Raw genomic sequence first — 57,671 nt, 5'->3', positions numbered from 1 at the left:
CCCACGGACAAACAATTCGACACCACCCATGTGGCAACAATGGATTTACCCTACAAATTGGCGATCCGAATACCATAGCAGTATTGACGGGTATTGATGTAATTGCAGATTTTAGGCGCAAAGACATCGCCTTAGGCGGCCAAGGAGCTCCATTAACACCGGCATTTCACCAAGCGATATTCCGTCACTCACATCATTCAAGAGTGATCCTAAATATTGGTGGTATTGCTAATATCACTCATATTCCTAGTGATGCACAACAATCAGTCTTAGGTTTTGATACCGGTCCAGGAAACACACTAATGGATGCTTGGTGTCAAAAACATCTCAGTCTACCTTACGATGCAAATGGCGCTTGGGCGGCCAAAGGAAGTCACGACGCGCAACTTTTAAAGAAGCTACTTAATGAACCTTTTTTCACTTTACCGGCACCCAAAAGCACTGGCAGGGAATTATTCCATTTAGCTTGGTTAGAGCAACACCTTGCGGATTATCCCAAAAGCGTTTCCAAAGAATGTGTGCAAACCACACTTGCCATGTTGACCGCATGCTCAATAGCACAACAAATCAACCAACTTGAGGGTGTTGAAGAAGTTTTTGTCTGTGGTGGTGGTGCGAGCAATGATTTTTTGATGGAATGTTTAGAAAACGAACTTGTTGAGTGCGACTTGCGTACAACCGATGACCTTGGGGTTTCCCCCGACAGCGTAGAAGCGATTGCGTTTGCTTGGTTAGCCTATGCATTTAATCTTGACATGCCAGGGAATTTACCTTCAGTAACCGGTGCTAGTCGTCCAGCGGTGTTAGGCGCTTATTTTCCCGCCCATTAGGTTAGTAAAAATGCATAAAAAACCCTTAACTAAATTGAAATTATAACGTGAAAAATCCACAACGAGCGCTAGATAAAATAGACTTAGAGATCTTAGCAACCATGTATGCAGATCCCAGTTTAAGTAATAAGGGCATCGCCGCGAAAGTTAAGTTAGCGCCTTCTTCAAGTCTGGAAAGAGTTAAAAAATTACAGTCTGATGGCATTATCGAAAACTTGAGTATGCAAGTTAACTTGAACGCCCTAGGAGGGCATATTCAAGCAATGATTTCGGTACGCTTAAAGGATCACAATCGCGCAACAGTAGACAACTTTCAAACATCACTATTACCAATGGCCGAAGTGTTAAATATATTTCATATGGGCGGTGAAAATGACTTTTTTGTACATGTGGCGGTAACTGATTCCATTCATCTCAGAGACTTTGTGTTCAATGCAATTACTGCCCGAAAAGAAGTTAGCCATGTGGAAACTGCGCTGGTATACGAGCATCAAATAAGCCACACCCTACCTAACTTCAAATAGCGAAAAGTAACGCCGTTTATAGGGTTACTATTTGCGCTTTAAAACTCACCTTAGTGTATGCTTATTTGGCCATTTCTTGATGTACTAATCCATGCATTTTAGGTCCTGAACCATAATGTTGCTGACAAACTTGCATACATATTTCCATATACAATTTATCAATTTCTTCTAGGCTCATAAATTGCTGGCTAAAATTCGCAATACAGGGATCAATATGCAATTTTGCGCTATTGATTAAATGAGCCATTAACTGTTTAACGTTATCGGTTCCCATTGCAATACGCATGGTAGTAGGGTGAATCCCACCTTTTTGTTGTTCTGCAGTTGATAGCTCAGAGTGTGAGGTTAAAGCTGGACATAAGATAATCGTATTATTTTGTCCAATACTTACCTGATGACTAAAAGCCGGTTCCAATGCGTCAAAGAAGCGAACAAATGCCTCTCGGGTTAACCCCGCCTTTTCAAGATCGATGGTGAATAATGCACAGGGCCAACCATGCCGCATTTGGTTCTTTCGTAATTCAGCATTGGGGTGGTTTGGTAATGCGTGACTATTTACATTAAATAAAGGATGGGCCTCTAAGAATCGACTAAATACTTGGGTATTTATCACCTTATTCATTATTCGTTGCTCAAGTGTTTTCATACCACTTAAGACATCAAAAGCTTTTTCCGAATCAAGAAAAGCCCCTTTAATGTAATATACATCCCAAAACATTGTACGCGACCAATCAACACCATTGACACAGCTTCCCTTAGGTTGAAACATTCGAAATCCTTCGCCGATAACTACACCTGCTGTAGTTGCTCCCGTTCCACATATGTCTTTGGTATAACTGTGTACTACATAATCTGGTCTTTTAGATTTATCTTTTTGCTGCAATGGCTGATGTAAAATGGGCGTAGCCAAGGTTGCATCTAGCATTACTAAATGATTTTCTCTATGGGCAATTTCGCAGATGCCTGCCACATCCAATACGTAACCATGAGGGTTACATGGTGATTCCAAATACACATGTAGGTTTTGTGTTTTTAAGCTAATTTTATGTTTGCTTTTAACCTGCTTAATAAAATCAGAAAACTCTTCTGCACTGTAACCATCAAACCACTCTAACTGAATATTCATTCTATTTTCACGGGCAAAATAGTCGTGTAAAAGCTGGTAAACACCGCCATATACATTGCGCGAAACAATTAATATATCCGAGTGGGAAAGTACATTTGAAAGTAAAGCGTCAATCGCAGCCATGCCAGAGTTGAAATTCCATGCCAAGTAATCAGCTGAATAAGGGCCTGCTTCTAAATCAACAATCGCATTAGCTAAAGAGATATTGGTAGGATTGAGTAATCTTGAGTATATTTGGTGAGTAAATTCTTTACCGTGAAAAGCATCATCGACCCATTCAGTGCACGCGTAAACGTAAGTTGCAGTGCGCACGATCACTGGTGTAGCAGAAAATAATGCTGGAATATTGTCAAACAATGGGTAGTGACTTTTAGACACCTGTGAGCCAGATTGTTGAGTCATGCTCTGATAAGTTGCCCTAAAAGGATTCTGCAGAGTGTCGAGTATTTTCGCAATTTGGAATGAAAGAAACTTCTTCGCATTAAAATAAGCCAACTTGTTTTCTTTGCTTAAACCATCCAAAGTCTCATTGGTTATTGTCCAAAGTCTATTAACATCAAGTTGGGCTAAGTAAAGATGTTTGGCTGTAGCAAACAATGCTTTACCATACTCAGAGTGAGGCTCAATTCCGAAATGTGCCAACTGCTCTTGTGCAAGTTCATCAATACTAACAGCCTCTGTAGTATTACGTCTTGGAGAAAGTAATTTAGCTTGGTTTACTTGTTGCTCATTTTCCATAAGGTTACTCTGCATTCAGTTGTTACTAAAATGTATAATATTTTGTTAAAAACAATATTAAGCAATTAAATAAGCAAATTTAAACAATGTTACGAATATAATTTTGATAAATTCGGCAAAAATAGGAAAGTTAAGTTTACTATGAGAGAACTAAATGATTAATTTATTGATTAGTAGCAAAGATGCAATTGACTATGTAGAGCATATTGAACGGGCTAAAATAGCTGATCTCAGTATTCAAATTTGCCCCAAAGATCCGGCCTTAATTTCCGACGCTCACACTATTGATGTAGTGCTAGGCGAGCCTAATCTGTGTATTGATGTTTTACCCCATTGCCCAAATGTGAAGTGGATTCAATCGACTTGGGCAGGCATAAAACCGTTTTTTGATTCGGCTCCCCACGATTTTAAATTGACTGGTGTAAAAGATATTTTTGGGCCGCAAATGCGTGAATATGTGTTCAGTTATTTGCTGTATTTCGCAAGAAGAATTCAAACTTTTAAAGACTTGCAGACAAATCGAAATTGGACGCAACCCCTTTGCGCTCCTTTACAGGGAAAAACCATTGGTATTCTGGGTATGGGTTCAATCGGTACAGAAATAGCGAAAACTGCTAAACACTTTGGAATGCACGTCATAGGTATTGCACAAAACATACGACAATTGGATTTTGTAGATGAGTTTTATCAACTTAATCAGCTTCAAGAATTTGCCCATTCATTAGACTACCTCGTTGTACTATTGCCACATACAGATAAAACTGAAAAGTTAATAGACAAAGGGGTTCTGTCATTATTAAACCACCAATGCATATTAATAAACGCAGGTAGAGGCCAAGTTATTGATGAGAATGCGCTGCTTCATGCTCTTTCACATAATCAATTACAGGCCGCGGTTTTAGACGTTTTTATTAAAGAACCATTAGCTGAAGATCATCCGTTTTGGGGTTTAGACAACCTCTATATCACCCAGCATACTGCGGCGATTTCTAAACCAGACGAAATATCTAAAATCTTTCTGCAAAATTTGCGCTTATTTAATCGAAACGAAAAACTAATAAATTTAATCGATTGGGAAAAAGGCTACTAATAACTCAATTGTTTCCGGTAAAATTACAACTGACTATGGTTATTAAAGATGACTATATTAGTGTAAATAATCATAAGTGGCGTCCTTATACTTTGATATGCTGTATTAAACCTATACAGAGAATTATTAAGTGGTTTAAGCATCACGGAGGATGCAGAAATTATGATTACTCATTCTGCCCCCATAAAAAAGCGTAGTGCTGAAGAAAGCATTATCCTTACTCTCAGCGGCGCAAGTACGATCGGCGTATTGCCTTTTGCTATCTATCGAATCATGGAACAAGATTGGGCTGTCGCTTGCTTAGATCTATTTGCGGTATTCGCAATAGGTTCTCTTTTTGTTTATGTTTACCGAACTCATCAGACCCTGATACCTGGCCGCATACTAGCTTTTGTTGCCATGTTTGTTGTGTTTGTAACTATATTGCTCAAAGGTATAAGTCAATTGATGTGGATTTTTCCAGCATTGACCGCCATATTTTTCTTATTACCTGCAAACATGGCTGCGATATACAGCTTGGTGATTTTACTCTCTATCGGATATGTGCTGCGCGAACAACTCACTGTATTTTTGGCTTTAGAGTTCTACGTAACAGCAATAGCGACTTTACTATTTAGTTATGCATTTGCAGATCGCATGCGCAAACAGCAACAACAATTGACCGAGCTGGCCACTAGCGATCCGTTAACCGGAGCCGGCAATAGACGAGCAATGGAAGAAAAATTATTAGATGTGATTGCGTTTCAAAGAAGAGAACAAAGCTTACCTGTTTCCCTTATATTGATGGATCTAGATAACTTCAAAAAGGTCAATGATGCTTATGGTCATGCTAAAGGCGATGATATTTTAAAGGCATTTGTGGAAACCATAGAAAAGCGCATTCGCTCTACTGATAAACTGTATCGGTTTGGTGGCGAAGAGTTTGTGATTATTGCCGAAAACACCCCTCTCAAAGATGCAATCAAACTAGCGGAACAGTTTCGCTTTGCTATTGAAAATGAAGGTTGGTTAGCTAAACACAATATTACAATTTCAGTAGGCACAGCCAAATACGAGCCCCACGAAACTGCTTTTGAATGGTTGGGTCGTGCTGATCGGGCGATGTACCAAGCAAAGGATTTGGGCCGAAATAATTGCTGTGTCGCATAAAAACAATCGATTGAGATTAGTTTGTGGGATATTTTGAAATAGATTTTTCTCCCACTCGTTTACCTCATCTAATTAACCTTTAGTTATTGCACATGGCACTCAATAAGATCAAAATGTCACATCTTCTCATTTACGATTAATAAAGATAATTTCATGGCACCTCCACCGGAAAGTAAACCCAACTTCATCACAAAGTATCTAAATAAGATGGAATTATTTGGCTGGTTATTGTGTGCATCCTCAATGTTGACCATAGTATTTGCTAAAGAACTCAATCCGCAAATACTGCCATTTGCTTGGATAGGCGCAATTCTTGGTGCTGGCATCATTGGCTGGGGGGCGGGCCAAAAACACAAAAGAAAGTAAGCAGCACCAGCCAGTTTAGAGTTAGTACTTACTACCTACATATACACAAATTATTCAAGCATTGATTAAATATCAGTTGTGCTTAAATTTGTACACTCCAGAATGACAAAGAAAATAATCGCTACTTTGTTCTAGACTATTAATAATGCAGAATCAGAATTCCATTGCTAAATACTAGTATCACCATGGGTTTTAGTGATATAAGTCTGTGCATATTCATATGCGCTATTTAATCCATAGTTTCTCAACCAGGTGTTTTGATTTTTTTAACACCAATATTGGATTTATCTTGTACCTAACTTCTGCTTCTTATAAGGAAACATTTATGCCTTCGCAACTTAACGATGTTATTCAAATGTCCCCAGAAAAACGGCATGCCTACTTGTTAACTCAGGTAACAATCAACCAAAAAATTTGGATCCTCACTGACGAGCATGGCTGCGTTATGCTTAATAGTGAAGATGAGGACTGCGTGCCAGTATGGCCTTCTGAAGAATTTGCTGAATATTGGGCAACGGGTGATTGGGCACAATGCACACCTAAAGCGATTCCATTGCAAGATTGGTTCGAGCGCTGGACTGGCGGTCTAGAGGAAGACGGGGTAAATATTGCAGTTTTTCCAAACCCTGATGAAGAGGGAATTGTTGTTTTTCCAGATGTTTTTGATTCTGAATTAAAACAAAGAAGTCAGTCTAAATTAAACTAAAGTTAACTTTGATAAAACCTATCATTAGAGTGAGGCGCAAGGCCTCACTCTAGATAATCTATCTCAGCAAATTCGCGATTCCCAAATAATGATTATTCAATTGCAGTCCGTGGTTTGGGTAAATATGCTCGTAAATTATCTTTAAACGCCAACATGCATGGTGTTAATACTAGTGTTAACACAGTCGCAAAGGCTAATCCACCAGCCACTGCCGTAGCTAACTGAGACCAATATTCAGTTGATGGACCACCAATATCAACATTGCGCCCCATGAAGTCGATATTAACACCCATTACCATTGGTAATAACCCGAGAATGGTCGTCACCGTAGTCATCATTACGGGTCTTAAACGTTGTGCTCCTGTGCGCAATATTGCCTCGGTCGTTTTTAGCCCTTCACTTTTTAATATGTTGTAGGTATCAATCAACACAATATTATTATTCACCACGATCCCGGCTAGGGCGATAACACCCACTCCAGACATGACTATGCCGAAGGGTTTCTGGAATATAAGCAGACCGAGTACCACACCTACAATTGAAAATAATACCGCACTCAAAATTAAGAAAGCCTGGTAGAAACTATTAAACTGCGTCACTAAAATAATAGCCATAACAAACAAAGCTATCAAAAATGCATTGAGCAAGAATGCTTGGGACTCTTCTTGTTGCTCATTTTGGCCTTTAATTGTGATCTCTACTCTGGGATCTATATTCAACTTAGGTAGCTGCTCCCGTAGCTCAGGCAAAGCAATGCTTAATAACTCGCCAGGTACCATATTCGCTTCAACTTGCAACACACGTTTGCTATCCACATGACGAATTAAATCGGTTTTCAATTGGGCAGTGCGTTCTACAAAATTACTTATGGGTACCAGACCATTTGCTGTTTTTAATCTCAATTCATCAAGCTTACCAATGTACCTGTCAGTGCGCGGAAATCTAACCCGAATATCTAATTCATCATCCACGTCATCTGGTCGATATTCCCCGATTCGTAAGCCTGTCGTCACAAATTGTACCGTGTTACCCACTAAGGTAGCATCAGCGCCAAACCTTGCAGCATCACTTCTATTAACTTTCAACTGCCACTCAATACCGGGCTTTGACGCAGTGTCACCGATAGACGTAAATTTCGAGTTCGCATCTAACGCCTTACGAATTTTTAATGCCGCATCATTCAATAATTCAGGGTATCGAGAAGATATTTCAATTTGTAAATCTTTACCAGACTGAGGCCCTTCTTGGTCAGGTGCGACTTCTATGTCGAGCCCAGGCATATCTCCAATTCGTTTTTCTACGTCAATTAAAACCTCATCTGAGTGGGCTCGTAAATGCCAGTCGAGAAGGTTCAACCGCAGCGTTCCAATTTGATCTTGACCACCAGAACGAGAATACAAAGTATCGATTTCAGGCATATCAATTAACTTTGCTTCCACTTCTTTGATGATATTGTCTTTTTCGTAAACCGAATAATCACCGGTAGATCTCACTGTGATGTTCACGCCTTGACTATCGGCCTTTGGAAAAAACTCCACGCCTAAGCCTGATGAAATATATAAAGTAAAAATCACTAGACCAAAAACAACAGCAATTGATAAACTTTTTAAAGGGTGAGCAATGGCCTTTGATAAAAATCGAATGTAACCACCGGTGTATCCATCAAGTGCAAGCAGATCGCCGTGTTCAGCTTGTTCAAGTTGTTGTCTGGTTTTCTCACTGATATATCGAGGTTTACCAAAAGCGGCTCCTAAAGTTGGTACAAATACCAATGCCATTAACAGTGATGCGGTTAATACTGCTATCAGGGTAAAAGGTAAGTACTTCATGAACTCACCCATAATACCCGGCCAGAACATTAACGGAGCAAACGCGGCTAACGTCGTAGCGGTAGAGGCGATTATTGGCCATGCCATGCGCAGAGCTGCGTTTTTGTAAGCACTTTTCTTGTCTTGACCTTCGCTCATGCACCTATCGGCATATTCTGTCACCACTATGGCACCATCGACCAACATACCAACAGCCATAATTAGAGAAAACAAAACCACCATGTTCAAGGTATAGCCAAACAAGGAAATAACCAAAATACCGGTTAGAAAAGAACCTGGTATAGACACGCCCACCAAAAACGCGGTGCGCACGCCTAATATAGCAACTATTACTATAGCCACTAAGACTACTGCACTGGTGACATTATTCTGTAGGTCACCGAGCATCGTATTTATGTTTATTGACTGGTCGCCTGTGTATGTAACATTCACACTATTCGGCCAAATTGAAGACCCTTTGGCTTGCTCCACAAAGGCTTTGACTTTTTCCACGGTAATCAGCAAGTTCTCACCCGGACGTTTTTTTATTTCAAGCGACACTGAGGGATGAGAATCTAAACGAGCAAAGCCTGCCGGATCTTTATAAGAACGGCGCACCTGAGCTACATCTTCAAAGGTGATCACTCTGTCACCATCAACTTTTATTGGCTGTTCCAATACGTCTTTAACCGTTTCAAAAACCGACGGAACTTTAACCGCGAAGCTACCAACTCCGGTATCCATAGTACCCGCAGGTACCAATCGGTTGTTGCGAGATAAGAGGGTTAAAATTTCACTTTGATCAAGCCTGTAAGACTCCAACAACAAGGGATCGACAATAATTTCCACTAAGTCTTCACGGTCACCACCAATGTCCACCTCAAGCACTTCAGACAGTCCTTCAAGTCCATTTTGTAGTTCTCGGGCGGTGGTTATCAGTGCTCTTTCAGAAACTGGGCCAGACAGCACCACCGTCAAAACGGCCTGCTGCCCCGCCATTGTAATTTCGTGAATCGTTGGCTCTTCTGTCTCTTCTGGGAGTTTCGCGCGAGCCACTGTAACTTTATCGCGCACATCTGCTAACGCTTCTTTGGAATCAAAACCAGCAACAAATTCCATAGTAATACTGGCGAAGCCCTCGCCTGCTGTTGCTTTCATTTCTTTTAAGCCGTCAATGGAGCGTAATTCCCTTTCCATTGGTTTGACGAGCATTCGCTCAGCGTCTTCCGGCGCAATGCCATCATGGACAATCGAAACATAGATGAAGGGAATAGGTACATCAGGATTTGATTCTTTGGGAATATTTAAATAGGTTACTGCACCAGAGACCAGCAAGAGTACAAAAATCATTAATACTGTGCGCGTGTGGTCGATGGAAGCGGATATAATATTTTTCATAGGAAATAATACTGCTATTTTTCAGACATTGAGTCGTCAACAATTTCTACTTTATCGCCATCACGAACAAATCCTTGCCCTCGGGTAATAATGCGCGCTTTTTCACCTAATCCTGATAGCCAGACACCTTCACTGTCACTCTTAACAATATCGATTGGCACAAACTTAACAATGTCACCTTCAACGGTTTTAACACCTAAATTACCTTGTTCGTCCAAAGCCATCACCGCTGGCGTAATCTTAATTGCCCAATCTTGTTGCAGTGGTATTTTTAATTCTGTGCTCATTCCTGCCAACAATGCACCGGTTGGATTAGCCACTTCAACTTCTAAGTTAAATGTATTGGTACCGGTATTTGAAATACTGGAGATATAACGAATTTTCCCTGAAGCAGTCTGCCCTGTAGTAAGTCTGCCACTTGCCTGCTGACCAAGGTGAATTTTTTGAATCCAGTTTTCAGTCACATCTGCGGAAATAACCAAAGGATCTAAATCAACCACAGTAGCAATGGTATCGCCATCTCTGAGTAAATCGCCAATTTCCACTTCACGGCTATTCAGTATTCCATCGAAAGGCGCAACAATAGTGGTTTTAGTTATCGCCAATTCTAGGCGCTCTATTTCTGCTTTTGCCAGCTCTACATTGGCGTCAGCTTGAGCCAAAGCAGATTGCGATTGGAATCCTTTTTTACCCAAAGACTGCGCGGCATCCAGTTCAATTTCTCGCTGTTTTAAAATCGATTTCGCCGAGCGCAAGAGTGCATTAAGATCATTTCCATCAATGCTCAGAATCTTCTGCCCCTGCTTTACCGCCTCTCCTTCCTGCACAAAAATGTCAATGACTTGGCCCTTAATTTCCGAGCGCAAAGTAGCAATTCGGTCCGGTTCAGTGCGACCGTAGACGCTCACTTCGCGACTGACTTGCTGGGCATAGAATGTGTCGACCTTAACTTTGGTCAATGATTCTTCGGCTGACTCTTGTTTGCTTTCGACTTGCTCATTTAGAAGATGTCCAGAGGCAACCCATAAAGATAAAAGTATGAAAATAAACAGCGCTATCCAAGCCGGTTGGCGTCGAATTTTAGTTAGAACATTTGACATTTTATCTCCTAGTCCGATAGAACCAACGTTACTACTGCTAAACTGATACTGCCAACTTTAAATCGTATCGAAATGTGAACGACTAGGAGTGACATTCTAATACTCAGTTTATGAACGAATAAAATCACCTATGAATACGTTAAATAAGCAACAAAAGTTTTTGAACAGACACAAAAAAGCCAGCTTGAACGCCGGCTTATTGTAGTTATTAGTTGCTTGATTAAACGCTAAAAGAAGAACCACAGCCGCAGGTAGTTGTGGCGTTAGGGTTGTTGACTAAAAATCGAGACCCTTCCAGCCCTTCAACGTAATCCACAGTCCCACCAACCAAATACTGTAGGCTCATAGGATCAACGACCAAGGTGACTTCGTTTTTATCGATAGTCATATCGCCTTCATTTACTTTTTCATCGAACGTAAAACCGTATTGAAACCCAGAGCAACCTCCTCCAGTGACATAGACCCGTAGTTTCAGATTTGGATTCTCTTCCTCTTCTATTAACGTACGAACCTTTGCGGAGGCGGCTTCAGAAAATTCAATTGGCACCGCCATTTCTACCGACATATATTACCTCTACCTTTGCTAACAGGGGAAATACCCTATTTATATGCTAATTATCTAATACCTGAGTAATCTAATCAACTATTCTGTGCTGGTTTGTAAAGTTTCTATATTCCAATCAAAGGTTCTTTCCAATTCGCCGCGTTTACGCTTGAATTGAAAAATTTTAGTTTTCACCAATATTTTCTCAGGTGAAAAGTTTTGTGGTAAGATCATTTCCCCTTGAATAGTTTGGAAGTACTTGAAACTAAAGCTTAATTCAGATGATTCTTGGGTGACAAGTTCGGATAAACTATATTGTTTAGGTTTACCCGCTTCACTGCCAATTATACTTACCTCGATTGAACCTTTTACGACATTTTTAATTTTGTCTTGCTGCATTAACACCAGTTCAAACCAATATGCTCGGTCACTGAGGGACTTTTTAATTTCGAATGCCTCAATCACAAAACCATCTTGCTCCAATTCAGGGGCCATGACTCTTTGATAAAATTGGATTTCTTCTTTAAGTTTAGCTTCATTAGCTAACCCTTGCTCAAGCATCTGCTGGGATTTTTTAACCGCCAATCTTTGTACTTCCAACTCTACGCCAAGAATATTTAACTGTTTAGTTAAACGTTGATTATCAAGTGATAGGTTTTCCATTGTATGTTCAAGGGTGCTGATTTTTGCATTTTGGCTTTCAAAGTGCGAATTGCCGTACATAAATGCAAAATATGCCGTGCAAATAAACAAAATCAGCAATACTGTATAAAATTTAAATGCACTCCACGTTTTACGAATTTCATCAGGTATCACTACGTATTTTTCCTAAAATAATTTTATCATTGTTTACAAGCACTTGTGGTAAGCTAAATTTGGCCTAAGGGTGCAACGGAAAATCAATACAGAACACCATTATTACCCATTGAAAGTATAAGCCCAACAGATAATGACATTAAAATCTTTCAGACAGGAATTAGCGAATCCTCGCACATCAATTCAACTATGTATATTAGGCATAGTGGGTGGGATGAGTGCTGCATCTTTAATTATTGTATTTCGACTCTGTGTTGAGTGGATACAGTTATCTTTTTTAGAAGAATTAAACCGCTATTCTGACTTAACGCCAATCGCACGTTTTGCATTGCCTATAGCTGGCGCCCTGCTGATTATCTTGTTTGCCTTTCTAACTGGTTTTAAACACTATCGAATGGGGATTCCATTCGTTATTCACAGACTTAAACAACGATACGGACATATTCCTTTTCGCACCACAATTAATCAATTTTTTGGTGGCATGATAGCGTTGGCCAGTGGATTTGTTGTTGGTCGAGAAGGTCCTTCTGTGCATTTAGGAGCGGCTGGCAGCAGTTTCATTGGACACGGTTTAAAATTACCCTATAACAGCATTCGTATTTTATCCGGTTGCGGAATCGCTGCGGGGATATCTGCATCCTTCAACACCCCTTTTGCAGCCGTTATTTTTGTTATGGAAGTGGTACTTCGAGAATACCGTATACATTTATTTATTCCAGTGATGTTAGCCGCGGCTTGCGGTTCATTAATGACGAGGGTGGTGTTTGGCCAAGTCCACGAATTATCCTTTTTATCATTTCAATATATCAACCATTGGCATTATCCGTATTTAGTCATTTTAGGCATTTCTTTAGGCTGCCTTGCCACCCTATTCAATAATCAATTAATGAATGTCATTCGCCTATTTAGACCGGTAAAAATGATTTGGCGAATTTTAATAGCTGCACTGATAACTGCAATATTCGGCTATTTTTTACCTGAATCTCTAAGTGCAAGTTTAGATACCACACACTCGTTCGTAAGTGGTGAGACTACAGGTATGTTAATCGCCATATTAGTTGCCAAATTTATATTAGCTTTGGTGGCAATAGGCTTAGGTGTTCCCGGCGGGCTTATTGGTCCGGTATATGTTATTGGTATGCTGGCTGGCGCGGTGTTAGCTATTCCTTTGGGTTTCGTTTTATCTGAAAGTATTGATTACAATAATAGTTTTGCTTTACTGGGTATCGCAGGCATGCTCACCGCAGTATTACATGCACCACTTGCGGCCTTATCTTCAATTATGGAATTGGCTTACAACGCCGACGTAATTTTACCCGCTATGCTGGTCATAGTGCCCGCTTATGTCACATCTACACAGCTATTCGGAAATCGTTCTATATTTATCCGTCAGCTGGAATATCAAAAACTGTCTTTCACGATATCTCCAATTCGTGAAGCATTACAGAAAACCGGTGTGTTGGCGGTCATGGATACCGAATACAAACTATTTATTGATGCGCCAGATAAACACATAATGGAATTTTTAGACACATCACCGAATCATCCTGTTGTGCTGCGGTCTTCTTTTGAAATTGACGTGCAGTATTCACTGGTACAGTACGAATTAAGTTTAAATCACAATAGTGCACCATTGGCATATTTCGATATGGAAGGTGTGCCTAGCCAATCTACGTTGGCGGAGGTATACGAAATATTGCAAGTGAATAGAGATGGCGCTGTCTACGTATACGAGACAACCCCCTCAAGTATTGTCGGCGTGATTACGTGGAATACGTTACGTAATTATTTACATCAAGAAAAGTTCTAATCAATTTAAGAAGGTAAACAATGTTGTTTTTTTGGATAAAAGCGCTCCACATATTTTTTATGATTGCTTGGATGGCAGGAATTTTCTATTTACCTAGATTATTTGTTTATCACGCGCAAACAAACAACCAAGACGTACGGGATCAGTTTAAAGTAATGGAACGAAAACTATGGTTTTTCGTGACCCCATTTGCGCTCCTTACCCTAATTTTTGGCGTTATCTTAATTTATATGCACGGTAGGGAATGGTTTGCAGTATCAATGTGGCTGCACGTTAAATTAAGCTTAGTAATCTTAGTTTACGCTTATCACGGTTATCTTTATTTGCAGATGAAAAAATTCGCCAAGGATATCATTCCTCATTCTTCGCGCTTTTATCGTTTCTTAAATGAAGCCCCTGTTATAGTGCTTTTTGCAATCGTTGCTCTAGCCGTGTTGAAGGCGTTTTAACCATTAAATAAGTTTAAATTTAAGATTAGATTTGCTTTCAGTTGTATCATTAGCCAATATATAGGTAGGGAAATTTTTTAATCGGGAATAAGACAATATGGATGTCAGCAATCGGCAACTCGCCTTACTTTTAGATAAAACGGATTCCACATTCAAACTACTTCGTGATAACCCAAGTTCAGTTGAATATAGCAACGCTTACGAAGAAGCGAAGCAAGAGCTGGACTGCTATCTAGACAATATCCGCGACTCACTGAAAAAAAAGTACAAAGATTTTTAGGCTCGTAGATAGATTCGAGCACACCATCGAACATACCACCGCATTTCATCTCTCTCTGCCTGTCATGCTGCATACGAATATATACCTATAACAAAATACTATGCATTTTTAATTTACAAAATCCACTATCAACTCCTACAATGTTAACCAGGTTAATAAAATGTTAACATAGTTTACATATAATTTTAGGTTCTAAGCTTGAAATAATAATTGGAGTCGATTTGAAACGGTTAGTTATTTTATTCGTAATTTGGTCTTGCGCACTATCTGTTTTCGCAAAAACGCCATTGTCGTTAGAAGATTTAAACCAAATTCGAAAAGTTAAAACAGTCACATTTTCACCGGATGGAAGGCTGACGGCTGTCACCCTGAATTTACCGGATGATAGCTATGATGGTATCGATTTAGTGAGTTTGAGAGAGCTGTACGTGGTTTCCAAGAGAGGAAAAATATCGCCTGTGATTTCCGGCGGAAGACCAATGGGACATGTAAGATGGAGCCCCCAGAGCGACGCGCTATATTTTTTAGCCAAAATGCAAGATGACCAAACAGTTTCCCTTTACCATATCGAAATTGGAGACACTGACCCCATAAAAATTTACAGCGCTGATACTGATATCAAGGGCTTTGATGTTAATGAACAAAATGATGCTGTGATCATTTGGGGTTACTCAACTCCTGATCATCAACAACAGTTATTAAATGATGTTGGATTCAACGCAACCGTATTTGATGAGTCTGCTAGAAACGCGTCTTTATGGCGGCTAAGTTTAGAGAACCCGAGTAAGAAGGCACGCCTACTTTACAATGATAGCCACGTGTTAAGTGCCAAATGGATTCCGCGCTCAGAACAAATATTGCTACATCACTCACCTTCTTCACTTACCGATGATGTGGTAATGGAAAGTTCAATATCGGTATTAAAGCCAAATGGGCAAATGCTGATAACCAATTCTCATCGGGGAAAGGTCGGAGAAATGAGTGTTTCTCCTGACGGAAGCCATTACGCTTTCATCGGTGGAGAAGATCTGTCTGACCCCGCTGAAGGTAGGCTTTATCTGAGCCAAGTAGTATCTGAAACCCCTATTGATATATTACCTGACTTTGATGGACATGTTAGCGCTGTTAATTGGTTTAATTCTTCAACTGTTGGTTTTATTGGCGCTCAAAACCTGACTACTTTCATTGGCAATAAGGACATAGAAGATCTAGCCGGTTCATATCGAGTTCGAGTCAAACATGATGGAAAGATTAGTGCACTGAGTGTTGATAGCAAAGGTTACAACATTGCATACATAGCCGATTCCCCTGAGCATCCTGCCGAGCTGTTTTTAAAAACTAAACACAGTAACAAAAGAATGACCAACTCCAATGTTTGGCTGAAAGATAGAATTTTGCCTAAACAAATTGAGGTTTCTTATACTGCCAGAGATGGTACTGTTATCGATGGGATTTTGGTTGAACCAATTGACGATTCCGCCCCCACCTCATCAGCGATTATTTTTGTGCATGGAGGTCCAGAAGACCATTTTTCTCTGGGTTGGAATAACCGTTACTCGTATCCCGTTGCATATGCTGCTAGCAAAGGTTTTTATAGTTTCTTACCAAACTACAGAGGGTCAACTGGCAAAGGCGTCGCCTTTTCAAAGTTGGGTCAAAAAGATTATGCCGGTGCTGAGTTTAATGATCTGTTAGATGCCCGCACCTTTTTAATCGAAAATTACGATGTGGATCCGCAAAGAGTAGGTATTACAGGTACATCATACGGCGGCTATGCTGCTGCATGGGCAGCAACCAAACAACATAATTATTTTGCTGCGAGTGTGGCGGGTATGGGTGTATCCAATCAAATTTCCAAATTTGGGACAACTGATATTCCATCAGAAATGCTCAAACAGCATGCCTTAATAGCACCTTGGCAAGACTGGACTTGGTATTTAGAACGAAGCCCAATTTATCACACTCAAAATGCCACAACGCCACTTTTGTTGTTACACGGAAGCCGTGATACCCGTGTATCTGCTAACCAATCTAAAGAGCTTTATCGCTATTTTAAATCCAATGCAGATGCGCCAGTTAGGTTAATACTGTACCCGAATGAAGCCCATGGCTTGGCGTTAGCGCCAGCAAAACTAGATTACAGTATGCGTTTGATGCGCTGGATGGATCATTTTGTAATTCAACAAAATAAGTCGAAACCCAATCAACAACTCCCTCACCCTGATCTGCCGGAACCAGAACTCCAAAGCGAGTGAGCCACATAAAGATCCATTTTCATCAATTTAGCGTATGAATAGCCTAAGCCAGATACACCAGTTAAGTTTACTTGGTGTATTTGGTTTTTCTAACTTCCACATAATGTTATGATGTTGGGCTACTTAACGAAATTTGGCATTCTGAAAAATCAGAATAATGCAAACGAGACCACTAATAAATGTCACAAGAACTACAAGATCATTATGCAAGCATTCTCCAACTTTTAGGAGAAGATACCACTAGAGAAGGTTTGGTTGATACTCCAAAAAGAGCAGCGAAAGCAATGCAGTTCTTAACGGATGGGTATGAAAAAGACATTCAAGGCGTTGTGAACGGAGCCATTTTCGAAGCTGATACAGACGAAATGGTTATCATCCAAGATATCGAGTATTACTCTTTGTGCGAACATCATGTGCTGCCCTTCATTGGACGTTGCCATATTGCATACTTACCAGATGGTAAAGTGCTTGGCTTGTCTAAATTCGCACGAATAGTCGACATGTTTGCTCGCAGATTGCAGATACAAGAAGGACTGACCAAGCAAATTGCTGATGCGGTTTTGGAAGTCACTGGTGCTAAAGGCGTTGGCGTTGTCATGGAAGGTAAACATATGTGTATGATGATGCGTGGAGTGCAAAAACAAAATTCGTCAATGATCACCTCGGTGATGCTTGGTTCATTTAGAACTTCTCAAGCAACTCGAAATGAATTTTTACGCTTAATCGGCAAATAACCAGTAACCAGCATTACTTGAGCTAAAATTAAGGCGCTTTTTAAGCGCCTTTTTAGTGCTTTGCCAATTGCTTTGATTTACATATCGAGTTCTTTTAGTTTACGGGTTAACGTATTTCTGCCCCAACCAAGCTTTTTAGCTGCATCTTGTTTATGACCGTTAGTATATTGTAAAGCTCTTTCCAACATGATTTTTTCAAAGTCATGGGTGGCTTCATCTAAAATATTCTGACGACCAGAGTGAAGTTGTTTATCAGCCCAGCTAGCCAGTAGCGTTTTCCAATCTCCTTCCTGATTAGCAGATTGCGTACTGGCAGGTTGAGTGCTAATTTCTGGCGGTAAGTCATTAATTAAGATTTCTTGACCACTGGCCATTACCGTTAACCAACGGCACATGTTTTCCAATTGGCGCACATTTCCCGGCCATGATAACTGTGAAAGCACATTGGCGGCTTCTTTACTAAGCGACTTCGCATCCACTTCTAACTCTTTCGCGGCACGACTCAGGAAATGCCTTGCTAACAAAGGTATATCTTCTCGACGTTGAGCCAAGGTCGGAATATGAATTTTAATCACGTTAAGACGGTGGTAGAGGTCTTCGCGAAACTTTCCATCTACAACACGTTGTTCAAGATTTTGATGAGTAGCGGCAATGATTCTTACATTAACGCTAACTGGATTATGCCCGCCTACTCGGTAAAATTGACCATCGGCCAATACGCGCAATAATCGGGTTTGCACATCCAACGGCATATCACCAATTTCATCTAAAAATAGAGTCCCACCATCCGCTTGCTCAAACCTTCCTTGGCGTGCAGATTGCGCGCCTGTAAAAGCCCCTTTTTCATGGCCAAACAATTCAGATTCGATTAGATCTGCGGGAATAGCAGCCATATTCAACGCGATAAAGGTGTTGGCTTTTCGAGGGCTGTGGCGATGCAATGCTTGAGCAACTAGTTCTTTACCTGTTCCTGATTGTCCGTTGATCAAAACACTAATACTAGATCTTGATAGCCTTCCAATGGCACGAAAGACCTCTTGCATTGCTGGCGCTTCACCAATAATTTCGGTGTCTTTAACTTCTGGTTCTGCTTGACGTTGTGAGTTTTGTTCTCGCGAATGAGCCAATGCGCGCTGGACTAAATTCACCGCTTCATCGATATCAAATGGCTTTGGTAAATATTCAAACGCACCACTTTGATAAGCATTAACAGCGCTGTCTAGATCTGAATGCGCGGTCATAATAATGACTGGAATATCAGGAAAGTGACGATGCACTTCTTGCAATAACGTCATGCCATCCATTTGTGGCATTTTAATGTCAGAAACGATTACTTCTGGTTGTTGTCCTGAGTGTAACTGCAAAAGTAAATCTTCTGGATTCTCAAAACTAAAACAGGGAATTTGCGCCGACTGCAACGCTTTTTGTAACACCCAACGAATCGAGCTATCGTCATCTACGACCCATACTGGTTCAGCGTTCATTGATTTACGTCCTTTTTCTCTATCGGTAAATAAATTTTAAATGCGGTGTGACCTGGCCAACTTTCAACATCGATCTTGCCTTTATGATGATCCACCAAAGATTGTGCGATGGACAGACCTAAGCCTGTTCCGTTTGATTTCCCTGTTACCATTGGATAAAACAAGGTGTCTTTAAGCTCTACTGGGATCCCGGGACCATTGTCGATAATCTTGATTTGTGCAACTAACGGGTATTTCACGCCGTGTATGGTAAATCGGCGTTTAATTCTGCTACGAATAATAATTTCAGGCTCATCATTGCTTCCGTCTAAAGCCTGAATACTATTAGTGACAATATTTAACACCGCTTGCTGCAACATATCTTGGTCTAAAAACAAGTCAGGGATACTGGGGTCATAATCCCGTTCAATAACGATATTATGAGTGGCATCCAGCTTCACTAAGGTGCGAATTTTCTCTAGTACTTTATGTATGTTCACCCATGCAAAATTGGGCAAAGAATTAGGACCTAACAATCTATCGACCAAATTTCGCAATCTATCTGATTGGCCAATAATAACTTGAGTAAACTCTTTTAACTCAGGGCTATGTAATTCTTTTTCGAGCAATTGAGCAGCCCCACGTACACCACCAAGTGGATTTTTGATTTCATGGGCTAAGCCGCGAATTAACTCTCTAGCAGCTTGAAGTTGAGCCCATTGTTGACTCTCTTGACTGATTCTCTTCTGCTGATCTATCACTTTCATTTCCAGCAGAAGTGCTGGTTTTTGTTCAAACTCAAATGTCGTAACAGTTACATCTGTTAATACATGTCGACCGTCGGAAAAAGCAAATAAAACTTCGCCATCAGAAAATCCTTGATCTCGGTCCATTGCATCCTCTAACCGCGCAAAGGTCACGCTGGAATGAGACACAAACTGAGTCAATGGAAAACCAAGTAATTGATTTTCGCCAAACTCAAGTATCGACTGCGCAGCCAAATTGACGTAGCGGATTGAGAGGTTCTCATCCAACACCAATACAGCGGTGGCTAAGCTTTCCAAAAGGTATTTAAATTGTTCACTCAAAGAATTTCATCCAATAACATTGTTGCACCACATCAGTGCACAACATTAACTTGTTAAAGTCAATGTCAATTAAGAAGCATGCTACAGGCTTCTAAAACGTTTAATTTGGATTGATCAACGTCGAGGCCTGATGCATGTAAAACACTCTAGGCTTAGACAATGCAAGGATCTTGCCTGTATGGTGAATAAATTTTACTTGAATTGAATGTTCTCCCCGCACTACATTCTGTAGCTGAAAAGAAGGGGCTGGACTTGTCTGTACTAACTCACTATCTAAATAAATTTCGAACTTACCATTGCCCACAGGTTCGAGCCTTGCTGAGACTAGAACCTTACCTGAATTGTGACGAATTGTTTCTTCCTCAGCAGGAGATATTATCTCAAGTTGATAATCAGGAAATTCTAAACGACTTTTTTTAACCTGCTTATTGGCTACACCGTTTAGCAAAGAAGGCATAACAGCACTATTAGCATCCTCTAGATCGAGTTGCACAGCACCACTTTGCGGAGTGTCAGTATAAGTAACTGAGCCGTCCGCATTAATCACTTTGTATAGCTTCTCACCATTGGCGGTGACAGCAAACAATAACAGAGAAACAACAATGGTTTTTTTCATACTGTAAAGTGTAGCCTTTTCGACGACAAAAAAAAGCCCGCAATAATGCGGGCTGGTATAAAAAACAATAACTAAAGCAATTAACAGCTGTAGTACATGCCAAATTCAACTGGGTGAGTTGATGAATTAAGTAACTGAACTTCTTCAGTCTTAAGCGTAATATACGCATCAATCATGTCGTCAGTCATAACGCCACCAGCAGTTAGGAATTCACGATCACTATCCAAAGCTTCAAGGGCTTGCTCTAAAGAACTTGCAACTGTAGGGATATCTGCCGCTTCTTCTGGAGGAAGGTCATAAAGATCTTTATCCATTGCATCGCCAGGGTGAATCTTGTTTTTGATTCCATCAAGGCCGGCCATTAACATTGCAGAGAATGCTAAATATGGGTTAGCTGTTGGGTCAGGGAAACGTACTTCGATACGACGAGCGCGTTCGCTAGTCACATGAGGAATACGGATAGAAGCAGAACGGTTACATGCTGAATATGCCAACATTACCGGAGCTTCGAAGTGAGGTACCAAACGCTTGTACGAGTTAGTAGATGCATTAGCGAATGCATTAATCGCGCGAGCGTGCTTGATGATACCACCAATATAGAACAACGCTTCTTCAGACATACCTGCATATTTATCACCAGCAAAAACGTTTTTACCGTCTTTACTAATTGATTGGTGACAGTGCATACCTGAACCGTTATCACCTACTAGAGGCTTAGGCATAAAGGTCGCTGTTTGACCATAAGCATGTGCCACGTTATGTACTACATACTTATATATTTGAATTTCATCTGCTTTTTTAACTAGTGTGTTAAATAAACAAGCGATTTCGTTTTGACCGGCAGTAGCAACTTCATGGTGATGCGCTTCAACAGTTAAACCCATTTCTTCCATAACCAAGCACATTGCTGCACGTGTGTCATTTGAGGAATCAACTGGAGGAACTGGGAAGTAACCACCTTTAATGCCTGGACGGTGACCCATGTTGCCACCTTCGAAATCAGCACCTGAGTTCCAAGAAGCTTCTTCTGCGTCAATTTTGAAGAACGAACCTGACATATCAGTGTGATATTTCACATCGTCAAACAAGAAAAACTCTGGCTCTGGGCCGAAATAAACTTCGTCACCAATTCCAGTAGATTTTAAATATTCTTCCGCACGACGAGCTACAGAACGAGGATCTCGGTCGTAACCTTGCATAGTTGAAGGCTCAAGTATGTCACAACGAATGTTAATTTGAGTTTCTTCTGCAAAAGGGTCTAGGACAGCAGATTCTGGATCAGGCATAAGCACCATGTCAGATTCATTAATGCCTTTCCATCCAGCGATAGAAGAACCATCAAACATCTTACCTTCTTCAAAGAAGTCTTCAGTTACTTGATGAGTTGGGATAGAAACGTGTTGCTCTTTACCTTTAGTGTCGGTAAAGCGTAGGTCAACAAATTTCGCTTCGGTTTCTTTGATAAGGTCTAAAGCCTTTTCTACTGACATTGTGTCCTCCTGAATATAATCAAAGATTATGGTGTTTTTCAAACTTGCAATACTAGTTGCTGAACTAAGCGATTTTCATGCCATATGCATGATGACCCTAAAATGCCTATTCTATCGTTGAAATGGTGAATTATAGACTCATAACCCACCACTTTCTGCACCACCATGAAGCATCTCCGTCCAATGTGGTGCATTAGTTATTACCTACAACAACTAGTATGCTCAGATTAACCTAATAACAATTAGATAGATGTATTATTTTGATATTTGCTATTACTAACTAATTATCAAAATTGTGCACCTTTATTAAAATTTCGCACCAAGCCACAGCCAAAGTTTATCGGTATCAACCCGGCCGCTCTCACCAGAGTAGGCTGCGTACTTAATTCCCATAGAATAGTTGGCTGATATTTTATAGGCATACTGTAGATCAATTTCACTTCCAAGGTCATCAACAGACTCACTAGCATCATCGGCCTCAAAGTCGTGATAAGTCGCGGTCAAGCTTCCACCAGCCACTTGACCAGATAAAGTCACGGATAAATCCACTAATCCCTCTGCTGGTGTGCCTAAAAAAACATCAGCCCAACCGTTAAACTTATGAAGGGTCGCAAGAGGTGTAGAAAATCCGTAATTGCCGTCATCAGAGCCTAACACTTCATAACCAACTTTTGCAGTCACTCCTGAAAATACACCACCGACTTCTAACATCAAATAATCTGCATCAAAACTAGTGGTGGCTGAATCACTGCTTTGTGTGGCGTATTCAGCTGTATAAATAATCTTGGTATCGGCAACTGAACTGTCGCCGGAAAAGCGAATACCAAAAGTATCTAGAGAATTTTCCACATTATTATCTATCTCTAATAAATATCCATAGGCCGTTATTTTCCCCAAAGAAGAATTATATGAGGCATTTAGTAGGTGATCTTTAGCATCAAAATCAGCCGCCTCAGCAAAAATTCTATTTCGCTGGGTTAGATAAGCATATTTTAAAGAGACCGCTTTTGCTGGGCTATAGTTCACGCTAATACCATCAAAGGTTTGGCGATCCTGACGCCAACCTACGTGTCCGATAAATCGGTGATTATCCATGGTAATAACTTGGCGACCGAGTTTGGCTGTGAAATTGTCTTTGGAGTACTGAATATATCCTTGATCCAATTCTGTGTGCTCAGGGTCTGCAATCACAGAATACATACCGGAGTTGTAACCTGTTGGTCCAACAGTATAGTCCCCTTGCCCCAACACAATGCGAGTATCTTCCACTTCAATCATTGCGGAAAAATTCTTATAGCTAGCCGATTTGTAGCTTAATAATGTGCGTAAGGTTAACGCACTTGCATCTTCAACTGCATTGTCTTGATCAACCGATTCATAACGCAGGTTAAAATTAACCCCAGCGGTGCCGCTTGTCATGGCTTTAGCGATAGATTCTTCAGCATTTACAGAAGCACTAGAAACGCTCAATAAAGCGACTGCTACAGCAACGTTAAGTGTTTTTTTAGTCATAGTTTTCATCATCTTCTCTCTTATTCCAGACATGACTTCGCCGAGACCTTCGACTCGCTATTAAATTTAATGGCTAAAATCGAGGTCTTGGTTTACATGGTATTTAAAGGTTAATGTGATTAAATTTTGTCAGAACCCGTTTTCAAATTTTCAGTGCGTTCACTGCTAACTTTGTTTTTTCGATGAGAGTCCACCGATTCCACTTTTCGCTGCTTTTCATACAAAAATTTGAGTACTTCATGTCGATAGTGGTTGTACTGAGGATTATCAGCCAACTCAATTCGATTTCGCGGTCGCTCTAATTCAACCTGCAAAATTTCACCAATAGTTGCAGCTGGACCATTAGTCATCATCACGATGCGATCGGAGAGTAAAACCGCTTCGTCCACATCATGAGTAATCATGATCACGGTATTTCCCAGTTTGTTGTGAATTTCCATCACTGAGTCTTGCAGGTGAGCACGGGTTAACGCATCGAGTGCTCCGAAAGGCTCATCCATTAACAATACTTTTGGTTGCATAGCCAAAGCTCGAGCAATCCCCACACGCTGTTTCATACCGCCAGATATCTCAGAAGGTAATTTGTCAACGGCGTGACTCATGTGAACTAATTCAAGATTGTGCTCTACCCATTCCTTAATCTCTTTTTTAGAGCGCCCAGAACGCGTTTGTTTAACCGCTAACTCAACATTTTTATAAGCAGACAACCAAGGTAGAAGAGAATGATTTTGAAATACAACGGCCCGTTCAGGACCAGGTTCATTCACTTCCTGACCTTCAAGTATCACTCCACCAGTTGTGGCTTGATACAGTCCGGCAATGAGGTTCAGTACTGTCGATTTGCCGCATCCCGAATGACCAATCAAGGATATAAACTCACCTTTCTGAATTTTAAGATTGACATCTTGCAAAGCAGTAAAAGGCCCTTTGGGAGTAGGAAAATCTATAGCTACTTGCGTTAATTCAAGTTGATGTTTAAACGTCATGTTAATTTCCTCTTTAGCGTAAGGTCGCTGACTTGTCCCAACTTACCCATTTCTGAAGCTGCAACATTAATCGATCGAGTATGAAACCTATGATTCCAATAGTGAGTACCGCAACCATAATACGAGCCAAAGATTCAGAACTACCATTTTGAAATTCATCCCAAACAAACTTTCCAAGTCCCGGATTTTGCGCCAACATCTCTGCGGCAATCAAAACCATCCAGCCAATTCCCAGAGAAAGACGCAAGCCAGTAAAAATAGCAGGGATAGAGGAAGGCATAACAATTTTCAAGACATGCTGTATGGGATTTAATCTCAGTACTTTACTTACATTGATTAAGTCCTTATCAATACTCGACACGCCTACTGCAGTATTAATCAAGGTCGGCCATAAACAACACAGCGCCACTGTTGCAGCAGAGGTAATAAAAGACTTTGAGAACATAGGGTCATCCGACACATATGCGGCACTTACCACCATAGTAACTAGCGGCAGCCACGCAAGGGGGGAAATCGGCTTGAATAGCTGTATTAAAGGGTTTATTGCCGCATAAGAAGATTTGCTTAAACCGCACAGTATGCCTAATGGAACCGCAATTAACGACGCCATAATAAAGCCAACCATGACCGTATAAAGGCTAGTCCAAATTTGTTGAAAGAACGTTGGAGCGCCAGTAAAAGCACGGATTTTTGGTTGATAGGTGGGATCCTTCGCTACCCGTTCAGCATTGCGCTTTTGTTGTCGTTCATAAAATTCAGTGGCTTTATTTTTCTGCGCATAATGCTCATCGACTAACACAGTAGCTTGCTCCCAAACAGCTGCGGTGCCAGGAAACTGCCCCAGTGAGGTATCAATATTTTTCGCCATAGCGTTCCATAAGCCAATAAACAACACCAATCCGATTAATGGCAACATAATCGTTTTTAATAACCCTGTTAGCTTTGCTAAATCAACGCTAGTTTGCTTCTCAGTTAGCATAGGAATAGCTGCTTGTTTCGACATTTTCTTTCTCCGTCAGGTCAAATCACTTAAGCCCTAGAGCTTAGTGCTGCCTTTTAATCCAATGTTGAATTTATCCAAATAAGCATTTGGCTGAGTTCCGTCATACACAATATTGTCGATAAAGTGTTTCTGAGCCGGTTTGTAGCCTGTTTCAGTGGCAAACTCAGGGAAGTCTTTCGCTGATGCTTTGCCTTCAGCGATTAGGGCTTTTGCAGCTTGCGCGTAAATGTCTGGGCGATACACTTGCTTAGCAATATCTTTGTACCAAGAGTCAGGTTTTTGCTCGCTAATTTGGCCCCAACGACGCATTTGAGTTAAGTACCATATGGCATCACTGTAGAATGGATAAGTCGCGTTGTAACGGAAGAAAACATTGAAATCAGGCACCTCTCGCTTGTCGCCTTTTTCATATTCAAAAGTACCTACCATACTGTTTGCAATTACTTCAGCGTCGGCACCAACATAAGCACTCTTGGCTAGAATTTTGACAGCTTCAGGGCGGTTCGCATTATTGTTTTCATCTAACCATATGGCTGCGCGAATCATCGCTTTAACCACGCGGATATGAGTATTCGGATTTTCCTCAGCCCATTTTTTACTTACACCAAAGACTTTCTCAGGATTGTTTTTCCAAATCTCATAATCAGTTACTACCGGAACACCAATACCTTTAAAAACAGCCTGTTGATTCCAAGGTTCGCCAACGCAATATCCTTCAATTGTTCCAGCTTCCATTGTGGCAGGCATTTGTGGTGGAGGCGTTACCGAAAGTAAAGCGTCTGCGTTAATCTGCCCACTGGTGTCGCCTTTATGGGGCGCATAATAACCAGGGTGAATATTACCGGCAGCTAACCAATAACGAAGCTCATAGTTGTGCGTGGATACGGGGAATACCATCCCTATGTTGAAAGGTTTACCGGCATTTTTAAAACCATCAATTACCGGCTTCAAAGCATCGGCTTTAATCGGATGCACAGGTTTACCATTTTCATGGGGAATATGGGGTTTCATTTGTTTCCAAATGTCATTGGAAACAGTAATGGCGTTGCCATTTAAATCCATACTGAAAGCAGTAATAATATCGGCTTGAGTACCAAAGCCGATAGTCGCCCCTAATGGCTGACCCGCTAACATATGCGCGCCGTCCAATTGTCCATCAATGACTCTGTCGAGCAAAACTTTCCAATTTGCTTGCGCTTCTAAAGTGACATATAACCCTTCATCCTCGAAAAATCGCTTTTCGTAGGCTATGGCGAGCGGCGCCATATCAGTTAACTTAATGAATCCAAATTTCAGCTCTTCTTTTTCTGGGTAACCCACTTCCTGAGCATGCAAACTTGTGCTGCCAATCACCACGGCGATAGGGGCCAAAATCATGGTTTTTCGAATCGATGATACCAACTTGATAACTGCACCCGACCATTTTGTTAAAGACATAATCTACTCCGAATTTTTTCCAAAAAAAAACCCACGTCAACTCCAAAAACTTGAAGTTCACGTGGGCTACTTTGCCGTATCAAATAACTGCAACTCTGCAGTCAGGTGACATTATGTTAGATGGACAACGCTTAGGTTATTATTATTGCTTTAAGCTATTGTCACGAGCGTTACTAAGCATTACTGATGCCAACTTTAATTTTTTATATTTATCAATAACTTATGAAATACTATGGTTTGTGTATCACTGCTCAAAAGCCATAGTAGTGCAAATTGCACTATGAAATTGCCTCATAAAAGTGCTTTCCTCGCACTTTTTTAGTATTGGCACTAACCAAGAGCATTTAAAAGAGGCGCGATTTGGCGATAAATATCACTACGATAAATACCTTCAATACACCCTTTAGTGTTTATATTGTCAGGAATTTGACCGCTACTTTTCATTTTCTGCAATAACCATTGTCCATACTCAACATCAGGGTTGTTCACATCATTCCCATCGACTGTAGTTGAAAATTGATTATAAGAAGGCACTGAGCGTGGAGAAAGCTTAGCTTGGGTTAAACAACTGCCTAAAAGAGATGGGGTAATTATCTCCAAAGGTTCCCCTAAGAATCCTTCTTGACTCATCATCACTGCGGTTTCAAAACGATTAGGTACAGAGTCTAACCAATTGCAGGCTTGTTTTAGGGCTGCACAAATTGCAAGAACAGTATTCGGTTTGCTTTCGACAAAAGAAGACAGAAATCCGAGGACTTTTTCGGGAGAGTCTTGCCATATATCGGATGAAGTAACTACTGTCACCCCGCAATTACCACGCACAGCTTTTGCGTTCCATGGGCCGCCAACACAAAAACCATCGATGTCGCCATTTAACATGGAATCGACCATATTAATTGGTGGGACCACGCTGATGTTCACATCGTCAAAGCTGATCCCGCCACTGAGCAACCAGTCTTTAAGTTGATAATGATGACAGCTATACGGAAACACAGTCGCAAAAGACAGTTTGTCTTTGTTTTCTTGAACGCGATAATCAATCACGTTTTTTAGTAATTTAGCGTCCAGGGGAAATGCCAATTGAAAGATTTTGTTAACCGCCAATACTTCTTCAATCAAGGCTTCAGACAATGTAATGCCATTCCCATTTTGACTTAACACCATGGGTGTCACCACATGAATGGGTGAGACTCCCAAACCTAAAGTGCTGGCAATGGGCATTGGGGCGAGCATTTGTGCCGCATCCAAGATCCCTGCATGTAATTTATCCCGTAACGTAGCCCAAGAATTTTGTTTTTGCAGAGTAACGTCTAATCCCCAATTTTCGAAGTAACCGAGATTTTTTGCCACTACAAAAGGAGCGCAATCGGTAAGGGGGCTAAATCCGAGGGTTAATTTTGTTTTTTCAGGTTTAATCATGATTTGCTTTACAACGAGTTAAACATCGAAATGATGGTCTTGGCCACATCATCTAGCTTTTGACCGGTATCCATAGCCGTTTTTCGCATGGTATGGAACGCTTGATCTTCACTGATATTTTTATTTTTCATTAGTATACGTTTAGCCTGGTCAATATTCTTTCGAGAGGTAAGTTGCTGTTTGGTGTCGATTAATTCGGTTTTTAATTTTTGGAATTCTCGAAATCTAGCCACAGCGGCATCTAAGATAGGTTTCACTCGATGGGGTTCGAGATCCCCCACCACATATGCACTAACACCAGATTCAATGCTCTGGTTGATGGTGTCTGTGTCTTCTTCACTAGAAAACATCACAACAGGTTTGGGATCAATATTTTTGATAGTGTGCAGGCTTTCCAGAATATCACGACTAGGTGACTCAATATCAATAACGATAATATCCGGCTGCAACTGGTCTACTTGCTTTAATAAAGTGCCGGATGGACTAGCTAAATGACTAATTTCATAGCGAGAATTTCCCAGCGCTGCGGTTACCAAGTCTGCTCGATGTGTATTTTCGTCGATTAGCAGAATCCGTAAGTTCTTCGCGCTGTGAGCTACATTTTTTTTGTCTTTATTACTCACCAAAACTCATTTCCAGCTCTGAATTGAAGAGGTTACTATCGGTAAGCGAGTGAAGAGCAATCTCCACACCATAAATATATAACCAAGATATTCAATTACTTACAATTATTCATCTAATAAAATCACATAAACTTATGTAATAACCGTGCAACCGCACCAACTGAGTGCAAAACTAATGAGCGTAGTGTTTACCGGTTGTATCAAATAACGGATTTTCAACTGTTTTTTGCAGGCTCGTTGCTGGCCATACTTTATTGCGCATTGACCACAAAGCTTTCGCTTGATTCAAGGCCTCTGACCAATCAAGGTCTTCCATAAGCACCAGCATAATACTGAGCGTTCCAATCACTGCATCATAGGCATAAGTATTTTCTTTACCTTCCCAGAACTCAATTAATTCACTAGCAATGAGTTGTCGTGGTTTCGTCATTCTGCTTTCGTTAAATGCCTCAACGTTAATCACTTTATGTTCGGTATTTCGGCAAATATGTAGGGCAACATCGCGCTCGGGATTAAATTCAATTTCGCCTCCTTCGCCTCTAAAACACAACATATTTGGATCTTCTAATAACGCCGCGGTTAGACGATGTTTTTCATCTACTTGACGATGAAACACCCCTTGTAAACTAAAGTTAGCTTTCGACGGATTAAGAATTCTCGCTAAGGTGTTAGCGCAGGAACGAAGTCCAAATTGAGCCCGTAACTGAATTATTTTATCCAACTGCGGATTCACTTGTTCCAATTCCATATAACTAAATCCAAGGGTGGCAAGTTGTTCGGCAACCATTTGAGTTGAAGTTGCGACACTGAAACCTAAATGTGGCATCACTTCATTCAAATATAATCGTTTAGAGTCCGGCTCATTAGTGCCGTGTAGAAAAATTCGTTTCCCTTGTTGAGCCAATACTAAAACCGCCAATAAAAACCAAGGTAACTGTCGTCTTTTCCCAGCGTAACAACCCATGTCTAAATCTACATGTAGTGAATCTAAGCCAGCAATAGTATGTTGTCGAAATGCTTGGGTAAAACCAGCTAACTCCTCTGGCGTCTCCTCTCTCACTCGCAGCAACATAAGAAAAGCCCCTTTTTGCTCAGGCGTCACACGTTCTTCGATTACCATCGTCATAGCATCAAATGCTTCTTGTTGAGTTAAGGTACGCCCTGCTCTCTGGCCTCTGCCAATGATCCGGATAAAATGTTTAAATTCCTGATTTTCGTTCATTCGAGTAATGTACCTTAGTCGACTATTGCGTTGCGAGCTGGGATAGCAAGGAGCTAAAATTTAGATGCATAAAATACATTTTATGTTCCGGTTTGCAAAGGTTTAAGTTCAGCATCGAGAATAGTTATATTTCCCTCATAAGTATGGCTTTTAACTAATTGCTTAAGCTCTGTTTTACAGGAACCACAGTTAGTACCACATTTTAGTTCATCACCTAATTTATCTACCGAATTACAGCCCTGCTTTATTGCCTCTACAATGGTGTTTTCTCCGACTTTGAAGCAGCTACATATCAATCGACCTTGAGCGAACGCTGGATCCGGTGTAGCCCTCAATAACGCCGATTTCTGTTCATCTAGTAACGCCGTTTGCTGCAACAAACTATTTATCCAATTAACATCCATTTGCGGGGCATTGGAGTCCCAAAATAGAGCTAAATCTAAACCACCATCGCGGAGTGCGAAAATATTTCTTTTGTCGCCCAGCTCCGTTTTTTGCCGGGAAGAAAACCACTCTGTGCATAATGGTAAGTTAACCTGCAATTCAGAGACCATTTCAGCATTATCTGAAGCAAAATAAACTAAATACCCCTGATCGATAGCAATTTCGCTCCAATATTCGGCGACTTGATTCAACAACCTATGGTCTAGCTTTTTTCGAGTAAATAGTTGACCATGCAGTGGATAGTTACACAACTTCACATTCACCGCAGAATGTTTTAATTCGGGCTGGCCAGAAACCGCATCTGAAGCATCAGAGTAGAGAGCTGCGATAGCGGAAGAGGATGAATTAGTGCCACTCCAATGAATAGGCGCAAACAACTCCCCTGTTCGTTGTTGTGGCTGCAGTTTAACCGGCATTATGACTTTTTTATGTTGCTCAGTTTGTGCGTGCTTTTGCGAAATGGCAGAGGTTATTTCTAGGAAATCTCCATCACATATTCCATTTTGTTTGGCATCAAGGGGGTGCATATGCACAAAAGCGCGGTCAATGTGGCCAGTCAATTCGGCTGTTTTTCCAGTACGAGTCATGGTATGCCATTGATCTCTAATACGACCACTATTTAAAACAAATGGAAAGTCCGCACTGGTAGCTACTTCGGGGGCTTTAGGTTGCAGTGCAATAAATTGTGCCTTTTTAGACGCAGTATAGAACTGCCCATCGGTAAATAGTCGTTGAGTGCCAGAGCGATTGTTTGCATTAATCGGCCATTGAACCGGCTTTAATCTGTCATATTCTTTTTCACTTATGTGCTGCAAAGCCGACAAGTCGAGGGCCCTGAGTCCATGATTTTTATAAGCGGTTAAACCTGCGTGTTCACGAAATATTTCGGATGGGTTGAGATAGTTAAAACCTTGTTCGAATCCCATAGCTTTAGCAACGTCACAAATAATCTGCCAATCATGCTTGGCAAGTCCTGGCGCAGATAAAATGCCCCGCTGTCGAGAAATACGCCGCTCTGAATTGGTGACTGTGCCATTTTTTTCTGACCAACCTGTAGCAGGTAGCACGACATCGGCCATCGCTAGTGTGTCATTTTTTGCCACACAATCAGACACCACTACAAACTCACATTTTTGCAAAGCGCTAGCTATTTTTCCTCGATTTGGCATGCTCACCATGGGATTTGTTGCCATGATCCAAATCGCCTTAATATTGCCTTTATGCACCTCGTCGAACATATCTACAGCTTTCAAGCCAATAGTTTTTGGAATAGCTGGCGATTGCCAATAAGATTGTACGATTTGTTGATGCTGCGGATTTTCGATGTCCATATGCGCGGCGAGCATATTGGCCAAGCCGCCCACTTCCCTGCCGCCCATTGCGTTTGGCTGTCCTGTGAGGGAAAACGGACCACAACCTTCTCGTCCCAACTTGCCACTGGCTAGATGACAATTAATGATGCTGTTAGCTTTATCGGTGCCAGAGCTGGACTGATTTACTCCCATAGTATAGGCCGATACAGCTTTATCTGAATCTGCGAATAAAGCATAAAACTTGGCAACGTCGATTAAAGGGATATCACAAACTTGCGCGACCTTTTCTAATGTCCATTGTTTTGCACAGTCTAAAGCTGCATCAAAACCTTCTGTATTAGCATCGATATAATTTTGGTCTAGCTTGTTATGCTGTTTTAAGTAATGTAATAAACCATTAAATAACGCGGTGTCTGTACCTGATTTTATTGCCAAGTGGAGATCAGCAATCTCGCCAGTGCCGGTTTGGCGAGGATCAATAGTGACAATCTTCATTGCTGGATTTAGCTTTTTGGCACGTTCTATTCGTTGAAATAGAACGGGGTGCGTCCAAGCAGCATTAGAGCCAATAAAAACAATAAGATCAGCAAGCTCTAAATCTTCATAATTGCACGGTACTGCATCTGCGCCAAACGCACGCTTATATGCAGATACGGCTGATGACATGCACAAACGTGAATTGGTATCGATATTTGCGGTACCAATGTAGCCTTTCATTAATTTGTTGGCGACATAGTAATCTTCTGTCAATAATTGACCTGAGACGTAGAAGGCAACAGCACCGGGTCCGTGCTCAGCAATAATTTGCCTAAATTTGTTAGCGACATGCTGTGTAGCTTGTTGCCAATCGACATCTTGACCTTGGATTTTAGGACTCAATAAACGTCCTTCAAGGCCATTAGTTTCTAGAAGTTTACTGCCTTTAACACATAACCGTCCAAAATTAGCCGGATGATCAGAGGAGCCATTCACTTGGTTTAATCGATACTCCCCGCCGTCGGCAGGTTTCTCGACCTGAACGTCGACACCACAACCGACACCACAATAAGGACATGTGGTTTTTGCCAGTGTTGGCGATGGTTGACAATCAAAAGCTCGATCGTTTTCGGTCGCAACTATTGAACTACGCGGAATATGAGCACTCATTTAATTCACTAATTGAAGCTGGACTTGTTGATCAACAATACGTGCTGGATAAACCGCAATTTTTACGCTTTCGTCATCTATACACTCTCCAGAGATAAGTTTAAAACGCTGCTTATACAATGGTGACGCGACAAAAGGTTCATTGGATACAGAGCCCACTAAACCTCGGTACATGACATTAGCTTTACCGATAGGATCCCAATTACTCACGGCATAAAGACTTAGTTTATCGCCCTGACAAATTTTGAATATTGCCACTTGTACGTCGTTGACTAGGGCACATACACCGGAATTATCAACCAAGTCGTTAGGTTCACACACGTTAATCCAATTATCACTCATGCTCATAATTCCTTACTCCACTTCTACGATATTGATAGATGAAGCAGTTTCAACAACCGGCTTCACTGTGCCTAAAATTTTATCAACTTCAGTTTCTGTTGCTGGACGAATCTGCTCACGCTCTTCCACAAAGATAATGCTGCTATCAGTTTTTTCGCTATTCACAAATTGACGGAAGCGTTTGCGAGAGTTTTCTGCTGTTATGGCCGTCTTCCATTCACATTGATAACTATCGACGACGTGTTGCATTTGCTGTTCGAGTTCAGCACCGAGTCCCAGTGAGTCGTTAATCACTACCTCTTTAAGATAATCAAGCCCACCTTCCATATTTTCCATCCATACAGAGGTTCGCTGCAATCTGTCTGCAGTGCGCACATAAAACATCAAGACCCTGTCGATGTATTTAATTAACGTTTCGGTATCCAAATCAGTAGCGAATAGGTCGGCGTGTCGTGGTTTCATTCCACCATTACCGCAAACATATAGATTCCAACCGTTTTCTGTGGCGATAATACCGATATCTTTACTTTGCGCTTCGGCACATTCGCGGGTACAGCCAGATACGCCGATTTTCAATTTATGGGGTGAGCGTAGGCCTTTGTAGCGGTTTTCGATATCAATAGCCTGACCAACTGAATCTTGTACTCCGTAGCGACACCAAGTGCTGCCAACACATGACTTAACGGTTCGAAGAGATTTGGCGTAAGCGTGACCGGTTTCAAAACCTGCATCAATTAGTTCTTCCCAAATAAGAGGAAGTTGTTCAACTCTGGCACCGAATAAGTCAATTCGTTGTCCGCCGGTCACCTTAGTGTACAAATTATATTTTTTCGCTACTTGGCCAAGCACAATGAGTTTATCAGGGGTTATTTCTCCACCAGCGATACGCGGAACCACCGAATAAGTGCCGTTCTTTTGCATGTTGGCCAAATAAGTGTCGTTGGTATCTTGCAAAGTGACATGGGGCGTTTCCAGAATAAAGTCATTCCAGATAGACGCCAAAATAGAAGCTGCTGCTGGTTTACAAATTTCACAACCTAAGCCGGTACCGTGTTTTTCCAATAATTCATCGAAGGTTTTGATTTGGCCCACTTGAACCATATGGAACAACTCTTGACGTGAATAAGCAAAATGCTCACAAATATCCTTCTTAACTTCCACGCCTCGTTTTTCAAGCTCATTGTCTGTAACCGACTTAAGCAATGCTGCACAACCGCCGCATCCGGTACTGGCTTTAGTGCAGCTTTTAACAGCGGCTAAATCGCAAGCCCCAGCATCAAGGCTGGCGACAATGTCACCTTTAGTAACGTTGTGACATGAACAAATTGTTGCCGTATCAGGAAGCGCATCAGCTCCTAAAGTGGGAGCGCCTTCACCGAATGAGGGTAAAATTAAGCTTTCTGGGAATTCAGGTAAATCAATTTCATTTAACGCATATTGCAATAAAGTATCGTAATCACTGGTATCACCTACTAATACAGAACCAGTTAACTTGTTGGTGTCAGCATTGACAACGATTTTTTTGTAAACGCCTGTAACTTGATCTTCATAAGTGTAGGTTAATGCGCCATGCTCTCTGGCGTGAGCATCACCGATAGAGCCAACTTCGACCCCCATCAGTTTTAATTTAGTGCTCATGTCAGCACCTTCAAATAACACATCCCCACCAACAATATTACTGGCTGCGGCTCTGGCCATGGTGTAACCGGGTGCGACTAAACCAAAAATAAAATTGTTCCAAAGGGCACATTCGCCAATGGCATAAATATCCGGGTCGCTGGTCAAACAGTGATCGTTAACTACAATTCCGCCGCGCTCACCGATCTCGATGCCAAATTCTCGAGCTAACTTGTCTTGGGGACGAATTCCGGCAGAAAATAGGATCATATCGGTTTCGAGGATTTCACCGTCTGCGAATACCATTTTGTAGCGACAGCTATCGCCAGCTTCAATACTTTGCGTAGCTTTTTGAGTATGTACTTCAACCCCTAGATCTTCAATTTTGTCCTTCAGTACACGGCCACCGCCAGTGTCTACTTGGACAGCCATTAATTGTGGGGCAAACTCCACAACATGGGTTTTCAATCCAGCTTGTTTAAGGGCATTAGCCGCTTCTAACCCCAACAAACCGCCACCAACAACTACACCAACTTTGCTTACTTGAGCAGAAGCACTAATGGCTTCCAAGTCTTCAATGGTTCTGTAAACAAGGCAATGAGGTTGATCATTGCCAGGAATTGGCGGCACAAATGGAAAAGAGCCAGTGGCTAAAATCAACTTGTCATAAGTTAAGACTTCAGCGTTTTCAGTAGTCACTGTTTTGGCTTGTTTGTCGATGTTATTAACTCGTGCGTTAACCTGAAAATTAACCCCAAGTTGCTGATAATGTTCTGCACTCGTTAAAGAGAGTTCATCCGCTGTTTTGCCAGAAAAATACTCTGATAAATGAACACGGTCGTATGCCAATCGAGGTTCAGCAGATAACACCGTAATATGAAAACGATTTTTGCCGTATACCTCTTCACTTTGTTGAATAAGCTGCTCAACAAAATGGTGTCCTACCATTCCGTTTCCGACTACGACAATGCGAGTTAAATGTTCATTTGTGGTCATAATATGCCTCTAATTTATTAACCCCAGAAACGAAAAAAGCCCGCAGTATCTGCTAAACAGATACTGCGGGCTTCGTTGCCGGGTATAACTAACCGCCATGGCTAGCTATTGAATTTTGTGTAATAGATTGAGCGAATCAAAATGCAGCAATCTACCTCTGAACATAGATAAGCATTTATTAGGCCAAAAAATTAATTCTATAATTATCAATAATATAGTTTATTTAAAGCCCAGATTAATGTCAGCTAGTGCCGTTTCTTGGTGCAACTTTTAACTAAAATAGGGCATAACCATCAAAGGAATTTATATTATTTTTAGGTAAAATAACTTAGTAAGAGCAGAATGATAATGAACTCAACCAAGGCAATAAATTTAAATAAACGCAGTGGGTTTCGTTGAATTAGCGGCTGATGCTGAATTTGACTCAGCATAGTGGTATTTGGTTTGGACAAATCCGTAAAAAATTCCGAAAACGCCTGATAACGCTGCTCTGGATTAATTGCCAAACCTTTTGCCAATGCGATATCTAACCATTGTGGCAAGTCAGGTCTAAACTTCCTTAATGAAATATACTGCCAATTATCAACACTTAACTTTGTTGTTGATTGAGGGGTAAATGCTTTAAAGGGCAAATGTCCGGTCAACATTTCGAAACACACGACAGCCACAGAAAATAAGTCAGAGCGAAAATCGAATTGATTATTGAGTAGATATTCTGGAGCGATATAGTTCACCGACCCCACAGGTACACTCTCTTCTTGCAAAGCTTGAGTTTCCGCCATTGCACCAACATAAACCGTACCGAAATCGATTAACTTAACCTCGCCCGTTTTGGTAATCATCACATTTTCCGGTTTAATATCACGATGAACCATATCTTGTCGTTGAAAAATGCGAAGTGCTGCTATTAGCTGCTTCATTATACTTCTGACTTCAACAATGGATGCAGACGGATTATCTAGCAGCCATTGGCGCAAAGTTTGCCCTTCAATAAACTCACAAATGTGATACATAAATTTAGCGTTATCTGGACGCGGGTTTATGCGCATAATATTTACGTGTTGGAGTTTTTGACCTATCCACTCTTCTCGTAAAAAACCGCTTAAATAGTTGGGATCATCAACAAAATATTGAGAAGGGGTTTTTAAACAAAACAGTTCTTGCGTGTCTTCCTTAATAACTTTATACAAGCTACTTCGTGTGCCATTGAAAACCTGTTCCAGTACCCGATATCCCTCAAGCTTCATCCCCTCTTTTAGCGCAGGCGGCATCGCTAATCGAGTAAGTTGACGATGATATTCGTTGATGTCGGCATGAGGCAGTTCAGCAACTTTAACCAACAAACAACTTAGATTGTCGTCACTACCGGCTTCAATCGCTAATTCAACGATGCTTCTGGCGAGGTCTTCTAAATCAATTTTTGGTTCTGCCAACCATTGATTGAGTAGCAGCTGTATTTGTTTTGAACTAATAAACTCATGCACACCGTCGGTTGACAAGATAAAAAGGTCATCTTTGTTGAGCTCAAAGGTACGAAAATCCACATCGAGATTAGCTTCAATACCAATGGCACGACTTAATACTTTTTTGTTGCCAAACCGAGCATGATGATCGGTAGAAAGTCGCTCAAAATCCCCCTGCTGCAGTCGACAAATTCGACTATCGCCAGCATGAAATAGGAAACCAGTGGTAGACTTGAAGATTAATGCGCTAAAAGTAGTGACCATTTGACTATGGTCACCTAAAGCATACTCATGTTGGCCTGCGCACCAACGATTCAAACCTTGTAAAACTTGCGTAGCGGCCCTTTTTACCGTCCACGTTTCTGGGGTTTGACGGTAATCCTGTATGAAATTAGTAGCGCAGGTTATAGCGGCTTCTTTTGCCCTGCTGCACGAGCTAACACCGTCAGCGATGGTTGCGACAGCTCCTTTGCTCGTTAATTCAGCACCCACTGGCAACCAGGCTGCAAACGCATCCTGATTTTCCGTTTTCACACCAGCCGTTGAATAACCACCAAATTCAAGGTGAAGTTTTTCCAAGCTAAAATACCTGAATTAAATAGAACGATTCATATTATGTGACGTTTATCAGTTCGACACTACCATCTTCTCTGACTTCAGTAATTGTACCGCTAGGCTCTTTCATAAACAGTAATGCTACGAAGCCCAACACAGCCGTAGAAGCAATCACAATGAAGAAGGTTGACGTGTCGACAAGAGAGTAAACCGTTAAATATACAACGGCACCAACGTTACCATAGGCCCCTGTCATACCCGCAATTTGTCCAGTTAGGCGACGTTTAATCAGAGGAACCACAGCAAAAACCGCGCCTTCACCAGATTGCACAAAGAAGGAACATGCCATGACGACCACAACAGCTAACCAGATTGGCCACGTAGCATCAATAAAACTCATTGCAAAATATCCCAGAGCTAAGCCTGCGGTAAGAATCAACAATGTTGGTTTACGACCAAATTTGTCAGAAATTAACCCACCACCAGGCCGAGACATTAAATTCATAAATGCATACATACCTGCTAATAGTCCGGCAGTCGCCATATTTAATGTGAATGTATCGGCAAAAAATGCCGGTAACATCGAAACCACAGCTAATTCAGAACCAAAAGTGGCAAAGTACAATATATTCAGCACCGCAACTTGTTTAAATTCATACTTGTGAATATCAGGTACAGGAGTAACAAAAATATCTTTATTTACTTGATAGGTTTTATATACGTCAAATATATAGAGTGCGACAAGACTCAAATACAACAGGGTTACCACGTCGTGGCTTAATAAAGAAACGCCACTTGGTGAAAGCTTCCAGTTAAGTAAAGCTAAGGCCAAATACATTGGCGTTTTCATAACTAATAAAAAATAGAAATCTTTGACACTAGTGACTTCTAATCCGCCAAGGTTTTTGGGACGAAAATAAGTTGAACCTTTGGGTGTGTCTGTGGTGTTTTTGTAATAAATAACACTAAAAATCAAACTCAAAACACCGGTAATACCAATGGCATAACGCCATCCATCCTCGCCTCCGAACAGCAATGCAATGGTGGGTAATGAAAAAGCCGCTGCGGCTGAACCGAAGTTCCCCCAACCACCATATACGCCTTCTGCGGTACCCAACTCTTTCGGAGGAAACCACTCACTTACCATGCGAATACCAACAACGAAACCAGCACCAATACATCCCATGGCAAACCGGGCAATTAACAATTGTTCGAAGCTATTGGCTAGGGCAAACGCAAAACAGGGGATAGCACAAATAGCCAGCAATGCAGAATACACCAGCCTTGGGCCAAACTTGTCGGTTAATGAACCAATTAACACTCTAGCAGGTATGGTTAAGGCAACGTTGATGATTAACAGTGTTTTCCATTCACTTAATGTTAATCCTACGCCGTCGACGATAGCTTCTTTGAGTGGCGCCATGTTAAACCAAACTACAAAGGTGATAAAAAAAGCCATCCAAGATAGATGCAAGGTTTTCATTTTGCCGGTAAAAGACACTAGATTAAATTTTTCCGCATTCATTTTTATTTCGCCTAACAGGTTTAACCTTTCATTGAACAAAAAAAAACCCACTCAACTTTCCAATTATCGGAAAATTGTGCGGGCTTCATTGCCTAACGTTCATCAGACAACTTTGTAGATGACGTTAATTTGTTGGTTTCGCAATAGATCTGTATTTTTGCGTTTTAGTTAACCAAGCAATAATCAATCCAACAATGAAAAACAAATTTAATTTCATAAATTCAAATACTTAATTGTAAAACAAGTAATATCAAAAGAGAGCTTACTATTCGTTTTGGTGCAACAGCGCACGGTTTAGGTGATTTTAAATGCTTGTATCGACAGGTGGATTTCTAAGATTAAGCCACAGCGAATTTACAAATACCTAAGATAAGTAGGGGGAAGGGGCAGTTACTTGCTCAATATCACAAATAAATAGGGCGCTGCTCATTATTTACCTGTATAATCCGCGCCCAAACGTAACCCTCGGCAATCCCAGTGAATAGAATTGGGTATTAATGGCAATCCGAGAGCATATTTAAAAGTACAGGCTTACCGAACAAAATGAAAGATATTAGTAAATTAAGAAACATTGCAATTATTGCACACGTTGACCACGGAAAAACAACCTTGGTTGACAAGTTGTTGCAACAGTCAGGCACCTTGGAAAGCCGAGGCGAAGCTGAAGAGCGCGTTATGGATTCTAACGATATTGAAAAAGAACGTGGAATTACCATACTTGCAAAAAACACAGCAATTAACTGGAATGATTACCGTATTAATATCGTTGACACTCCTGGACACGCCGACTTCGGTGGTGAAGTAGAGCGTGTTATGTCGATGGCTGATTCTGTACTTCTATTAGTAGATGCCCAAGAAGGTCCAATGCCGCAAACTCGTTTTGTGACACAAAAAGCTTTCGCTCAAGGTTTGAAGCCAATCGTAGTAATCAATAAAATTGACAAACCAGGTGCTCGTCCTGATTGGGTAATGGATCAAGTATTTGACTTGTTCGATAACCTTGGCGCAACTGATGATCAGTTAGACTTCCAAGTAGTTTATGCATCAGCACTTAATGGTTGGGCAACAAGAGAAGCAGACAGGCAAGCTGAAGACATGACGGATTTGTTCCAAACAATCGTTGATGTAGTAGAAGCGCCTGATGCAGATCCTGAAGGCCCGTTCCAAATGCAGATTTCTCAACTTGATTACAACTCATATGTAGGTGTTATCGGGGTTGGTCGCGTAACTCGCGGTGCAGTTAAACCAAATCAGCAAGTCACTATTGTTATGGCTGATGGCACTAAGCGCAACGGTAAAGTAGGTCAGGTACAAGGTTACCTTGGTTTACAAAGACATGAAGTTGATTCAGCACAAGCTGGTGACATCATTGCAATTACCGGTTTAGGCGAGTTAAAAATCTCTGACACCATTTGTGATCCAAATGCTGTAGAAGCTTTACCGCAGTTATCTGTAGATGAACCTACAGTAACCATGACTTTCCAAGTTAATACTTCTCCATTTGCGGGTAAAGAAGGTAAGTACGTTACTTCTCGTAATATTCTTGAGCGTTTACAAAATGAATTAATTCATAACGTAGCGTTAAAAGTAGAAGAAACTGAAGATCCGGATAAATTCCGTGTTTCAGGACGTGGTGAGCTACATTTGGGTATATTGATTGAAAATATGCGTCGTGAAGGTTACGAATTAGCGGTTTCTCGCCCTGAAGTAATTTTGAGAGAAATTGATGGCGAAATTCACGAACCATTTGAAACATTAACTATTGATGCTGAAGAAGAGCATCAAGGTTCAGTGATGGAACAAATTGGACTTCGTAAAGGTGAACTTACTAATATGTCTCCTGATGGAAAAGGACGTATTCGTATGGACTTTATGATCCCTAGCCGCGGATTAATTGGATTCCAAACTGACTTTATGACGATGACTTCAGGCTCAGGTTTGATTTATCACACATTCGATCATTACGGACCGCATAAAGGTGGCTCAATTGGTCAACGTAAGAATGGCGTATTGATTGCCAATGCAACAGGTAAAGCATTAACCAATGCTTTATTTAACCTTCAAGAACGTGGTCGTTTATTTATCGGTCACGGTGTAGAAGTTTATGAAGGTATGGTTATCGGTATTCACAGTCGTGATAACGACCTTACGGTAAACGCACTTAAAGGTAAGCAATTAACTAACGTTCGTGCATCTGGTACTGATGAAGCACAAACACTAGTTCCGCCAATTAAAATGTCTCTAGAGCAAGCTCTTGAGTTTATCGATAACGATGAATTGGTAGAAGTGACTCCTGTTAGCATCCGTATCCGTAAAAAATTACTAACTGAAAATGAAAGAAAACGCGCTGGTCGCAGTAAAGAATCATAGTAGTTAGTTAATACTTAAAAAAGCCGGCTGATTATGCCGGCTTTTTTGTATCATCGTTTTAAGTACAAGGCCGACTACGTTGCATATTCCTGTATATAGTTAATAATAACTACCAGATTTTCTAACCACTTAGACATAATGAATGCAAAATAGAACATTCCCAGTATTTGAAACACAACGACTTAGATTAGATCAATTAACTAAATTGGACAGACAATCTATTTTTGAGGTCTTCTCAGACCCAAAAGTTGTGGAACATTATGACGTTGAATTGTTTAAAAACATTCAAGAAGCCGATAGGTTAGTAGAGTATTTTGATTCAAGATTCACTAGCGACAGTGGTATTCGCTGGGCGATTCGCAGTAAGCAAAGTGGTGAATATATTGGTTCTTGTGGCTTTACCCATTGGAATAAGTATGACCATAGTGCCGTTATCGGATACGAAATTAGTCAGAGAAATTGGGGAAAAGGGTTTGCTAGTGAAGCCGTAAAACGAGTTGTTGACTTTGTATTTTCCCCTGATTTCCATTTCTACGTGCATCGAATAGAAGCTTTGGCTTTGCCTTCAAACATTCCTTCAGGCTCATTGCTAACCAAACTAGGGTTTAAATTAGAGGGTACATTGCGCGGAAAATGTTATTGGAACGACGATTTCCACGATATGAATATGTACGGTCTATTGCGTGAAGATCGCCCTGATAATTAAAGCCATGATAATTCTTGGGCTAAAAAATCAAACTCAATATCCAAGCGAAAAGAAATGCGATAGTCCCTAGCAGCGTTTCCATCACGGTCCAGGTTTTAAGTGTTGTTTTCACATCCATGTTTAAAAGACGACTCACTAGCCAAAAACCTGAGTCATTAAAATGCGAAAGCACTGTTGAACCACCGGCGATTGAAATAACAATAAAGCATAAATCTAAGGAGCTTAAATCAGGGGCTACAGTGACAATAGGCGCAACTAATGCAGCGGTGGTAGTTAGGGCGACAGTTGCCGATCCTTGGGCCACTCTCAAACTGGCTGCAATTAAAAAAGCAGCGACTATTAATGGCATACCCGTATCAGCTAATATGGAGGCGAGTGAATCTCCAATCCCACTGGCTCTTAGCACACCACCAAACATTCCTCCTGCACCTGTTACTAAGATTATTGCGCATATAGGTGCTAATGACTCTGCGCATAATTGCTCTAATTTTTCTGCACCGTACTGCTTTGAAAATATAATTAAGCAACTAAGCAGGGTGATAAGTAAAGCAATAGGTGTCTGCCCTATAATGATAAACACATGAGAAAGTTGGTGCTCACTATTTATTAAGCCTGCGACTATTAAAGTACTTAAAACGGTATTAAACGAAATTAAAACAACCGGCAACAATAATATGAACAGTACTGTGCTAAATCTAGGGTATGAACTATTGTCTGCTGGCGTGTTTTGTCCAAATAAGTCGTTATCAATAGGAATATGAAACTTTTTTCCACAATACAAAGCAAACAGATATGCGCCTAAATACCAGGTTGGTATCGCAATTGCTAAACCTACAATGAGAAGAAGCCCAATATCAGCTCCTAAAAATCCGGATGCAGCTACAGGTCCTGGATGAGGCGGTACAAAAGCATGCATTACTGCAAATGCGCCAGCGCAGGGCAGCGCGTAGACTAATAGAGATCCAGAGAAACGTTTTGCCACACTAAAGATAATCGGCATTAACACTATTAGACCGGCATCAAAAAAGATCGGAAAACCAAACAAAAGAGATGCAATACCTAAAGCTAAAGGCGCTCTTTTCTCGCCGAACCGAGTTATTAATGTGTCCGCCAAAATCGTTGCACCACCACTATGCTCAAGGATTTTCCCAATCATGGCCCCCAAACCAACCAATAACGCGATAGACGCTAATGTCCCACCAAAACCTTGGGTTAGTGTTGAAAGTAGTTTTTCAGATGGTATACCGGCGGCGATTGCTGTAACTATGCTTACTAGAATCAACGCTATGAAAGCGTGAATTCGAAATTTAACAATGAGAATTAATAGCGTTAGAACTGAAAGGACTGCGACTGTTAGCAAATAAACTGAGGATTGAGCGGGCGCTAATATATCCATATACCAAAAAACCAACCATTGTGTCATGCGCTACCTTGTCACAATAAACAGGTTTATTTCAAGTTTCGCTTTCGATTTTCAATTTATTAGACTGCAAAAAGATCTCAGAATAATAAAAATCTTAAGTCCGACACTGACTTTGAATTAGAAAACACTTTGTTTAGGAGCTGCTTTACTTCTTCACAAAGTATTTTCTATCTAGCTATGTAGTTCGATGTAAATTAGTTCGCTTTACTTTGGATATAGTCGTTAACTAGACGTTCTAATATATCCAATGGAACTGCGCCATTTTTAAGTACGACGTCATGATAATCCGCTAACTTAAACTTATCACCTAACTCCAATTTAGCCTTTTCTCGTAACTCTAGGATTTTCATCATGCCCACTTTATAAGAGGTTGCCTGACCTGGCATGACTATATATCTTTCTATTTCTGAGACAACATCACTTTGTGCGATCCCAGTATTGTTCGCCATATACTCTATCGCTTCTTCTCGCGTCCATCTTTTAGCATGAATTCCGGTATCTACCACTAAACGAACAGCTCTAAATAACTCAGCTTGTAAACGACCAATATTATCGTACGGGTCATCTTCAAATCCTAATTCCCAAGCTAGACGCTCGGCATATAATGCCCAACCTTCAGCATAAGCGGTAAATGGCGATAAGGTTCTGAAAATAGGTAACCCCTCTAGCTCCATAGAAATACTTACCTGAAAGTGATGGCCTGGAATACCTTCATGATAAGCTAAAGTGCGCATACCGTATTTAGGCGTAGCTTTAATATCATACAAATTAGCGTAGAAGACGCCCGGTCTAGACCCATCCATAGATGGCCGTTGGTAATATGCACCTGGTGCTGTTTTTTCTTTAAATTCTGGTATGCGCTTAACTTCCATGCCAGCTTTAGGCAGAACATTGAATACTTCTCCCATTGACTGGTTAATTTCATCAAGGATAGTCTGGTAGTCGGCTAGTATCTGAGCACGACCTTCATCAGTATCAGGATAGTAGAAACGTTCATCATTTTTTAATGATTCAATTGCAGTAGTGAAACCATCGGTAACGTCAAACCCTTCTGATCCTAAGATCGTTAGTATTTGTTGCTGAATGCGTTCCACCTCAGACAAGCCGGTCTCATGTATGTAGTCAGCACTATAGTTAGTAGTGGTAAAAAACTCTAAAGCTTGTTTGTATGCAATATCACCGCCTTCTAAACGCCATAAACCATCGTCTGTACCAGCTTTGTTTTGTAGCTTTTCAAAATAATCTATATATGATTGATAGGCGGGATAGACATGTTGGTTAATAGCTTCTGCCGCATCTTTTAGTACTTGTGATTTATCTGCATCGGAAAAATTTGCAGCTTTATCAATTTTGCCCTGTAAGGAAGTATATAATATGTTTTCTTCAGCGGGTGAATCCACAAAAGCTTGCATTTCAGAGAGCACTCGGTCGATTACAAAACTAGGCGGTATAATATTATTTTGCTCTCGAACAATTAAACCCTCCATATTTTGCGCAAATTTAACGTCTGCCTTTTTTAGTCTAGATATATAATTTTGAGCATCTTCAAGCTCGTTTACTTGATGTGTTGAATCCATGAAGCTTGGAAACTGACTTTGTAGCCCAAACAATTGGTTTACAGGATAATTGTGAAAACGATATGGTTCAGACTCTATCTGCCCATCTATCAGGTAAAGAGCAATTTCTTTTGATAATCGTTGTGATTCATCCAAAGAATTATCTGAATAAGCTAACAAACCTTCACGTACCTCTTTCATAAGTACGAACATTTCATCAGCCTTTTCCAAGCTGTCATCATTTAATTCAGCATTGTGACCTTTAAAGCCCATACCATCTAGAACACCAATACTGGTTAATATTTCTGGGTTATCTAAGGCAAACTTAATTAAAGTACGATCTAAAAAAACGCGAAAGAACAAAGGCTTTTTCGCATACCACTCATGGGCTCCTAACGCCCCTCCAAACAAAGTAACAGTCAGAAGCAGCAGACCAGTCCATTTAAAAAACTTTTTCATTATTTTTCCATTTGTTATTTTTTATTTCCCACTCCAACTATGACAAAGTAATTATTTTTATGGAAACAAAATTTCACTTCAGGTGACAAATGCCCCCATGAAAAGTGTAACAACCATTGTCATAAGTTTTGAGCAAGATAGAAGCAGTTATTTGGGTTTAAAAGAACCCAGATTTCATATCAAGATGCCACGGGCTGAAGCCCGTGCTACAGAGTTGAGCATCTTTTGGCTCTCACATGGGGGTGAAGGAGGCTGTTCTTAGTTGCGCAGCAACGTTAGCCGACTGAACGACTCGCATGGATGCGAGGCTGGACGAAGCACCAGGGACGGTTAACACCTAGCGTTTTATTACATCGTCAGGTATTGCATAACACTTGATGGGTATGGTTTCTCTTGGGGTGTTGTTGCGCGGCAGCGCTTAGAAGGAATGCTACCTATCTCGATGCTCATAAAGGCGCTTCGTTAGGTAAATCGCAGGCATAAAAAAAGGCTACCTAAATAGGTAGCCTTTCTTCTAATGGGAGTCTGGCGATGTGCTACTCTCACATGGGGGTGAAGGAGGCTGTTCTTAGTTGCGCAGCAACGTTAGCCGACTGAACGACTCGCATGGATGCGAGGCTGGACGAAGCACCAGGGACGGTTAACACCTAGCGTTTTATTACATCGTCAGGTATTGCATAACACTTGATGGGTATGGTTTCTCTTGGGGTGTTGTTGCGCGGCAGCGCTTAGAAGGAATGCTACCTATCTCGATGCTCATAAAGGCGCTTCGTTAGGTAAATCGCAGGCATAAAAAAAGGCTACCTAAATAGGTAGCCTTTCTTCTAATGGGAGTCTGGCGATGTGCTACTCTCACATGGGGAAACCCCACACTACCATCGCCGCTAACACGTTTCACTTCTGAGTTCGAGATGGGATCAGGTGGTACCGTGTCGCTAAGGTCGCCAGACATAAACTGGTTGTCTCGCCGCTTGGGCAAAACATTAACATATTTGGTAAAGCTGTGTAATCAAAGAGTATGCGTACTCTGTGCTCTATCGAGCGAGCTAATTTTGTGTTGTCTTGTCACTCTTACAACACCATGCTTCTTACGAAGACATTTGGGCGTTGTATGGTTAAGCCTCACGGGCAATTAGTACAGGTTAGCTTAACGCCTCACAACGCTTCCACATCCTGCCTATCTACGTCGTAGTCTTCAACAACCCTTTAGGACAGTTAAACTGTCAGGGATGACTCATCTTGGGGCTCGCTTCCCGCTTAGATGCTTTCAGCGGTTATCGATTCCGAACGTAGCTACCGGGCAATGCCATTGGCATGACAACCCGAACACCAGCGGTTCGTCCACTCCGGTCCTCTCGTACTAGGAGCAGCTCCCCTCAATCATCCAACGCCCACACCAGATAGGGACCGAACTGTCTCACGACGTTCTAAACCCAGCTCGCGTACCACTTTAAATGGCGAACAGCCATACCCTTGGGACCGACTTCAGCCCCAGGATGTGATGAGCCGACATCGAGGTGCCAAACACCGCCGTCGATATGAACTCTTGGGCGGTATCAGCCTGTTATCCCCGGAGTACCTTTTATCCGTTGAGCGATGGCCCTTCCATACAGAACCACCGGATCACTATGACCTACTTTCGTACCTGCTCGACGTGTCTGTCTCGCAGTTAAGCTAGCTTATGCCATTGCACTAACCTCACGATGTCCGACCGTGATTAGCTAACCTTCGTGCTCCTCCGTTACTCTTTGGGAGGAGACCGCCCCAGTCAAACTACCCACCAGACACTGTCCACAATCCCGATAAGGGACCAATGTTAGAACATCAAATATACAAGGGTGGTATTTCAAAGGCGGCTCCACACAATCTAGCGACTGTGCTTCAAAGCCTCCCACCTATTCTACACATGTAGATTCAATGTTCAGTGCCAAGCTGTAGTAAAGGTTCACGGGGTCTTTCCGTCTAGGTGCGGGTACACAGCATCTTCACTGCGATTTCAATTTCACTGAGTCTCGGGTGGAGACAGCGTGGCCATGATTACGCCATTCGTGCAGGTCGGAACTTACCCGACAAGGAATTTCGCTACCTTAGGACCGTTATAGTTACGGCCGCCGTTTACCGGGGCTTCGATCAAGAGCTTCGCTTGCGCTAACCCCATCAATTAACCTTCCGGCACCGGGCAGGCGTCACACCGTATACGTCATCTTTCGATTTAGCACAGTGCTGTGTTTTTAATAAACAGTTCCAGCCACCTTTTCACTGCGGCCCTCGTTCGCTTAGGAAGCAAGTTCCATCACAAACAAGGGCGTACCTTCTCCCGAAGTTACGGTACGATTTTGCCGAGTTCCTTCACCCGAGTTCTCTCAAGCGCCTTAGTATTCTCTACCTGACCACCTGTGTCGGTTTGGGGTACGGTTCGATATACCATAAGTTTAGAGGATTTTCCTGGAAGCATGGCATCAACAACTTCGTCACCTTGGTGACTCGTCTCGTGTCTCAGGTTAGTGTTGAACCGGATTTACCTAATTCAACGCCCTACGCACTTTCACTTGGATAACCAACACCAAGCTTGCCTAGCCTTCTCCGTCCCCCCTTCACTGATATACCAAGTACGGAAATATTAATCCGTTTCCCATCGACTACGCATCTCTGCCTCGCCTTAGGGGCCGACTTACCCTGCCCTGATTAGCATGGGACAGGAAACCTTGGTCTTCCGGCGTGGGGGTTTTTCACCCCCATTATCGTTACTCATGTCAGCATTCGCACTTGTGATATGTCCAGCAAGCCTCACAGCTTACCTTCAGCCACTTACACAACGCTCCCCTACCATGTTTACAAAGTAAACATCCGCAGCTTCGGTATATTGCTTAGCCCCGTTACATCTTCCGCGCAGGCCGACTCGACTAGTGAGCTATTACGCTTTCTTTAAAGGGTGGCTGCTTCTAAGCCAACCTCCTAGCTGTCTTAGCCTTCCCACATCGTTTCCCACTTAGCAATATTTTGGGACCTTAGCTGGCGGTCTGGGTTGTTTCCCTCTTCACGACGGACGTTAGCACCCGCCGTGTGTCTCCCGGATATCACTCATTGGTATTCGGAGTTTGCAAAGGGTTGGTAAGTCGGGATGACCCCCTAGCCTTAACAGTGCTCTACCCCCAATGGTGTTCGTCCGAGGCGCTACCTAAATAGCTTTCGGGGAGAACCAGCTATCTCCCGGTTTGATTGGCCTTTCACCCCCAGCCACAGGTCATCCCCTGACTTTTCAACGTCAGTGGGTTCGGTCCTCCAGTTGATGTTACTCAACCTTCAACCTGCCCATGGCTAGATCACCGGGTTTCGGGTCTATACCTTGCAACTAAACGGGCAGTTAACCCTCGCTTTCACTACGGCTTCCCTAAACGGTTAACCTTGCTACAAAATATAAGTCGCTGACCCATTATACAAAAGGTACGCAGTCACAGAACAAGTCTGCTCCCACTGCTTGTACGTATACGGTTTCAGGTTCTATTTCACTCCCCTCACAGGGGTTCTTTTCGCCTTTCCCTCACGGTACTGGTTCACTATCGGTCAGTTAGGAGTATTTAGCCTTGGAGGATGGTCCCCCCATCTTCAGTCAGGATAACACGTGTCCCGACCTACTTAATATGGCAAAAATAACGCTTAGTGTACGGGACTATCACCCTGTACCGTTGTGCTTTCCAACACATTCCACTACGTCATAATTACTCGGCTGCTCCCCGTTCGCTCGCCGCTACTAGGGGAATCTCAATTGATTTCTTTTCCTAAGGGTACTTAGATGTTTCAGTTCCCCTCGTTTGCCTCTACAACCTATGTATTCAGTTGCAGATAGTGCATAAATGCACTGGGTTCCCCCATTCGGACATCTGTGGCTCAAATGCGTTTTGTCAACTCACCACAGCTTTTCGCAGACTTACACGTCCTTCATCGCCTCTAACTGCCTAGGCATCCACCGTATACGCTTAGTCACTTAACCATACAACCCCAAATATCCTGCCGCTTTGCTTCCTATGCTGCGTGGACCTTCGCTTTTCGCTCAGTTACATACACAAAACGTATGCGCCTTCACTCAAAACTCGACTCCACTTGCCTAGAAACCAAATCGTTGGCTATTCCATCAAAGACATGAATGATTGATGGCTAACCTTTGGTTTGATTTGCGCCTTTTTATTCACAAATCATAGGTGCTCATTAAAGAGCTCGTGTATGCGTGACAAGTACTAATCACAAAATCAGATAGAGTACGCTCGAAGATTGCTCTTCAATTATTACTCTTTATTTTTGATTACTTTTATCAGCTTTCCAAATTGTTAAAGAACATTGACTTGGCGCTTCGCGCCGCGTCTTAAGGTTTAAAAAACCCTAATCAATATATGCTAATTCACATTTATTGATTAAGGCTTGCTTTCCTTTATTGAGCAATCACTTTCTTTTTGAAAGTGGTGGAGCTAAGCAGGATCGAACTGCTGACCTCCTGCGTGCAAGGCAGGCGCTCTCCCAGCTGAGCTATAGCCCCTTATATACAGCATAAACATCGTAAATAAGGTTGAAGATGATGAATCTTCGGCCAGTTCGCGTTTAGGCAAGGCGGATATCGAGGACGTTTAGCTCACTAAACGACGAGGTATCCAACGCAGCATAAATGCGAAATGGTAGGCTTGGGCAGACTTGAACTGCCGACCTCACCCTTATCAGGGGTGCGCTCTAACCAGCTGAGCTACAAGCCTATATCTTGCTTCTGCCAATTCATTAGCATGTGCAATATTTGCTTGTTACCCAAGCACTTACTTCTTTGCTCTTCTTTATTAACAACAAAACAATCTGTGTGAACACTGCACCACAAAAGTGATACCTATAGTGTAAGGAGGTGATCCAACCCCAGGTTCCCCTAGGGTTACCTTGTTACGACTTCACCCCAGTCATGAAACACAAAGTGGTAATCGTCCTCCCGAAGGTTAGACTAACTACTTCTTTTGCATCCCACTCCCATGGTGTGACGGGCGGTGTGTACAAGGCCCGGGAACGTATTCACCGCAACATTCTGATTTGCGATTACTAGCGATTCCGACTTCATGGAGTCGAGTTGCAGACTCCAATCCGGACTACGACGAGCTTTAAGGGATCCGCTTACTCTCGCAAGTTCGCTTCCCTCTGTACTCGCCATTGTAGCACGTGTGTAGCCCTACTCGTAAGGGCCATGATGACTTGACGTCGTCCCCACCTTCCTCCGGTTTGTCACCGGCAGTCTCCTTAGAGTGCCCAACTAAATGCTGGCAACTAAGGACAAGGGTTGCGCTCGTTGCGGGACTTAACCCAACATCTCACGACACGAGCTGACGACAGCCATGCAGCACCTGTCTCAGAATTCCCGAAGGCACTGAGGCATCTCTGCCAAATTTTCTGGATGTCAAGAGTAGGTAAGGTTCTTCGCGTTGCATCGAATTAAACCACATGCTCCACCGCTTGTGCGGGCCCCCGTCAATTCATTTGAGTTTTAACCTTGCGGCCGTACTCCCCAGGCGGTCTACTACTTAGCGCGTTAGCTTCGCTACTCACGTATATAATACACAAACAGCTAGTAGACAGCGTTTACGGTGTGGACTACCAGGGTATCTAATCCTGTTCGCTACCCACACTTTCGCACATGAGCGTCAGTCTTTGGCCAGGGAGTCGCCTTCGCCACTGATGTTCCTCCAGATATCTACGCATTTCACCGCTACACCTGGAATTCCACTCCCCTCTCCAAGACTCTAGTCTGCCAGTTCTAAATGCTATTCCCAGGTTGAGCCCGGGGCTTTCACATCTAGCTTAACAAACCGCCTGCGTGCGCTTTACGCCCAGTAATTCCGATTAACGCTCGCACCCTCCGTATTACCGCGGCTGCTGGCACGGAGTTAGCCGGTGCTTCTTCTGTTGCTAACGTCATAGCTAGCAGGTATTAACTACTAACCTTTCCTCACAACTGAAAGTGCTTTACAACCCGAAGGCCTTCTTCACACACGCGGCATGGCTGCATCAGGGTTTCCCCCATTGTGCAATATTCCCCACTGCTGCCTCCCGTAGGAGTCTGGACCGTGTCTCAGTTCCAGTGTGGCTGATCTTCCTCTCAGAACAGCTAGAGATCGTCGCCTTGGTGAGCCTTTACCTCACCAACTAGCTAATCTCACTTAGGCCACTCTTTGCGCGAGAGCCCGAAAGCCCCCTTTGGTCCGTAGACGTTATGCGGTATTAGCTATCGTTTCCAATAGTTATCCCCCACACAAAGGCATGTTCCTAAGTATTACTCACCCGTCCGCCACTCGTCATCTTCTAGCAAGCTAGAAATGTTACCGTTCGACTTGCATGTGTTAGGCCTGCCGCCAGCGTTCAATCTGAGCCATGATCAAACTCTTCAATTAAACTTCTTTCGAAATATGAACTTTTTTTGGTAAGCACTCTTATAATGAGTGCCCACACAGATTGTCTTGTTGCAAATTGTTAAAGAACATTTAGTGCAAACTTATCGAAGCGTAATGCGGAACAAAGTGACGTCCGATTACTGAGATAATGTTTGCGCAAGGTGACTGTCATTACTTGACGTCGCCTAGAAAACTTTTTCTCTGCTTAGTGAGTCCGTTAGGTCTCTCTCAAGCGGGAGGCGTATTCTACACTTCCGGTATTTGATGTCAACGTTTTTATTTAGTTTTTTTGAATTTATTTCAAATCGCTAAATCGTCTCCACCCCGCTTCACACTTGCCTTGCGGCTTGCTCTTAACATTCTTATAAAGGCTATTAAGAAGAGACATTCTTTAAAGTTTGTCCCGAAGCGAGGCGCGCATTCTACAGACCATAATCCGAAGATCAAGGGTTTATTTCAAATTAATGACAAATTCTCGAAAAAACACGACTAAAGCCCAATAAACGGACAATGTTTGAGCGGGTCGAGCAATCTATAAGCAAACAAATTTGGTTATCTGTTTATTTATGCGTAACATGGCAGTGCTTTCTTTTCCTTTTTAAAAGAAATCCTATAACAATAATCATATTAGGTAATTACTACATGAAATCTTTCTCTTTATTAAACACACTATTCGCTATAGCATTTTCAATCATTGCTTACTTCGCACTCCCAGACGATTTTACTTCCGTTCAATTGGCCTTCATTTTCGGCTTACTTTTCGGAGCAATCGCCATTCCTCAATTTTCTAAACTTATTTCTGAATCCAAATCAGTTAAAAGTTCAGCAGAAGACATATCATCAACCACCACTCTTTATGTTGGTAACCTTCCATATAAAGTAGACGAAAATGCAGTATCTGAACATTTTTCAGAATTTGGCACTGTAGCCTCAGTTCGATTAATGAAAGACCGCCGCACTGGAAAGCGCAAAGGATACGGTTTTGTTGAAGTTGCCAGTAGCAGTGCAGACAAAATGATTAAGAAGTTAAACGATACTGATTTTCAAGAACGTACATTGAAAGTACGGTTAGCCAAAGATAAAACTGAAGGTTAAATCGCAGATACAATTAAGATAAATGCAAATGGCGCTTATAAAGCGCCATTTTTGTTTAATCCGCTTTCATTTTTTTGATATAAGCTTTGGGAGACAGCCCAAATTCCTTTTTGAACTTGTTGCTAAAATAAGCCGACGATGAAAAACCAACATTAAAGGCAGTTTCAGTTATCTGCTTGCCATTGAGTAAATCGTCTTTAGCTTTAATAAGGCGGTATTTTCTCAGTAGTTCAGTAAAACTAGAATTAGTAAATGCGGTGAGTTTACGATTTAATTGCCTTTCACTTATGGCGAGTTCAATAACTGCTCGACTTCTACTACAACGATTATCTTTATAGTTATCTTCTAACCAGTCAATAAATTTGTCATAAAAGCGCGTATCCCGCTCAGAAGACATGCAATCGCTATTTAATTCGAAAATATCCTTATTTTCAACACCATTGAAATTATATTTTTGTGAGATCTTTCGTCTTATTTCTAGTAAATTTTTCGCCCTAGCCAACAATTCTAAGTTATTAAAAGGTTTCTTGATATATTGATCAATATGGTGTCCCCAGCTCGCCATTCGAGTTTTATCATCGCCTTTGGCAGTCAACATGATGATGGGAATATGGGACGTCAGTTCGTTTTCCCTTATCTTGCCGGCTAGCTCAAAACCATCTGACACTGGCATCATCAGGTCAGTAACAATAATATCCGGTATTATTTCCAATGACTTTTCGAACCCTTCTTGTCCATTTTTAGCAGAATAACAATCGTATTCCTTGCTAAAAATTAAACTTAAATAATTACGCATATCGACTTGGTCTTCCACTATCAGGATTGAAAGCTTCTTAGTAGCTTCATTATTTACACTTGATATAGTGCTATCGATATCGACAACTTCCAATTCAGTTTTGTTATTATCGATTGAAGTAGATACAAACAATTCAGATTCTGTAATAGAAGTAACATTACTTTTTGGAAGGCTAATTATAAATTTTGTACCCTCGCCAATTTGACTTTCGACTTCTATATTGCCCCCATTAGCGTTAACCAGCTCCTTGACCACTGCTAAGCCTAAACCGGATCCATTGGCTTCGGAAGCGTTTTCCAATCGAGTAAATCGGTCAAAAATCAAATCCATGTTTTCAGCTTCTATTCCTAAACCATGATCAGCTATTTCTATTGTGAGAGTACTATCTACGCTTGAAACACAAACAACGACATCACCACCTTCGTTGTTATATTTAAAAGCATTCATTAGTAAATTCGAAAGTATTTTTTCCAAAGAGTCAGCAATGTAAGTACCAGTTCCCTCACACGTATTTTTAAAAATTAATTGCTGTCCTTTACTTAACGAAATTGGTCTAAATGATTCAACGATTATTTGAATAGAGTTATAAAGATCATAGTGAACCTTATCATCCAACCTACTCGAATCTATTTTCGATAATTCAAGTACTTGGTCGACTAGATTAGTTAGTCGAAATGCATTAAGCCTCAATATATCTAAAAACCTTTTTGATTTTTCGTCTGTAATAGACTTCGCAAGTTGTTCAATAGGGCCAGAAATTAAAGCAAGTGGTGTCCTAAACTCATGAGATGCATTTGCATACAATAATTCTTTATGGTGCAACGCATCACCTAACCTCCGTTTACTTGTAGCCAATTCCTTTGTTTGTATTAGAACAGAGGACTCTAACCTTTCATTGAGGGACTTAAGCTGAAAAGTTCGATATTTAGAAAAACCAATTAAAGCAAGAATACACGCAATAATATAGACAGTGTAAGCCTGCCAGGTCTGCCAATAAGGAGGTCGAACCTTAATCTTTAATGAATTTACGGGTTGTATACTTGCACTTTTGGGATCCACGACACGGACTTCAAATAAATAGTCTCCGCTTGGCAATGTTGAGTAAGTGGCTGATGCATTTTTCGTAGAAGCGTCAACCCAACTATTATTCAAACCAACTAACCTATATTGAAATTTCAATACATCACGATCTACAAAGTTATTCGCGGCGAAGCTTAATTCGAATAAAAATTCATCATAAGAAATCACCATTGGTGTATTATTCTCAACAGATTTAATCAAATCTAGCTTTTTTGAGACCATGCCTTGTTCGTCCCTAAGCAACACCATGAGATCAACAAATACTGTTTGGTTAACTTTTTTGAGGCGCTTATCGAGAAATCGATTGGCCAAACGAGTATTTACTATATAATTTTCTCTATCTCCGGCAATCAGTATTTGATCATCTGTCAGATTTATTGAAGCAGTTATTTCGAAGTCGACATCTTTAATACCGTCTTCTTTACCGAGTTTAATTGAGGTCTTATTAACGTGGTCATATCTAACCAATCCCTGATTGGTCATTACCCAGAAATACCCCTCCGAATCCTGCACAAGCTCTCTTATATGTCTAGAATTCGCAGTATAAACAGTATCAATATATTTTAAATCTCCGGAATTTTCATCTAAATAAGCTAGCCCAGCCCCATCGGTACAAAGCCAAATGACCCCTTTATTGTCTTCCAATAAACAATTGTTAATATATGCTAATTTTTTATCAACAATAAGATTTTCTACATCTATTTGTTCAAGTTCGCTAAGGCTCTTAACTCCATAAAACCTTAGCGCTACAATTATTTGACCATCAGTTTTTTTTAGCAAAATATCAGGATTAACACTTTTAACTAATTGCTTATAGTTTCCATACTTATCAATTCTATAAATACCCGGGGATTTTCCACCTATCACGCCAAATAGAGAGTAACTTTCTGAGTAAGACAAAATAGAAGTGATTTCCCCCCCTTTTAAATCTATATTGAAGTACTTAATTTCATAATCTCCGCCTTGCTTAAAACCAACCTCCGCTAACCCTAATTTATCTGAGAATATTAAATATGCATTTCCAGACAGCTTTCTAATTGAGCTTACAAAGCCAATATCTTCTGTAAGCTCTTTTATTACGAAAGTATCCAAATCGAATTCTTGCAGACGATTATTAAAAGATAGCATTAGCTTTTCGCCATCGAAGAAACTCTCTTCAATCGAGCCTGAACTACTTTTAGATAAATTCAAATATGCAATCGAATTATTTATTGAATTGAATGTGGTGATACCAAAAAGAGGACTAGAAAAAACAAAAGTGTCATCATCAAAAACACTAACATCATAAACGTCACCAAAATCGACCCCTCCCATTTCATCAAAAATTTTAACTGTTTCTGGCTGTTTATTATTCATAAACTCTATTCTTTTAAATCCATTTTGATAAATCCAAAGATCTTGATTTCCAAACTTAAAAATTTGAGTGACGTCCTCATCAATACTGTCAGTTAGTAAAAAGCCAACTTGATTATTTTTTCTATCAATTGAAAGTAGTCCTTTGTTTGTCCCAACAAGCAAGGTATTTGAATCTAAAACAAAAACAGTGTGAAACTCTAAAATATTCTCAAATTTATCGGGGGAAATAAGCTCCAAGATCTCCCCGTTATTTGAACTGATTAACTTATTGTATTCATCAATCGCATAAATAGTATTTTCAGCAATCTCGAAAAACGTAATATCTCTCGTATCAGCAATAGATGAATCTAATTCTAATTTATACTTTCCTGTTGCAATTGAATAACTATATATTTCTCCGCCACAACTGAAATAAATAACTTCATCGATACCTT

General features: G+C 41.3%; 38 protein-coding genes, 2 tRNA genes and 3 rRNA genes (2 of these 43 running past the window's edge). 14 read left to right on the top strand and 29 right to left on the bottom strand.

The window, feature by feature from the left end; genetic code table 11:
• Both VUI23_RS03160 and VUI23_RS03155 read left to right on the top strand, forming a co-directional pair.
• Positions 1–830, top strand: partial view of an anhydro-N-acetylmuramic acid kinase gene (locus tag VUI23_RS03160; protein WP_303501221.1) — the 3' portion only. It extends 283 nt beyond the left edge of the window; the window shows 830 of its 1,113 coding nt (coding positions 284–1,113); the start codon falls outside the window, past its left edge; the stop codon is at positions 828–830.
• 47 nt (positions 831–877) lie between these two features.
• Positions 878–1,354, top strand: a complete 477-nt coding sequence (locus VUI23_RS03155; protein ID WP_342806784.1) for an Lrp/AsnC family transcriptional regulator — start codon at positions 878–880, stop codon at positions 1,352–1,354.
• A 61-nt stretch (positions 1,355–1,415) separates the two neighbouring features.
• On the opposite strand, the gene VUI23_RS03150 is transcribed toward VUI23_RS03155, so the two are convergent.
• The gene (locus tag VUI23_RS03150) at positions 1,416–3,218 is read right to left on the bottom strand and encodes a PLP-dependent transferase (protein ID WP_216049745.1); all 1,803 of its coding nucleotides are present in this window, start codon (positions 3,216–3,218) and stop codon (positions 1,416–1,418) included.
• A gap of 154 nt (positions 3,219–3,372) precedes the next feature.
• On the opposite strand from VUI23_RS03150, the gene VUI23_RS03145 reads away from it, so the two are divergent.
• From VUI23_RS03145 to VUI23_RS03130, 4 genes are all read left to right on the top strand, one after another.
• Entirely contained in the window at positions 3,373–4,308 is a 936-nt protein-coding gene (locus VUI23_RS03145; protein ID WP_342806782.1) for a D-2-hydroxyacid dehydrogenase, read from the top strand.
• Positions 4,309–4,470: 162 nt separating this feature from the next.
• Entirely contained in the window at positions 4,471–5,457 is a 987-nt protein-coding gene (locus VUI23_RS03140) for a GGDEF domain-containing protein (RefSeq protein WP_216049698.1), read from the top strand.
• Positions 5,458–5,610: 153 nt separating this feature from the next.
• The gene (locus VUI23_RS03135) at positions 5,611–5,823 is read left to right on the top strand and encodes a hypothetical protein (RefSeq protein ID WP_216049697.1); all 213 of its coding nucleotides are present in this window, start codon (positions 5,611–5,613) and stop codon (positions 5,821–5,823) included.
• Between the two features lie 325 nt (positions 5,824–6,148).
• Entirely contained in the window at positions 6,149–6,529 is a 381-nt protein-coding gene (locus VUI23_RS03130) for a DUF2750 domain-containing protein (protein WP_216049696.1), read from the top strand.
• Between the two features lie 92 nt (positions 6,530–6,621).
• Here the strand turns inward: VUI23_RS03130 and VUI23_RS03125 are convergent, their stop codons facing one another.
• The 4 genes from VUI23_RS03125 to VUI23_RS03110 all read right to left on the bottom strand — a co-directional run bounded on the left by VUI23_RS03125 (position 6,622) and on the right by VUI23_RS03110 (position 12,195).
• Positions 6,622–9,735, bottom strand: a complete 3,114-nt coding sequence (locus VUI23_RS03125) for an efflux RND transporter permease subunit (protein WP_216049695.1) — start codon at positions 9,733–9,735, stop codon at positions 6,622–6,624.
• Between the two features lie 14 nt (positions 9,736–9,749).
• The gene (locus VUI23_RS03120; RefSeq protein ID WP_342806780.1) at positions 9,750–10,835 is read right to left on the bottom strand and encodes an efflux RND transporter periplasmic adaptor subunit; all 1,086 of its coding nucleotides are present in this window, start codon (positions 10,833–10,835) and stop codon (positions 9,750–9,752) included.
• 220 nt (positions 10,836–11,055) lie between these two features.
• Positions 11,056–11,400 carry an iron-sulfur cluster insertion protein ErpA gene (erpA, locus tag VUI23_RS03115; RefSeq protein WP_216049693.1) on the bottom strand — a complete coding sequence of 115 codons (345 nt, stop codon included), beginning with the start codon at positions 11,398–11,400 and terminating at the stop codon, positions 11,056–11,058.
• Between the two features lie 78 nt (positions 11,401–11,478).
• Positions 11,479–12,195 (bottom strand): DUF6776 family protein, encoded by a 717-nt coding sequence (locus tag VUI23_RS03110; RefSeq protein ID WP_216049692.1) that lies wholly within the window; start codon positions 12,193–12,195, stop codon positions 11,479–11,481.
• A gap of 133 nt (positions 12,196–12,328) precedes the next feature.
• On the opposite strand from VUI23_RS03110, the gene VUI23_RS03105 reads away from it, so the two are divergent.
• The 5 genes from VUI23_RS03105 (at position 12,329) to folE (ending at position 17,723) form a co-directional block, all read left to right on the top strand.
• The gene (locus VUI23_RS03105) at positions 12,329–14,005 is read left to right on the top strand and encodes a chloride channel protein (protein WP_303501216.1); all 1,677 of its coding nucleotides are present in this window, start codon (positions 12,329–12,331) and stop codon (positions 14,003–14,005) included.
• A gap of 20 nt (positions 14,006–14,025) precedes the next feature.
• Entirely contained in the window at positions 14,026–14,454 is a 429-nt protein-coding gene (locus tag VUI23_RS03100) for a CopD family protein (protein ID WP_216049690.1), read from the top strand.
• Positions 14,455–14,551: 97 nt separating this feature from the next.
• Complete coding sequence (locus tag VUI23_RS03095; protein ID WP_216049689.1) at positions 14,552–14,734, top strand: hypothetical protein; 183 nt, start codon at positions 14,552–14,554, stop codon at positions 14,732–14,734.
• A gap of 221 nt (positions 14,735–14,955) precedes the next feature.
• On the top strand, positions 14,956–16,989 hold the full coding sequence (locus VUI23_RS03090; protein WP_342806778.1) for an alpha/beta fold hydrolase: 2,034 nt from the start codon (positions 14,956–14,958) through the stop codon (positions 16,987–16,989).
• Positions 16,990–17,168: 179 nt separating this feature from the next.
• Complete coding sequence (gene folE / locus VUI23_RS03085) at positions 17,169–17,723, top strand: GTP cyclohydrolase I FolE (protein WP_216049687.1); 555 nt, start codon at positions 17,169–17,171, stop codon at positions 17,721–17,723.
• Positions 17,724–17,800: 77 nt separating this feature from the next.
• Here the strand turns inward: folE and glnG are convergent, their stop codons facing one another.
• The 16 genes from glnG to VUI23_RS03005 form a co-directional block, all read right to left on the bottom strand.
• Positions 17,801–19,207 carry a nitrogen regulation protein NR(I) gene (gene glnG, locus VUI23_RS03080; protein ID WP_342806776.1) on the bottom strand — a complete coding sequence of 469 codons (1,407 nt, stop codon included), beginning with the start codon at positions 19,205–19,207 and terminating at the stop codon, positions 17,801–17,803.
• On the bottom strand, positions 19,204–20,274 hold the full coding sequence (glnL, locus tag VUI23_RS03075; protein ID WP_216049685.1) for a nitrogen regulation protein NR(II): 1,071 nt from the start codon (positions 20,272–20,274) through the stop codon (positions 19,204–19,206). Before glnL ends, glnG begins: the two co-directional genes overlap by 4 nt.
• A 100-nt stretch (positions 20,275–20,374) precedes the next feature.
• Positions 20,375–20,890 (bottom strand): DUF4124 domain-containing protein, encoded by a 516-nt coding sequence (locus VUI23_RS03070; protein WP_216049684.1) that lies wholly within the window; start codon positions 20,888–20,890, stop codon positions 20,375–20,377.
• Between the two features lie 80 nt (positions 20,891–20,970).
• Positions 20,971–22,380, bottom strand: coding sequence for a glutamate--ammonia ligase (gene glnA / locus VUI23_RS03065; RefSeq protein ID WP_342806774.1), 1,410 nt, complete (start codon positions 22,378–22,380; stop codon positions 20,971–20,973).
• Between the two features lie 306 nt (positions 22,381–22,686).
• Complete coding sequence (locus tag VUI23_RS03060; protein ID WP_252729344.1) at positions 22,687–23,925, bottom strand: alginate export family protein; 1,239 nt, start codon at positions 23,923–23,925, stop codon at positions 22,687–22,689.
• Positions 23,926–24,011: 86 nt separating this feature from the next.
• Entirely contained in the window at positions 24,012–24,878 is an 867-nt protein-coding gene (locus tag VUI23_RS03055; protein ID WP_216049682.1) for an ABC transporter ATP-binding protein, read from the bottom strand.
• A gap of 13 nt (positions 24,879–24,891) precedes the next feature.
• Entirely contained in the window at positions 24,892–25,857 is a 966-nt protein-coding gene (locus tag VUI23_RS03050; protein ID WP_252729346.1) for an ABC transporter permease, read from the bottom strand.
• 57 nt (positions 25,858–25,914) lie between these two features.
• Complete coding sequence (locus VUI23_RS03045) at positions 25,915–27,258, bottom strand: CmpA/NrtA family ABC transporter substrate-binding protein (protein WP_342808236.1); 1,344 nt, start codon at positions 27,256–27,258, stop codon at positions 25,915–25,917.
• A gap of 390 nt (positions 27,259–27,648) precedes the next feature.
• Positions 27,649–28,737, bottom strand: coding sequence for a CmpA/NrtA family ABC transporter substrate-binding protein (locus tag VUI23_RS03040; protein WP_342806772.1), 1,089 nt, complete (start codon positions 28,735–28,737; stop codon positions 27,649–27,651).
• An 8-nt stretch (positions 28,738–28,745) separates the two neighbouring features.
• Positions 28,746–29,360 (bottom strand): ANTAR domain-containing protein, encoded by a 615-nt coding sequence (locus tag VUI23_RS03035; RefSeq protein ID WP_303501211.1) that lies wholly within the window; start codon positions 29,358–29,360, stop codon positions 28,746–28,748.
• A gap of 172 nt (positions 29,361–29,532) precedes the next feature.
• Positions 29,533–30,582 carry a glycosyl transferase family protein gene (locus VUI23_RS03030; RefSeq protein WP_342806770.1) on the bottom strand — a complete coding sequence of 350 codons (1,050 nt, stop codon included), beginning with the start codon at positions 30,580–30,582 and terminating at the stop codon, positions 29,533–29,535.
• An 80-nt stretch (positions 30,583–30,662) separates the two neighbouring features.
• Entirely contained in the window at positions 30,663–33,485 is a 2,823-nt protein-coding gene (locus VUI23_RS03025; RefSeq protein WP_342806768.1) for a molybdopterin-dependent oxidoreductase, read from the bottom strand.
• Positions 33,486–33,833 (bottom strand): nitrite reductase small subunit NirD, encoded by a 348-nt coding sequence (gene nirD / locus VUI23_RS03020; protein ID WP_216049676.1) that lies wholly within the window; start codon positions 33,831–33,833, stop codon positions 33,486–33,488.
• A 6-nt stretch (positions 33,834–33,839) separates the two neighbouring features.
• On the bottom strand, positions 33,840–36,440 hold the full coding sequence (gene nirB, locus VUI23_RS03015) for a nitrite reductase large subunit NirB (RefSeq protein WP_342806766.1): 2,601 nt from the start codon (positions 36,438–36,440) through the stop codon (positions 33,840–33,842).
• 314 nt (positions 36,441–36,754) lie between these two features.
• The gene (locus VUI23_RS03010; protein WP_342806764.1) at positions 36,755–38,482 is read right to left on the bottom strand and encodes a bifunctional protein-serine/threonine kinase/phosphatase; all 1,728 of its coding nucleotides are present in this window, start codon (positions 38,480–38,482) and stop codon (positions 36,755–36,757) included.
• Between the two features lie 34 nt (positions 38,483–38,516).
• On the bottom strand, positions 38,517–39,983 hold the full coding sequence (locus tag VUI23_RS03005; RefSeq protein WP_303501204.1) for a NarK family nitrate/nitrite MFS transporter: 1,467 nt from the start codon (positions 39,981–39,983) through the stop codon (positions 38,517–38,519).
• A 543-nt stretch (positions 39,984–40,526) separates the two neighbouring features.
• On the opposite strand from VUI23_RS03005, the gene typA reads away from it, so the two are divergent.
• Complete coding sequence (gene typA / locus VUI23_RS03000) at positions 40,527–42,353, top strand: translational GTPase TypA (RefSeq protein WP_342806762.1); 1,827 nt, start codon at positions 40,527–40,529, stop codon at positions 42,351–42,353.
• A 142-nt stretch (positions 42,354–42,495) separates the two neighbouring features.
• Positions 42,496–43,059: a GNAT family protein gene (locus tag VUI23_RS02995; RefSeq protein ID WP_216049671.1), complete on the top strand. Its 564-nt coding sequence runs from the start codon at positions 42,496–42,498 to the stop codon at positions 43,057–43,059.
• A 19-nt stretch (positions 43,060–43,078) separates the two neighbouring features.
• On the opposite strand, the gene VUI23_RS02990 is transcribed toward VUI23_RS02995, so the two are convergent.
• The 7 genes from VUI23_RS02990 to VUI23_RS02960 all read right to left on the bottom strand — a co-directional run bounded on the left by VUI23_RS02990 (position 43,079) and on the right by VUI23_RS02960 (position 52,910).
• Positions 43,079–44,482: a GntP family permease gene (locus VUI23_RS02990; protein ID WP_342806760.1), complete on the bottom strand. Its 1,404-nt coding sequence runs from the start codon at positions 44,480–44,482 to the stop codon at positions 43,079–43,081.
• Between the two features lie 194 nt (positions 44,483–44,676).
• Positions 44,677–46,497, bottom strand: coding sequence for a DUF885 domain-containing protein (locus VUI23_RS02985; RefSeq protein WP_342806758.1), 1,821 nt, complete (start codon positions 46,495–46,497; stop codon positions 44,677–44,679).
• Between the two features lie 833 nt (positions 46,498–47,330).
• Positions 47,331–47,446, bottom strand: a 5S ribosomal RNA gene (gene rrf, locus VUI23_RS02980).
• A 162-nt stretch (positions 47,447–47,608) separates the two neighbouring features.
• Positions 47,609–50,488: ribosomal RNA gene (locus tag VUI23_RS02975) — 23S ribosomal RNA — on the bottom strand.
• A 464-nt stretch (positions 50,489–50,952) separates the two neighbouring features.
• A tRNA-Ala gene (locus VUI23_RS02970) sits at positions 50,953–51,028 on the bottom strand.
• A gap of 134 nt (positions 51,029–51,162) precedes the next feature.
• Positions 51,163–51,239: transfer RNA gene (locus VUI23_RS02965), tRNA-Ile, on the bottom strand.
• Between the two features lie 133 nt (positions 51,240–51,372).
• A 16S ribosomal RNA gene (locus VUI23_RS02960) occupies positions 51,373–52,910 on the bottom strand.
• The 16S, 23S and 5S rRNA genes sit together here with 2 tRNA genes alongside, the layout of an rRNA operon.
• A gap of 642 nt (positions 52,911–53,552) precedes the next feature.
• Here VUI23_RS02960 and VUI23_RS02955 point away from each other — a divergent pair.
• A complete protein-coding gene (locus VUI23_RS02955) occupies positions 53,553–54,005 on the top strand; it encodes an RNA-binding protein (RefSeq protein ID WP_216047925.1) in 453 nt (150 codons plus the stop codon).
• Between the two features lie 55 nt (positions 54,006–54,060).
• Here the strand turns inward: VUI23_RS02955 and VUI23_RS02950 are convergent, their stop codons facing one another.
• On the bottom strand, positions 54,061–57,671 hold the 3' portion of the coding sequence (locus VUI23_RS02950) for an ATP-binding protein (protein ID WP_303502151.1). 379 nt of this gene lie beyond the right edge of the window; the window shows 3,611 of its 3,990 coding nt (coding positions 380–3,990); the start codon falls outside the window, past its right edge; it ends in the stop codon at positions 54,061–54,063.

The organism is Alteromonas sp. M12, from assembly GCF_037478005.1.
Classification (GTDB): Bacteria; Pseudomonadota; Gammaproteobacteria; order Enterobacterales; family Alteromonadaceae; genus Aliiglaciecola; species Aliiglaciecola lipolytica_A.
This window is presented reverse-complemented; position numbering and strand designations above follow the sequence as displayed.

Coding starts and splice junctions, on each gene's coding strand:
- VUI23_RS03150 (WP_216049745.1), bottom strand. CDS start 3,218: ATGGAAAATGAGCAACAAGTAAACCAAGCTAAATTACTTTCTCCAAGA.
- VUI23_RS03145 (WP_342806782.1), top strand. CDS start 3,373: ATGATTAATTTATTGATTAGTAGCAAAGATGCAATTGACTATGTAGAG.
- VUI23_RS03140 (WP_216049698.1), top strand. CDS start 4,471: ATGATTACTCATTCTGCCCCCATAAAAAAGCGTAGTGCTGAAGAAAGC.
- VUI23_RS03135 (WP_216049697.1), top strand. CDS start 5,611: ATGGCACCTCCACCGGAAAGTAAACCCAACTTCATCACAAAGTATCTA.
- VUI23_RS03130 (WP_216049696.1), top strand. CDS start 6,149: ATGCCTTCGCAACTTAACGATGTTATTCAAATGTCCCCAGAAAAACGG.
- VUI23_RS03125 (WP_216049695.1), bottom strand. CDS start 9,735: ATGAAAAATATTATATCCGCTTCCATCGACCACACGCGCACAGTATTA.
- VUI23_RS03120 (WP_342806780.1), bottom strand. CDS start 10,835: ATGTCAAATGTTCTAACTAAAATTCGACGCCAACCGGCTTGGATAGCG.
- erpA (WP_216049693.1), bottom strand. CDS start 11,400: ATGTCGGTAGAAATGGCGGTGCCAATTGAATTTTCTGAAGCCGCCTCC.
- VUI23_RS03105 (WP_303501216.1), top strand. CDS start 12,329: ATGACATTAAAATCTTTCAGACAGGAATTAGCGAATCCTCGCACATCA.
- VUI23_RS03100 (WP_216049690.1), top strand. CDS start 14,026: ATGTTGTTTTTTTGGATAAAAGCGCTCCACATATTTTTTATGATTGCT.
- VUI23_RS03095 (WP_216049689.1), top strand. CDS start 14,552: ATGGATGTCAGCAATCGGCAACTCGCCTTACTTTTAGATAAAACGGAT.
- folE (WP_216049687.1), top strand. CDS start 17,169: ATGTCACAAGAACTACAAGATCATTATGCAAGCATTCTCCAACTTTTA.
- glnG (WP_342806776.1), bottom strand. CDS start 19,207: ATGAACGCTGAACCAGTATGGGTCGTAGATGACGATAGCTCGATTCGT.
- VUI23_RS03070 (WP_216049684.1), bottom strand. CDS start 20,890: ATGAAAAAAACCATTGTTGTTTCTCTGTTATTGTTTGCTGTCACCGCC.
- glnA (WP_342806774.1), bottom strand. CDS start 22,380: ATGTCAGTAGAAAAGGCTTTAGACCTTATCAAAGAAACCGAAGCGAAA.
- VUI23_RS03060 (WP_252729344.1), bottom strand. CDS start 23,925: ATGTCTGGAATAAGAGAGAAGATGATGAAAACTATGACTAAAAAAACA.
- VUI23_RS03055 (WP_216049682.1), bottom strand. CDS start 24,878: ATGACGTTTAAACATCAACTTGAATTAACGCAAGTAGCTATAGATTTT.
- VUI23_RS03050 (WP_252729346.1), bottom strand. CDS start 25,857: ATGCTAACTGAGAAGCAAACTAGCGTTGATTTAGCAAAGCTAACAGGG.
- VUI23_RS03045 (WP_342808236.1), bottom strand. CDS start 27,258: ATGATTTTGGCCCCTATCGCCGTGGTGATTGGCAGCACAAGTTTGCAT.
- VUI23_RS03040 (WP_342806772.1), bottom strand. CDS start 28,737: ATGATTAAACCTGAAAAAACAAAATTAACCCTCGGATTTAGCCCCCTT.
- VUI23_RS03030 (WP_342806770.1), bottom strand. CDS start 30,582: ATGAACGAAAATCAGGAATTTAAACATTTTATCCGGATCATTGGCAGA.
- VUI23_RS03025 (WP_342806768.1), bottom strand. CDS start 33,485: ATGAGTGCTCATATTCCGCGTAGTTCAATAGTTGCGACCGAAAACGAT.
- nirD (WP_216049676.1), bottom strand. CDS start 33,833: ATGAGCATGAGTGATAATTGGATTAACGTGTGTGAACCTAACGACTTG.
- nirB (WP_342806766.1), bottom strand. CDS start 36,440: ATGACCACAAATGAACATTTAACTCGCATTGTCGTAGTCGGAAACGGA.
- VUI23_RS03005 (WP_303501204.1), bottom strand. CDS start 39,983: ATGAATGCGGAAAAATTTAATCTAGTGTCTTTTACCGGCAAAATGAAA.
- typA (WP_342806762.1), top strand. CDS start 40,527: ATGAAAGATATTAGTAAATTAAGAAACATTGCAATTATTGCACACGTT.
- VUI23_RS02995 (WP_216049671.1), top strand. CDS start 42,496: ATGCAAAATAGAACATTCCCAGTATTTGAAACACAACGACTTAGATTA.
- VUI23_RS02990 (WP_342806760.1), bottom strand. CDS start 44,482: ATGACACAATGGTTGGTTTTTTGGTATATGGATATATTAGCGCCCGCT.
- VUI23_RS02985 (WP_342806758.1), bottom strand. CDS start 46,497: ATGAAAAAGTTTTTTAAATGGACTGGTCTGCTGCTTCTGACTGTTACT.
- VUI23_RS02955 (WP_216047925.1), top strand. CDS start 53,553: ATGAAATCTTTCTCTTTATTAAACACACTATTCGCTATAGCATTTTCA.